We start from the raw sequence: 57671 nt of genomic DNA on the forward strand, positions 1-57671 counted from the left end.
AGTATATGACAATAAGAAGCCCTGCCAGTGCAGTAAGCGCTGCCTGGTCATCTCTTCCATTATGCTTTAATATCTGGTTAAGTATTGAAACAACTATGCCTACCGCTGCAATTTTGAATATTATGCTTACCTCCATACTTCACCTCCGATTCATATAAGTACAATCACAAGTATAAGTCCTGCTGATATTCCTGTAACGATATAAGCCTTCATCTTTCCTGCTGCATTAGTCTTAACCACATCAAGTTCCTCATTAAGTTCACACACAACAGATTGTATGTGTTTTAACTGACTGTCCTTGTCAATAAATGTGCTTATAGAGCCTGCCTCTTTTATAATCTCCAGCTGTCTTTTGCCAAGTATTCCTGCAAATGCTTTATCAGCAGCCTCATTCCATATCAATGCAAATGTGTCAATGTCCGATTTATTCAATGCTTCATATATGTATCCGGTGAAATTCCTGACATATGAACACATGTCAAAATCTCCAAGGCGTTCAAATATCTGCGTCATATCTATAAGTGAATATCCAATATGATTATTCATAACGGAAAGCATTCTTACCATGTCTTTTAATATTATTATCCTGTTCTTTAATCTCTGGCTGTATGAAAGACCATACATAAAACAGCCTGAAAGTATTAATATCCCGCCTATATATCCAGACATTTTCCTGCCTCCCCACATTTTTCCAATATTACAGCTCTCTTAAATCCATTTTTTCCGAAAAGACCTGCAAGTCTTTCATCTGTATCATATATACCGCTTCCATGTGCAGTTCCTATTACAGCGCAGCCACTTTTAATGCAGTATTTTACAGCTTTAATATCATCTTCCCCACCAATCTCATCCATTGCTACAACCTGAGGACTAAGCGAGCGAACAGCCATATATACTCCCGTAAGTTTATTACAACCATCTAAAACATCTGTCCTGCAACCAATATCATTACATGGAACTCCGTTTACACATGCCGCTATTTCACATCGTTCGTCAATTAAAACCACATTTTTTCTATATATATCAGATAACTGTCTTATAATGTCTCTAAGCAGTGTTGTTTTTCCAAAGCCCGGCGGTGATATTATAATAGTATGCTTTAACCCGTCTTTTAAAAGCTCATCCATTATATTATCAGCGCAGCCCTTCATCTGTTTAGCAATTCTTATACACATGAATGTCACATGTAAGAAATTCTTTACCTTACCATTCTCCCATATAACCTGTCCGCCAAGTCCTATTCTGTGTCCGCCTTTGATTGTCAGAAATCCATTTGCCATGCAGGATTCATATGCATAAGATGAATAATTAGTTGCTATTGACAGTATCCTTGTTATCATATGTTCATCTACAGGAACCGCACCTCTATGTTCACCATTATCACATATGGCAGCAGGCAGTCTTCCTGTACGCAGACGGATTTCCCTGACATGCTGAAATCCTGCATATATTCCAATATCTTTAATTAATTCATCCGGAAGAATTTTATAGAGTGATTCGTCATACAAAAAAAGCCCCTTCACTATTGTTTTTCACAATATATGAAAGGGCTGTCCGTTTTATTCTACTGACTTTAAAGATTCGACCATAGGAAGCTTCTTTAACTTTCCATACATGGCCAGATTAACTACAACTGAGAAAATCAGTGTGATAAGATATGAATATATATATGTTGTCGGTTTAATAGCATATCCAAACATTATTGCATCCATCTCAACAGTAAGCATTATGTATATGTGAAGAAGTCTTCCTAATAATAGTCCGAACACACCACCGATTAATGTAAGGAATATATTCTCACGGTACACATACATGCCTACCTCCGGGTCAAAGAAACCAAGTACCTTAATAGTTGCAATTTCTCTTCTTCTCTCTGATATATTAACATTTGTAAGATTATATAACACAACGAATGCAAGCAGCCCCGCTGATATTATAAGTACCCATGTTACCAGGTCAAGTGACTGTATCATATTTTCAAATCGTGTAACATTAGCATTAAGGAAACTCACACCCTTAATATAATCTCTTGTAAGATATTCATCGCCCATATAACTTTCAGTTTCGCTTACATCTCCGTTAATCTTTATAAGCACCCTGTTGTTATCAGGAACATTTCCAAAAAGTTCATTATAATATTCTGTACTTATATATACATAATGATTAACATACATTTCTGTAATACCTGATACAACAGCCTCTGTCTGCTTTCCAGCGGATGATGTTACTGTAATCTTATCACCTTTCTTTACCCCTAAATCTTTAGATAGCTTTTCAGTGATAACAACGCCTGAATCCCCAAGAGCCACATCATTATGTTTTCTTCTAGTTCTTAATGTCACATAATCTTTAAATGCATTCTTATCATCAACTATGACATATTCTGCTGTCTGTGTATCTTCACTGCTCTTAACATCATCAGAATAACCACAGTTTAGTAGAAAATCATCAATGTGTACGTCCGCTGACATGTCACTTTCAAGTGTATCCATATCCTCCTGTGTAATCCCATCTGTAAATGTGGCAACACTGTCATAATGTATAAGTTCACCGTACTGGTTATGAATAAGACATTCTATACTGTTCTTAATACCAAAGCCTGCTGTCATAAGTGCCGTACAGCCTGCAATCCCTACAACAGTCATAAGAAATCTCTTCTTATACAGGAACAGATTACGCATAGTAACCTTCATTGTGAATGACATGTGTTTCCATATAAATGTAATATGCTCAAGAAGGATTTTCTTACCGCTCTTAGGTGCTTTCGGACGCATAAGCTCTGATGGAACCTCTTCTAACTCACTGTAGCATGAAAAAAGAGCTGCTATAACTGTTACTAAAACCATGGTTGTAATGGCTATAATTGAAAGAAATATGTGGCTGTCGTACACTATTGGCGGAAGCTGGTATATTATATTCCAAGAATTATATATTACAAGCGGAAACAGTTTAAGACCTATGATACAGCCTGCTATTCCTCCAGTAACCGAAGCAATTAATGCATATGCTATATATTTGAATGCAATCACCTTTTTGCTGTATCCTAGTGCTTTATATGTTCCTATAAGTCCCCTTTCTTCTGCTACCATTCTTGTCATTGTTGTAAGACAGACAAGGGCAGATACAACTATAAAGAATATTGGAAATACCGTGGCAATGGCTTTCATCCTGTCTGCACTGGATTCATAATCTTTAAAAGAATACTGTTCCTGTCTTGTAAGCTCATACCATTTCCAGTCATCGCTGTCACCATATTTAGATTCAAAATCTTCCTTAGCCTGCGTCTCAATGCTGCTAAAATCATAATCAGCAAGTGCTTTCTCATATGCCGGCTGGATATATGGCTCAATAATAGCTGAAACATCCATTCCTACAAAATAATTACTGTACTGTTCTGTAAGTGATTCTACAACATGGTCGTATATAGCCGCTTTGGCAGCCTCTTTTGCCTCATTTACTGAATCTTCATATACATCCTGTATGTCATCTTTTCTTACATTAATTCTGCTCTGTGAAATATTATCTATTCTGTCAGCCGTTTCTTTAACGAGATCTTTATATTCAGTTCCATATGTATCCAATTCCTTTGCTCCATCAACTGTCGCAAATACTTCATTGAAATAATCGGACATGAATTCATCTTCCGTAATATACATAAGATAATTAATCCTGCCGCTTCCAACATTAGTAGTTCCAAGGTCATAAGAAACATAATATGGTGTATATACTGTTCCTACAACCGTATACTCTGAATCTTTAAGACTGTCATTAATATCATCCTGTGTTCCGGATGAAAGCTTGATTGTATCTCCTATAGAAAAATTATCCTTGGTATCTTCATATCTTACAACACATTCACCGCTATTTTCAGGAAGCCGTCCTTCCTTGATTCGTAACTGGTTAATGTAATTCTCATTATTCCTGTCTGTATTATCAGGTACTGACATTATATGTACAGCGGTCTCTATGCTGTCTTTCCTGATAACTGCATCCTGTGAATATGCAGGATACACTCCCTTAACACCATCAACTGCTCTTATAGCTTTAATATCATCTTCATTAAAACCTATTGATGATAAAAGTCTTAAATCACTCATATTATAATCATCATAATAGTTATCCGTTGAATTCTTCATATCATTAGAAGATGCTGTTACTCCTGCAAAAAATGCTACTCCAATAGCAACAATTGCAAATATAGCTATAAATCTTCCAAATGTTCTCTTAATCTCACGAAAGAGATCTTTCCACACTGATTTTCCCATATTGTACAAGCCTCCATAGTATTACCAGTCTATCTCGTCTACTGAAACAGGATTGTCATTAATAACAACACTGTCAACGATACCATTCTTTATCTTAATAACTTTATCTCCCATTGCTGAAATTGCCTGATTATGTGTTATAACAACAACAGTAATTCCATTCTTCTTACACATATCACTTAAAAGCTTAAGAATGGTTTTTCCTGTATTAATATCAAGCGCTCCTGTAGGTTCATCGCATAAAAGCATCTTAGGATTCTTTGCAAGTGCTCTTGCAATGGCAACTCTCTGCTGTTCACCACCTGATAACTGTGACGGAAAATTTCCTATTCTGTCAGATAATCCCACAGCTTCTATTGTCTTAACAATATCAAGAGGCTCTTTACATATCTGCGTTGCCAGTTCAACATTTTCTTTGACAGTAAGATTCTGTACAAGATTATAGAACTGGAATACGAATCCGATATCATATCTTCTGTATGCTGTAAGCTGTCTCGAACTATACTTGTCAATTCTTTTACCATCAACAGTTATTTCCCCGGTAGTACATGTATCCATTCCTCCAAGGATGTTAAGAATAGTACTCTTTCCTGCACCACTAGGTCCTAATACAACAGCAAATTCGCCTTTATCAATCTTAAAATCCACTCCATTCAATGCTCTTATCTTTACATCACCCATTTTGTATATTTTCTTTACATTTTTAAATTCTATATATGCCATAGTTTCTCCTTTTTTATTCCAGACAGTATTAAATCACATATTAATCTATATATAATAATACCTTATAGCACTCATAAATTCAAATCATTTTAATATAATCATAGAAAGACATTTTATTAAATTTCTATGAAATCATTTAAGAATTTTTCAATTATTATACTCGTATTATCGTTGTTGGTTTGTTGCATATTCTGTCCTGTAACAACTCAGGCAGCAGGACTATATTCAAAATACTCTGTTCTTATTGATTCTGATTCAGGCAGGATACTTTCTGGCAGCAATGAAACAACGGCTGTAAGCATGGCAAGCACAACTAAAATTATGACTCTTATTATTGCTTTGGAAAACTGTGACAAGAATTTTGTCGTAACAACTTCCGCCTACGCAGCTTCCATGCCTGATGTACAGCTTAACGCCGTAACTGGTGAGCAATTCATAATTAACGACCTATACTACTCACTTATGCTTGAATCACATAATGATTCCGCTGTAATAATTGCTGAAAATGCTGCTTATTACTTACTATGTAAAAATCCTTCTTTAAGGTCTGAAACTCCGTTTATCAATAATTATAATTACGATTCCTCATTTCTTTCTGAGATTAACCATGAACAAAGTGAAATACTTGTACATATATTTACCGGCCTTATGAATGAAAAAGCGGATGATATTCTCTTATCAGACACATATTACATAACACCTAATGGTCTTGATGCCGAGGATAACTATAGTTTTCATCATACAACAGCATATGACCTTGCAAAAACCATGGCATATTGTATTAATAATGAGGATTTTTTATATATAACACAGACTGTTTCTAAAACAATTTCAGACACAACAGGCAGATACCATTACCAGCTAAATAACAAAAACAGGCTTTTAAATCCTAATGAAGGAATTATCTCTGGAAAAACAGGTTTCACTAACAAAGCCGGATACTGCTATGTATGTGCATACAAAGACAAAAACCGGACACTGTGCATCGCCCTGCTTGCATGTGGCTGGCCACCAAATAAGAATTACAAATGGAGTGACGCCAACTATCTTATTGCACTTGGTAAGAAATACAACAAGCAGAAATATTTTAATTGCGAGTACACATTTTACATTCCTGTATCTAAAGGAAAATATAGCTTCTGTGAACTTATTCCTGACAGTGCTGTTGAGTTTCTTGCCTGCGATGACGATTCCGTAAATATCCAGATAGATATTCCAGAAACACTTACTGCTCCTGTCAATTCAGCACAGATATATGGAACAATTAATATATATGTAAATAATGAGCCTGCCCGCAGTATTAATCTGAAAGCAAAGCAGAGTATTCCCAAAAAATCCCATACACTGGATATATTTGATACAATATTTCGATAGCAGCGCAAATTTGGGGATTATTTTACGAAAACACATGACACGGTTATAATTGTGTTATATAATTAAAAAGTCGGTTTTAACTGGCTAATAATATATGGAGACAATAATAATGAATAAAGTATACAAAGTATTTCCGGGTGGCAAATTCAAGGTTCTTACTTTCAGTTATGATGACGGAAAGCTTGAGGACAGACGGCTTGTAAAGCTTTTTAACAAATATAATCTTAAAGCAACATTTAATCTGGACACAGGCATTATTGATCCTGCGATAAGAATTCCTCAGGAGGAATGGCCTGAGCTTTATAAAGGACATGATATTGCTGTTCATACATTTACACATCCTACTATGATAAGACTAAATGATTATGCTGCTCTTAAAGAAATTCTTGAAGATAAGGTTAATCTTGAAAAAATATTTAACCGTCCGATATACGGTCTTGCCTATCCTAACGGTTCTTACGACAGCCGTATAGTTGATATTGCCAAATCTGTCGGCATTAAATATGCAAGAGTTACCAATGATAAATACGCTGCCACTAAAGCTGCAGAAGCCTATGCTGCTAATGCCGATGGTCCTATACTTATAGGGGATGAGAATGGTTTTTCTATGCCTGAAGACTATATGCGCTGGGTTCCAACCTGTCATCACAATCATAATCTTATTGATTTTGGCAAGAAGTTCATGGCACTTACTAAAAAACAGTATCTTTACATGATGTATGTCTGGGGACACAGCTTTGAATTTGAAAGAAACAATAATTGGGAAATCATTGAGGAATTCTGTGAAATGATTGCTAACCGTGATGATATCTGGTATGCAACCAATTCTGATATTGTTGAATACAACGAATTGTTTGACAGACTTGAGTTCTTTGCTGATAACGAATATGTTCATAACCCTTCTGTTAAGTCAGTATGGCTTGCAGTAAATAATAGTACTATTGTTGAAGTAAAAGGCGGCGAAACAGTTAAATTATAATAACGCATTATTAAAGGCGGCTTACCATTACAGGTTTGCCGCCCTCTTTTTATTCATGCTTAAGATTCTTAAATGCATTTCTTAATGTAATTGGATTGCCATATCTTAACGTTCCCATTCTGTATATCTTAGAGCCTAATATACCAACTGCTATTGTGCTTACAATAAGAATAACAAACGATACAGCTATCTCAGCAAAACTCACATTTCCAAGTGCTACTCTTGCAAACATCGCACTGTATGAGCTTATCGGCAGGAATGAAAGAACCTTCATAAGAATTCCATCTACATTATTAAGCTGGGATAATCCTATAAAATATACAATCATAATAACAAACTGTACACTTCCGGCACTTTTGTTAATATCCTCTGTCTTAGACACAAGTGCTCCCATTGCACCATATATAAATACATAGAACAGCAGCCCTCCAAATCCAAAGAACGCAAATGTTATAAGCACATCTGAAGGAATATTAAATATTTTATCAAATAATCCACCCCATGAGTCTCTGTTAATCTTATAGCTTCCAAGTATTACTGCAAATATAATTCCAACCTGTAAAAGTGCTGCAGATGTACCTGCCAGTACCTTTCCAAAGAAAAGGCTGTTAGTATCAGCACTGGTTACAAGAAGTTCCATTGTTCTGTTTGATTTCTCCTGTGTTACAGAAGTTGCTACCATTACTCCATACAGAATGATAACCATGAACACAATAATTATAAGTGCATAACAATACCAGTAATTACTCATCATGTCTTTTCCAAGTACAGTTGTCTCGGAATTGATAACCGGATTAAAAGCATTTTCAATCTCTGCCATATCCAGATTATTCTCCTTACAATAGTTATACTGGCTTAGCAGCTGCATTGCATATGTAAATCTCTGCGTCATATCATCAAACATATCACTATTATTAACGACATATTCAAAATCTGTTGCATTCTTTACAACAAAACCAGCAATGACATTTTCATCATTTTCAATCTTATCTACAAGTGCATCTCTTGACGAAACATTTTCAATCTTCACATCATTTAATACACCTTCTACAATTCCTGTTCCCGCAAATATGTCTTTTTCATCACAGATTATGATAACATCAGTAATCTCCGTATTATCAGCGGTATCATCAGTATCATCTTTATTTATTCCAAGAATTCCTGACATATCAAATACACTTGGAAGAAACAGTATCACTGCAGCAAGAACAGCTATAACAATTGTAGAAATCATAAAGCTTTTATTCTTGATATAATTCATAATCTCATACTGGAATATTACTCCGAACTTCTTCATTATCTGTCACCCCCTACAGCTTTTACAAATATATCATTAAGCGATGGTCTGTAGCTGTCAAATGATGCTATCTCTATATCAGCATTCATAATTTCTTTAATAAGTGCATTTCCAGAAAGCTCTTGAATATTCTTTACTATAACACCATCTTTATGTATTCCTGTTACAGATAATGTATCTTCGCAGCTGGTCTTTAACTTTTCTGCCAGTTCTTCTGCTCCCATTCCAACAGCCGATATTATAAGCTGATTCTTTCCATATTCAGCCTTAATATCTGCAATATCACCTGATAATGCAATCTCACCGTTATTAATTATTGCTATATCCTCACAGAACTCCTCCACATAGCTCATCTGATGGCTTGAGAATATAACTATTCTTCCTTCTTCTATCAATTCTGTTACAACATCCTGTAATATCTTGGAATTAACCGGGTCAAGTCCACTGAATGGCTCATCTAATATAACAATCTCAGGCTCACAGACAAGTGTTGATGCAAGCTGGACCTTCTGCTGATTACCTTTGCTGAGTGTCTCTAACTTCACATCTGTATACTGTGATACCTGCAGTCTTTTAAGCCATTTATCAGTATTCTTCTTAGCTTCAGCCTTAGATAAGCCTCTTAACCTGCCAAGATACACAAGCTGTTCTGATACTTTTTTCTTAGGATATAATCCTCTCTCTTCCGGCAGATATCCTATCAGATGCTCCTTTGGATTAAATTTTTTACCATCAAGAAATATTTCTCCTGAATTGGCATGAAATACATCCATAATAATTCTTATAGTTGTAGTCTTTCCTGCACCATTACGTCCAAGAAGACCTAATGCCTTGCCGCCTTCCACATCAAATGAAATGCCGTGAAGGACTTCTTTCTCACCAAATGACTTGGTAAGATTTTTCACTTCAAGTTTCATTAAATTAATCTCCCCTCATATATTGTGAAATCTTTGATAATTGTATCACATGTATAGAAATTTTGATAGTCAAATTTATATACATTTTAATTGTTTATATGCATATTAGATGTTTAACATACCGGCTGATAATGTTATACTTGATTCACTAATTCTAGAAAGGAATATTTTAAAATGAAGAAAAAACATTTATTATTAAGCATAATCCTATTATGTATTTTATTCAGCCTGACTGCATGTGGCAGACAGAATTCTGGTAATTCATCAACTTCCGATGGAAACACTCAGTTATCCGGCAAGCACCATGTTGCCATTGAAGTAAACAATTATGGAACGATTGAGGTAGAACTTGATGCAGATACTGCCCCAATTACTGTTACTAATTTTATTAATCTTGCCAATTCAGGATTTTATAACGGTCTGACTTTTCATCGCGTAATTGATGGATTTATGATTCAGGGTGGAGACCCTAATGGTGACGGAACTGGTGGCTCTTCTGAGAAAATCAAGGGTGAATTCAAGTCAAATGGCGTCCAAAATAATATAAGCCATATAAGAGGCACTATATCTATGGCACGCTCTTCTGCTAATAATTCTGCAAGTTCTCAGTTTTTCATTATGCAAAAGGACACTCCAAGCCTTGACGGACAATACGCAGCTTTCGGAACTGTCACGAGCGGCATGGACATTGTCGATAAGATATGTAAAGACTGCACTGATACTAATCAGAATGGTGTGATTACAGATAAGAGTAAACAGCCTGTGATTAGTACTATAAGGGTTGTGGATTAACGAATAACCGCACCGTCTTACGACGGTGCGGTTATTATATTAAAACATATTCTATTTATCAAAATCATAACTATTCTCATATATATCTAAAACCTGAGTCACAAAAGCAGCCTGATTCTTGCTTTCTTCTGTGCCAGTATTAACCTGATACCCATACGTCATGTAATCATAAAAGTTTCTTGGAGTGATTGGTCCAAGCTTGTACTCATCCCTAATCAGATTAATACCATCTGAATAATCCCTTACTAACGCCTCAAATGCTTTCTGCGGGTCTTTAAATACCGCTTTTCCATTTTCATCTGCCCCAATTGCAAATTCTTCTCCATGATCAAGAAAATCCTGTACTTTTACATTGCCATGCTCTCTGCCAGCCACATACTCCTGCACATATGGATGTGCAACCTTTGGCGGCTTTGTCTTACAACCTGCCATAGAAGCAAAACACATCAATGTAAACCCAATTAAAAATACTTTTTTCATAGTACCCCTCCATTCACAAGTCAGGTTATGGTTGTATCTACATATTTAATATAACATACGTATCTATATCTTGACAATATATTATTATTTTTTTCAATACTTTTTAATATTTCACATTCAGTCTGTGACTGTAGCCTTCCATTCTCTTTGCAAATACATCAAGCTGTCCTTTATATTTACCATACGCTTTCTCATCAATCAAAGACTCATTATGATACCGTTCAACAAGCTCTGATGAGTCTTTGAAAGCCTTAATTGCTAAATCCTTGTAATTATTCTCAAGATTAATCTGGATTTCATTGAGTGATGTTTCTATCTCTTTCTTGGTTGTGTTCTTCTTAAATATTGACATGTAAATCAGATGTCCTTTCTTTTCTAAGTATTCGTTCTGTAAAATATCCAACCTGTTTATACTATATTATAGTTTCACTTTATCTACAATCTGAGGCACGGAAAAATCCGTGCTAATACATGCTGAATAAATAGATCCTGATTTATAATAAATGTATTAATTGATGTTTCTCATATACATAGTTTTGCGTCCGGCTCCGGTTTTAATAATAGCTCCTTCTTCTACAAGTTTTTTAAGTGCAGATTCGACAGAGGAGCTGCCAAGGCTGGGACATGAAAGTAATGCATCCTGTTTTGAAAACTTTCCAAGCGTATTTTCTGTGAATGACTTTACAATATCGTAAGCATTGCTCTTCTTTCCTGTTTTTGCTGCAAGTGATACTCTGGATTCAAATTCCCTATAGCATGATAAGATAATGCCAAGCAGATATTTTATGAATGGCTTTGGATCATTTTCTCCTGAGTGCCATCCCATGTCAGCTTGCTGCAATACTTCATAATAAGTTTCTTTTGTATCTGCAATAGCTTTTTCAATACTGATATACTGTCCAACTATATAGCCGGTGCGATACAATAACAGTAATGTGAGCAGACGGCTCATTCTGCCGTTTCCATCGTTAAATGGGTGAATGCATAAGAAATCTAATATGAAATTTGGAATTAAAATAAGAGGGTCAACTATTCCTTCTCCAAAAGCCTTATTATATTCCTCACAAAGACGCTCTACAGCACTTGGAGTTTCATAGGGTTCAAGTGGCTTGAATAATACAATCTTTTCTCCATTTTCAATAACCATATCAATTTCATTAGGTGTAGTTTTAAATTTTCCACCATAGGAAAAAGCCGTATATTTTAATAACTCACCATGTAACTGCAGAATATAACTGCTTCTTACTGGAATTGCTTCATAACTTTCATGAATTATATTTAATGCATTCCTATAACCAAGGATTTCCTGTTCATCTCTGTTTCGTGGAGTCGTCTTATTTTCAACTAACTGCTTTAATCTTGAATTAGTGGTAATAATACCTTCTATCTGATTTGAGCTTTCGGTACTCTGAATTTTAGCAATCTCAACTAATCTATTTAATTCAACCGGTTTCTGCCTTAAAAATAGGTCCTGTTTACCCTTAAATTCGTGAATCTGTGCAACATATGCCATTATTTCATTATCCCAGGTTCTTTCCTTAAGTTTTGAATAATCAAATTCTCGCATCAGGTACTCCTTTCTCCCAAATGTTACTTCTTTCTCCCAATTATAATATATTTTGGGAGAAAAACAAGAGAAATGGGAGTAACATTTTACTATCTTATATATTTACCACTTAAATTTAATTTATCCTAAACCTTGTATAGAAAATAAATTAGGGAATTGTCTGAGAAATTATTTATTATCTTCGTTATTCTGTTCATGCAATTTACTACGATTGATAACTGGTCTGGAGTTTATGAAACAATATATGATTTTGTTTTTATATATTTTGTTAGATTCATGCATACAAAAGTAAGCCCTACTTTCATTTCCATGCAATCTTTTCCCATAAGATTACTCCATAAATAAATATTTTGCACCCATATCAAAACAACCTAAATACCTGTTCTATAGCGGGAGGTTACTTCTATTTACCTCATTAATAAATTTCCTTAACATGTAAAAATGCAAGAACAACATTTAGTCATCCTTGCACTTGATTCTATTATTCATTTATCAATTTGTTTAACTGTTGCAGCATTTCTACTAGCTTATTAACTGACTTATCAGCTAAGTTCTCAAGAGATAATTTGCTTTCTTCTAATCCATACTGTTGTTTGATTTCATTTATTTGTTCTTTAATTTTACCATTATATGTACTAAATTTATTTAAGAATTCTAACATTGTATCCGTAAAATCATTCGACAGATAATTGGCATATGATGTTTCCGACTCTTCAATCATTCTCATAGCTGATTCTATCTTTAGGGCTTTCTGATTATTTGAAATCATTGTTATTCTCCTTTATGAAATTTTTCTTTCTATTATACTAATTATTGGGGATCAATCTTTTTTTGCATAACAAGAAACCTCTAAATAACCATCACCATCTATACATGTAATCCAACATTTTCCATAATCAGTCTTATATTCTGCCATATCTGAATCTACAGAAATTGCTTCATAAACTTCACCAGCTTGATCTGTAAGAGTTTTAAATAACTTTTTTCTGTCATTACCGGTATATTTCCAACATACAGTATTTACAGTTTGATTACGGATATTTTTTTTATATGATGTAACTGTTAAGGTTCCTTTCTTACCTTTCCACTTAAAATTATTATATATATAATACAGATGATTTCCATATTCACTAGATAAATCCTCGTCTGGTTTACCTAATATTTCCTCTACTTTACTATTAGCCTCTCCAAGTCTAAGTTCTGTCATAGGTAGTGCCATATTTTTTGTTTCAGATACATACTTTTTACCACATCCCATAAAAGATAAACAACTAATAATTAATAATGATATTATTATAACTCCCCTTTTCATCAAGCCGTGCATTCTAATTTTCCTCCTCGTATTATGGTTAGTTTATTTATATGTATATCTGTCAAGATATACATATATCTTATATATGTAGTATATAAGAGCCGATTTTTTTCATTTTAAGAGAAAGATATATTAGAATTTTTGTAAAAAACGGACGCTGCAACTCGCTTCGCTCTTGCAGCTGGGGATTGGCGGACGGGACAGGTGCGTCCCACTACTTTCGCGCAGTGCCGTGTCCTGACCGCAGGTCAGGACACACGCGCTGTCGCGCTCTATGCGAATAACAAAAGAACCAGAGTTACAAGTAAACTTGCACTCTGGTTCTTCTATCATTCGCGCACTGCGCTTGTACTCCGCGATTACTGTGGCTGCTTGCCGATGTATGCAAGGATACCACCATCTACATAGAGGATGTGTCCATTAACTGCATCTGATGCTTCTGAAGCAAGGAATACAGCTGGACCAGCTAATTCTTCTGGCTTTAACCATCTCTCTGCTGGTGTCTTTGCAACGATGAATGAGTCGAATGGATGTCTTGATCCATCTGGCTGTCTCTCTCTTAATGGAGCTGTCTGAGGTGTCTCGATGTAACCAGGTCCAATACCATTACACTGGATATTGTACTTACCATACTCAGAACAAATATTTCTTGTAAGCATCTTAAGACCACCCTTAGCAGCAGCGTAAGCTGATACTGTCTCACGGCCTAATTCTGACATCATTGAGCAGATGTTGATGATCTTACCATGTCCTCTTTCGATCATTGAAGGAATTACTGCCTTTGATACGATGAATGGTGCGTTAAGATCTACGTCGATAACCTGTCTGAACTCAGCAGCTGTCATCTCGCACATAGGAATTCTCTTAATGATACCAGCGTTGTTTACGAGGATATCGATTGGTCCAACTTCCTTTGTGATTTTCTCTACAGTAGCGTTAACAGCTTCTTCGTTAGTAACGTCGCAAACATATCCGTGAGCGTCGATACCAGCTTCCTTATAAGCTGCTAATCCCTTATCTACTAATTCCTGCTTAATATCGTTGAAAACGATTTTTGCACCAGCCTTAGCCATACCACTAGCGATAGCGAAGCCGATACCATATGATGCACCAGTTACAAATGCAATCTTACCTTCAAGTGAAAAATTAACTGACATTTTAATTCTCCTTTTCCTAATAATAATTTATAAATGAAACCCTCTACAGGTTACATTCCTTAGTAAAATATGTACTGACGGATTACTTTAAATCCTTCATGTCTACCCAGTCCATATCATCGAAATCCTGGTTTTCTCCAGCCATTCCCCAGATAAATGCATATGCATGTGTAGCTGATGCTGAATGAATTGACCAGCTTGGTGAAATAACTGCTTCTTCACTTCTCATGATGATATGACGAGTTTCTGTTGGCTCACCCATGTAGTGAACAACGATATCTTCTTCTGGAATCTCGAAGTAGAAATAAACTTCCATTCGTCTGTCATGTGTATGACATGGCATTGTATTCCATACACTTCCTGGCTCAAGAGTTGTGATACCCATCTCTAACTGGCATGTCTCAACCTGACCTGGTAAAATATACTTTCTGTTAAGACGCTTATTGCATCCTTCTACAGAACCAAGCTGAAGCTTGAACTCATCCTTGATATCCTTTTCTGGATCAATAAATACTGTAGGATATGTCTTATGTGCTGGTGTTGAGTTAAAGTAGAACTTAGCTGGCTTAGAAGAATCCTCGCTCTTGAACTTAATCTCCTTAGAACCCATACCAATATAAAGACCATCTCTATATTTAAACTTATATTCAGTACCATCAACGATAACTGAACCGTTGCCACCTACATTAAAGATACCCATCTCACGTCTCTCAAGGAAATATGCAGCCTTAAGTTCAGAACCTGCCTCAAGTGTAAGTTCCTTATTAACCGGCATACATCCGCCTACGATAATACGATCAATCTGGCTGTAAACAAGCTTGAAATCATCAGCTGGGAAAAGATTCTGGATAAGAAAATCATTTCTCAGTCTTTCTGTATCATAACCCTTTACATCTCTTGCGTTAGCACCCTGTCTTACTTCCATCGTAACTCTCCTTTTCAATTCACAAACCTAGGGCAAAGCCCCGTTTGGTGTTTATAATACCACAAAAACCAATTATTTACAACTATTAACCAACTATTCCCTTTATAAGTACATTTTTTTCGACAAATTCTCGCGAAAATGTATACGCATCCTTAATCATTGTTTCTGCTTCTTTAGTCTTTTCTGCATTATCACAGTAAATTCTTGCAATCACATCACCTTTGCTGACTTTGTCGCCTATTTTCTTAGAAAGCACAACTCCAACTGATAAATCAATCACATCGTCCTTGGCTGCCCTTCCGCCTCCAAGAATCATTGAAGATTTTCCTATCAGCTCAGACTGGATTGACTGGATGTATCCATCGCTATCTGCACACACCTCTGTTATTGTATCAGATATCTTTAACTTATCTGTGTTATATACTGCGTCAGGATCTCCACCCTGGGCTTTAACGAACTCTGCCATCTTGTCCAACGCACTTCCGTCACTTATTACTCTCTCCAATTCTTTTCTTACAGTTTCTTTATCAAGGTCATCTCTTGCAGCAAGCACCATATATGTTCCAAGATTAAGGACAAGCTTAGTTAAATCCTCTGGTCCTTCACCTTTTAAAGTATTGATAGCCTCGATAACTTCAAGTGCATTTCCAACTGCATATCCTAACGGCTGGTCCATATCAGTAATAAGTGCTGTTACATTTCTTCCAGCGCCTTTTCCAATACGAACCATCTCCTTAGCAAGACTTACGGCATCAGTCTCATTTTTCATAAATGCGCCGCTTCCGGTCTTGACATCAAGAACAATCGCATCAGCACCAGAAGCCAGTTTCTTACTCATAATACTGCTTGCAATAAGCGAAATATTCTCGACCGTTGCCGTAACATCCCTTAGTGCATATATCTTCTTATCTGCAGGTGCAAGATTACCTGTCTGCCCTGTTATTGCAATTCCTATATCATTAACCTGCTTAACAAATGCTTCCTCAGACAGAGAAGTGTTAAATCCCGGAATACTTTCCAGTTTATCAATCGTGCCTCCTGTATGTCCAAGTCCTCTTCCACTCATCTTTGCAACTTTGCCGCCAAGTGCTGCAACCATAGGTGCAAGAACAAGCGAAGTCTTATCTCCAACGCCACCTGTACTGTGCTTGTCTACTTTAATTCCATTAATATCCGACAAATCCAGCTTGTCTCCGCTGTTTTCCATTGCAAGCGTCAGGTTAAGAGTCTCATCATAATCCATATGTCTGAAATATATTGCCATAAGAAGGGCAGAAGCCTGATAATCAGGTATATCCCCCCTGACATAGCCATTAACAAAGAACTCTATCTCTTCTTTAGTAAGCTTTCCACCATCTCTTTTCTTCTCTATAATATCAACCATTCTCATAATGCAGACCTCCTACATAATCTTATTAAGAAAACTCTTTCCTATCTTAACCGGTTCTGTGCCAAAAATCTCAGCCAGTGTCTGTGCTATATCAGCATAAGTGTCACCTGTTCCAAGATTAACGCCACGTTTTAAACATTTGCCATATACAAGCAGTGGAACATATTCCCTTGTATGGTCAGTTCCCTTATAGGTTGGGTCACAACCATGGTCAGCCGTAATAACAAGCATATCTGTATCTTTCATAGTGTCTAACACCTGTGACAGTCTCACATCAAATTCTTCAAGACCTCTGGCATACCCTTTATAATCTCTTCTATGTCCCCATGTTGAATCAAACTCAACCAGATTAGTATATATAATTCCTTTATTATCCTGCTTCATGTAATCAAGTGTTACATCCATTCCATCCTGATTATCATTAGTGTGCTTAGACTCTGTAAGTCCAACTCCAGCAAAAATATCATGAATCTTACCGACTCCGATTACATCAAGCCCTTTATCACAGACTCTGCACAATATATTATCCTCACTTGGCTTTAGTGAGAAATCCCTTCTGTTAGGTGTTCTCTTATAATTGCCATTCTCCCCGACAAAAGGTCGTGCAATAACTCTTGCCACAGCATTCTTTCCTGTAAGGATATGTCTTGCTGTCTCACACATTTCATAAAGTCTTTCTACCGGCACAACATCTTCATGACATGCAATCTGGAAAACTGAATCTCCTGATGTATATACAATTGGTTTTCCTGTCGCAACATGTTCATCACCAAGTTGAGCAATTATCTGTGTTCCTGAAGCCGGCTTATTGCAAAGTATTCCTGGAATTCCTGTCTTTTTAATAAATTCATCAATAATACAATCTGGAAATCCATCAGGATACACAGGAAACGGATCAGGAGAATATATTCCTGCCATCTCCCAGTGTCCAATTGTCGTGTCTTTTCCTGCAGACACTTCTGCCATTTTTCCAAAACACCCGATGGGATTATCACAACGCTCAAGGTTATGTGCACCGTCTATATTGCCTATTCCAAGCTTTACCATATTAGGAATATTAAGACCTCCATTAGCCTCTGCAGTATGTCCCAATGTATCTGCACCTTCATCTCCAAACTTAGCTGCATCCCTGGCCTCACCAATTCCAACACTATCTAAAACTATCCATATAATTCTGTTAATATTCATAGCCACGCCTCCCGACAATCTTTAATATATTGTACCACAAAGAATACTTTCTGTATTATTATTTTGCATTTTTGAAAACAAATGTTATAATCACATATACATTGTGTTTTTTATGCAAATGTAATTAATTGAATATACATTTTTAAGGAGAAAATTATATGAGTTTCGAGTTCGTCACAAAGCTTCCTACACCTACTGAAATCAAAGAACAGTACCCTGTACCAGAAGAAATAAAAACATTAAAAGCTGAAAGAGATGCTGAAATTGCTGATGTTATCACTGGCAAATCAGACAAACTTCTTGTTATTATCGGACCTTGCTCAGCAGATAATGAAACTGCTGTCCTTGATTACACATCAAGACTTGTTAAGGTTCAGGAGAAGATTAAAGACAAAGTTATTATTATTCCAAGAGTTTACACTAACAAACCAAGAACGACAGGCGTAGGTTACAAAGGAATGCTTCACCAGCCAGACCCTGAAAAAAAGCCTGATCTTCTTGCCGGTCTTGTTGCAATCAGAAAAATGCATATTGATGTAATGAAAGAGACACATCTTAGTCCTGCTGATGAAATGCTTTATCCTGAAAACTACTGGTATCTTTCAGATGTTCTTTCATATGTTGCCGTTGGTGCAAGATCAGTTGAAAACCAGCAGCACAGACTTGTATGTTCAGGAATTGATGTTCCAGCCGGAATGAAGAATCCTACAAGTGGAGATTTTTCAGTTATGTTAAATTCTGTAGTTGCTGCCCAGTCTAAGCAGACATTTATATACAGAAATTGGGAAGTTAACACACCTGGAAATCCTCTTACACACACAATATTAAGAGGTGCTGTAAACAAACACGGTCAGACTATTCCTAACTATCACTATGAGGATTTAATAAGACTTTATAACATGTATGCTGCAAGAGATCTTGAGAATCCTGCTGTTATTGTAGATGCTAACCACAGCAATTCAGGTAAGCAGTATCTTGAGCAAATCCGTATCGTCAAGGAAGTTCTTCACAGCTGCCATCACTCTGCTGATGTTAAGAAGCTTGTTAAGGGTGTTATGATTGAAAGTTATATTGAGCCGGGTAACCAGAAGGTTGGCGACGGTGTTTATGGAAAATCAATCACAGACGCATGCCTCGGATGGGCTGAATCTGAAAAGCTTTTATACGATATTGCAGACCTTGCTTAAAAACATTTTCATTATGTCGGGATTAATATAGCTTTCTGTAAATGTTCCGATTAATGTAAGTAACAATGACATACTCACAATAATGACCGTTCTTCTTAAAGTGTCAATTCTGTTTAGAAAATAATGACACATAAAGAGAACGGTCATTATATATAACAGATAATGTGGAAACAACCAGATCAAAACCATAACTACTCCCCCTGCACCGTGATACATAACAGCCTTTGTCATACATATTCCAAGACAGAATCCATTGTATAGACACAGCCAGTATACATACATTTTTCTGAATGGGGTAATCATGAATACTACCAATGTTATGAACTTCCTTAATCTGTAAGATAGCACCTCCTGCCATACATTTGCATATGCAACATTAGAATTAATGTATACAATCAGATATTCAGTTGAAAACACATCACCATAGCGCCACATTTTTATAAAGCATGTACCAAGTATAATTCCCGCAATAATTAATGCAACAAATCTTACATTCTTAATTACCCACAATAAAAAAGCCTTCATATATATCCATCAAAATGTACTTTGAATCAATATATGAAGACTTTGTCTTAATTATTCTTTTTACGGTTAAGTAAGGCATCATAAGCAAGAACTGCTGAAATTGTCTTGGAATCCTGTATCGTTCCTGCAAATATCATATCTTTAAGTTCATCCAGTGTGTATTTTTCTACATCTATGAATTCATCTTCATCAAGATGCTGACTTGTTTTTACAAGATCTGTTGCAAGATATACATCTACCACTTCATTGCAGAACGCAACCGCAGTAACAACTGATACAAGCTTAGTAAGATTATCTGACCTGTATCCGGTCTCTTCTTCAAGTTCTCTTGCTGCCGCATTAATTGTCGGCTCATCCCAGCCATTAAGACCACCTGCAGGAATCTCAATCGTCTCTCTGTCAAGTGCGTCTCTGTACTGTCTTACCATGAGAAGACGTCCATCATCTAACACCGGAACAACAGCTGCCGCTCCTCTGTGGTCAATATAATCCCATTCTGCCCTATGTCCGTCGGGAGTCTCTATAACATCTGTATATATATCAAGTATTGAACCCTTATATTTAAGAATTCTATCCACTCTTTTAATATGTTCTTTCATATTCAGCCTTTCTATATAAAAATGTTACTTAATGCTTGTACATTTGTCATAGCAGGCGTCAGTTGCTTTGATAAGTGCATTTCTGAAACCATTCTCTTCAAGTGCAGAAACAGCCTGAATTGTTGTTCCACCAGGCGAACACACTTTATCTTTAAGTACTGCCGGGTGTTCTCCTGACTCAAGTACCATCTTTGCCGAACCAAGGACAGTCTGGGCAACCAGCTTATATGCGTCATCTCTCTTTATTCCATACTTTACAACGCTATCCGCCATCGCCTCAATGAACATATATACATAGGCAGGCGAGCTGCCACTTGCACACACTATTCCATCCATAAGCTTTTCATCAACATAAACAACCTTTCCAAATGAATTAAAGAATTTATCAATAACATCTCTTTCGTCAAATGAAAAATCTGTCATATTATATGATACTCCTGTCATTCCCTCTCCAATAAGTGCAGGTGTATTAGGCATTGCTCTTACAACTCTTATGTTGCTTCCAAGAGCATTCTTTATAGACGCAATAGTAATTCCCGGTGCAATTGATATAATAACACTTTCTTCTGTTACCACATTGACAATATTCTTAAGTACTGTTGGATACATCTGTGGTTTTACTGCAAGCACAATATACTTGGCATTATTGCCACACTCTGCATTACTTTCTGCAAATCGTACGCATGTCTCAGATGATATTCTTTCGCATTTTTCTCTGTCTGGTGATGAAAATATAATATCTGATGGTGAAAATGCTGCCAAAGCACCTTTAAGCATTGCATATCCCATGTTACCCATTCCAATAAAACCAATCTTAGCCATATGTATATCCTCCCAACTATATCATGATATATAATATCTGATTATTATATACCCAGTTATTAAATAAGCTTGCTTATAAAAAGCAAGCTTATATTAATTATATTCATTTAATTATTTGTTTTCAAGTAACTTTTCTACACTTACAAGCTTTACACAGAGTACAAAAAGATCAGCAGCCTGCTTCATCTCTTCTGGAGTTGGGAATGATGGGGCAATTCTTATATTAGAGTCCTTAGGGTCCTTTCCATAAGGGAATGTTGCGCCTGCACCTGTAAGCTTAACACCTGCTTCTTTACATTTTGCAACTATTGCCTTGGCACATCCATCCATAGCATCAAATGATATAAAATATCCACCCTTAGGCTCTGTCCATGAACCAATTCCAAGTCCGCTAAGTTCTTCTTCAAGAACACTTTCAACAGCCTCAAACTTAGGTCTTATAAACTCAGCATGCTTTCTCATATGTTCCTTAAGTCCATTGATATCCTTAAAGAATCTCACATGTCTTAACTGATTAAGCTTATCATGTCCGATTGTCTGGATTGTAAGCTGCTTCTTGATATCTGCAATATTATTAGCAGATGTAGCAAGTGCTGCAATACCTGAACCTGGGAAGCTCACCTTAGAAGTTGAAGCAAACTCAAATACCATATCAGGGTTACCAGCTTTCTCACATTCACTGATGATATCAGCTATCTCATCCTTATTGTCATCATATAAATCATGGATAACATAAGCGTTATCCCAGAAAATTCTGAAATCCTCAGCAGCTGGCTTAAGTGCAGCCATTCTCTTAACTGTTTCTTCAGAATATGTATATCCCTGAGGATTAGAATACTTTGGAACGCACCAGATACCCTTTACAGAAGCATCCTTGCTTACATACTCTTCTACCATACCCATATCTGGACCAGACTCTGACATTGGAATGTTAATCATCTCAATTCCAAATCTTTCTGTGATTGCAAAATGTCTGTCATATCCAGGAACTGGACATAAGAACTTAACCTTATCAAGCTTGCACCATGGAGTATTACCAAGAATACCATGTGTGTATGCTCTCGAAATCTGGTCATACATAATATTAAGACTTGCGTTTCCATACACAATAACATGATCTGGTGTTGTTCCCATCATATCTGCCATAAGCTTCTTTGCTTCTGGAATACCATCTAAAACACCATAGTTTCTGCAATCTGTTCCATCTAAACTCTTAAGGTCTGATGAACTATTGATTGTATCAAGAAGTCCTAATGAAACATCAAGCTGCTTAGCTGATGGCTTACCTCTTGACATATCTAACGCAAGCCCCTTTGCCTTAGCTTCTGCATACTCTTTGTTCAAGCTTTCCTTTAAAACTAAAAGCTCTTCTTTACTCATATCATTGTACTGCATAATCTTCCTCCTAATCAGCATATAATCAACATGCTCTATTCTACAATGTATATTTCATAATTGCAAATATTTTTAAAAATAACTTAATATTTTAAAACATCTCTTTAAAATGCTTAATTATATTAAGTGTGTTAAAATCAAAAAAGGCTGTCACATAACGAATTAACATTATGTAACAGCCTTGGTTTATGTTAGTTTACTTTGCGTAATCTACAGCTCTTGATTCTCTGACAATACTAACCTTGATCTGACCAGGATATTCCATCTGATCCTCAATCTGCTTAGAAATGTCACGAGCCATGATTACCATATCTGAATCACTAACGACTTCAGGAACTACCATAACACGAACCTCTCTACCTGCTTGAATGGCAAAGGATTTCTCAACTCCCTTGAATGAGTTGGTAATATCTTCTAATTGTTTCAGTCTGTTTGTATAAGTTTCTAACGTTTCTCTTCTTGCACCAGGTCTTGCAGCTGAAATTGTATCAGCAGCCTGTACAAGACAAGCAATTAAGCTTTCTGGCTCAACGTCTCCATGATGTGCTTCTACTGCATTAATAACAAGAGCTGATTCTTTATATCTTCTACAAAGATCAACACCTAACTGAATATGTGAGCCTTCCATCTCGTGGTCAACAGCTTTACCAATATCATGTAATAAACCAGCACGCTTAGCCATCTTAACATCAAGTCCTAACTCTCCAGCTAAGAGACCTGTAAGCTGTGCTACTTCAATAGAATGCTTTAAAACATTCTGTCCATAACTTGTTCTGAATCTTAACTTACCTAAGAGTCTTACAAGCTCTGGATGGATACCATGTACACCAACCTCAAGGGTTGCAGCTTCACCTTCTTCTTTAATTAATGTCTCGACTTCTTTCTGAGCTTTCTCAACCATCTCCTCAATTCTTGCCGGATGAATTCTTCCATCAAGTATGAGCTTCTCAAGAGCGATTCTTGCAACCTCTCTTCTTACCGGATCAAAGCCCGACAAAACTACAGCCTCAGGTGTATCATCAATGATAAGTTCAATACCTGTAAGTGTTTCAAGAGTTCTGATATTTCTACCCTCTCTACCAATAATACGGCCTTTCATTTCGTCATTAGGAAGCTGAACTACTGATATTGTTGTCTCAGCCACATGGTCTGCGGCGCATCTCTGAATTGCATTAACAACAATTTCCTTAGCCTTCTTGTCTGCTTCCTCTTTCGCTCTGCTTTCTAATGTCTTAATCATTACAGCAGTATCATGTTTAACTTCGTCTTCAACAGTCTTTAATAGATATTCTTTTGCCTGTTCGGAGGTCAATCCTGAGATTCGTTCAAGTTCCTGCTGTCTCTTCTTCTCAAGTTCTTCAACCTTTTGCTTCTGTTTACCAAGTTCTTCTTCTTTCCTGGTAATGTTAGAGTCGCGTTTCTCTACAGCCTCAATCTTTCTGTCAAGTGTCTCTTCTTTTGAAAGAACTCTCTTTTCATACTTGCTTATCTCAGCTCGTCTTTCCTTAGTTTCCTTCTCAAGTTCGTTCTTAGTCTTTAAAGACTCTTCCTTGACTTCCAAAAGAGCTTCCTTTTTCTTGGTTTCAGCTGTCTTAAGAGCTTCATCTATTATCTCTCTTGCTTTCTCATTGGCATTACCGATTGTTGCATCGTTACGCTTGTTGATTGCATTAGACGAGATAAACCAAGTAATAGGAGCGACTATCACTAAAGTAGCAATAATTGCGATTACTATTGGAATCAACGCAGGAGCACCTCCTTATTTAGTTTTCATTGTACAAAAAATACAACAATCTAATATTATACTCAATTGTCGATTATGTCAAGGAAAAGCCCCTTAGAATCCAATGTTTTATTAATAATATCCATACTGAATCCTTTGCGATATAATGCAGCTTTGACCTTCTGAAGCTCTTTATAATCAGCGTTCTCTATATCTATATGTTTCTTTTCAACAAATGCCTTTGCCTGTTCTAATTCTATATCACTATTATCTTCATAGAATTCATCACAAACCCTGCTGATAATATCTGCATCAACGCCTTTCTGCTTTAACTTAAGTTCAATCTGTCTTCTTGGCTTATTACCTGCCTTAAAATTAACATAATTCTCTGCAAAGCGCTCATCATTAATATATCCAAACCTGGTTACATACTCTAATGCATAATCTATACACATATCAGGATAATATCCATCTCTAAGCTTGTCCTCTAAACCTTTTCTTGTATAATCCTTATTCTTAAGCAATGCCATCGCTCTTACCGTTGCACGCTTAGATAACACATCATCTATCAGAGAATCATATGCTTCTTTCCTGACAGACTCTCCATCCTTAATTCCAAACTTTCTTAATTCTGCTGCATATAAAGCAAATGCAGGCTCATAATTAATATATACAAGCCTGCGTTTCTTAGTAAGTTCTTTAATGGATGTGACAATAAGTTCAATATTATCTTCCATAACCCACCTTAATATTACTCTTCTGTATCTGCTTTCTTCTTAGCCTTAGTCTGCTTAGCATCATCAGATGCTTCTGCCTCCTTAACACCGTCCACAATTCCGTAGTGTTCTCTTACTCTTCTGTCAACTTCTTCTCTTATCTCTGGATTATCAAGAAGGAACTGCTTAGCGTTCTCTCGTCCCTGTCCAATCTTATTGCCCTCATATGAGAACCATGCTCCACTCTTCTGGATAATACCTGCATTAGAAGCAAGATCAACAAGATCTCCTTCTGTAGATATACCTTTTCCAAAAAGAATATCAAACTCTGCTTCTCTGAATGGAGGGGCAACCTTATTCTTAACAATCTTTACTCTGGTTCTGTTACCAATAACCTCACCATTCTGCTTAAGTGTCTCAATCTTTCTTACATCAAGTCTTACAGAAGAATAGAACTTAAGTGCACGACCACCTGTAGTTGTCTCCGGATTTCCAAACATAACACCAACCTTTTCACGAAGCTGGTTGATAAATATAACAACGCAGTTATTCTTGCTTACAACAGGTGTAAGCTTTCTTAATGCCTGTGACATAAGTCTTGCCTGAAGGCCTACATGTGAATCGCCCATATCACCATCAATCTCTGCTTTAGGAACAAGAGCTGCAACTGAATCGACAATTACAATATCGACTGCACCGGATCTTACCATAGTCTCTGTAATCTCAAGTGCCTGCTCGCCGCTGTCAGGCTGCGAAATATATAAATTATCAATATCAACACCAATATTCTTAGCATATACAGGATCCAGAGCATGCTCTGCATCAATAAAACCTGCAATACCGCCTCTCTTCTGTACTTCAGCAACCATATGAAGTGCAACTGTTGTCTTACCACTTGATTCAGGTCCATATATCTCTACAACTCTTCCTTTAGGAACTCCACCGATTCCCAAAGCGATATCTAGACTTAAAGAACCTGTAGGAATACATTCAACATTAAGATTAGCTGTTGATTCCCCAAGCTTCATTACAGAGCCCTTACCAAACTGTTTCTCAATATTAGAAATTGCCGCATCAAGGGCTTTCATCTTATCTTCATTAACCATACCTTAAACTCTCCTTTTGAACATGTGTTCGTTTTCTAAATAATATCTTATTATGTCTGCATTGTCAAGAACCTTTCGAACATTTATTCGTTATGTTTGTTTGTATACTGGAATAGTAAAAATATATCATATTATATATATTTTGTAAACGCCTATTTTATATTATTGTATCTTAATATAATATTTTATGCATAAATTTAACAAAATCTTTTTTACTTGCACAACCTCTCGAATGATACCTGTATCAATTCATTGTAATATTGAATCCGATGTCGTTATAAAACTCACTAAAAGCAATATTCTCTTTGTTTTGTAGGTCTTTTTTTACATTTTAAACAATGTGTCTATGCTTGATGACCCACTAAATCTTTGGAATTGCATGATGTAGTAGGTCTTTTTTTATATTTCTGCTTGGTAAAAGATAATTCTGAAGGATAAAGACCTACTCAATGCCCACTTCTTTCTCATCTAGTAGGTCTTCTCGCATATTCACGCCTCCTATACGGCTCTAAAAACCTACTCAACACTCACATCTCACTCACTTAGTAGGTCTTCACATTCCAGCTCGCTCCAGCCCACTCTAATCCCAGCAAAAAAGACCTACTCAAGCCATCTTTCAAGCTTAATAGTAGGTCTTCAACGCCATAGCAAATAATATAGTAAATAATATAATAAAACTAATAATTACAATAATCTCTACCTGTTAGTCTTAATTATATCAAGAACAAACTTAAGTGCTTCCTTCGTAGACTGACACCTTATCGTGTGCCTGTCGCCTGACAAATCACATTCTTTAACATGTGTCTCACCCTTATAGCAGCATCCAATATACACAAGTCCAACAGGCTTGTCATCTTCTCTTGAAGGTCCTGCAACACCTGTTACAGAAACACTGATATCTGCCTTAGATATTCTTACTGCTCCTTCTGCCATCTGGGCAGCAGTTTCAGCACTTACAGCTTTATACTTCTCAAGAGTCTCATGCTTAACTCCAAGAATACGTTCCTTCGCCTCATTACTATATGTAATATAGCCCTCTTTAAAAATGTCTGAAGCACCGCTTATATTAACTATAGACGAAGCAACCATGCCGCCTGTGCATGACTCAGCTGTAGTTATAGTCAGGGATTTGTTCTTTAATGTCTCAACAAGAGCCTTATCAAGACAGCCGAGATAATCAACCATTATTATTTACCCGAACCTTCCAGAAAAACTTTATAATTCTTTGCAATATAATCAATAAGAGAAATCACTGTCAATCCTAATGATATATATATGAGAACAGTATTAATAATATTCATAAATGGTACACTAAGATTAAGAACAAGCATAATAATTGTAATCATCTGAAATGCTGTCTTGAACTTGCCCCAGTAGCTTGCTGCTATAACAACACCATTATCTGATGCAACAAGTCTGAATCCGCTAATAATAAATTCTCTTGCAATTATAATAATAACAATCCATGCTGCAATTCTTTCAAGGTCAACAAGTGCAATAAGTGCAGAGCATACTAAAAGCTTATCTGCAAGTGGATCCATAAATTTTCCGAAGTTAGTAACAAGATTATACTTTCTTGCAATCTTACCATCTAAAAGGTCTGTTAAACTTGCAAGAATAAATATTCCTACTGCAATATATTTGCCACATCCAATGTTAAGATACAGACATATCAGAAACAAAGGAATCATAATAACTCTTGCAATTGTAAGTTTGTTAGGTAAATTCATTTAAACATTTTCCTCCATTATTCCCATTAAATCATATTCAGTTGAACTGGTAATCTTTACAGATACAAAATCTCCTGACATAAGTTCCCTGTCACATTCAAAGAACACCATTCCATCAACATTAGGTGCATCCTTGTACGAACGTCCGACATAAGTATTGTCCTCTGCAATATAGCCTTCAACCATAACATCAATAGTCTTTCCAACCATTTGTGCTGACTTGTCAATAGATATTTCCTGTTGCAGAGCCATAAGCTCGTCTCTCCATGTATCCATTATATCCTGGTCAATCTGGTCCGGCATTGTTGCAGCAGGAGTATCCTCTTCTCTTGAATAAGTAAATACACCAAGTCTGTCAAACTCAATTTCATCAATAAATTCCATAACCTCTTCATGGTCAGCCTGTGTCTCTCCCGGGAAGCCGGCAATAAGAGTTGTTCTTAATGCAATGTCCGGAATCTCTTTTCTCAGCTTCGCAACAATATCAAGAAGCTCCTGCTTATCTGTCTTTCTTCCCATGCGCTTTAATACATTATCACTTGCATGCTGGATTGGCATATCAAGATAATGACAGACTTTAGGCTCATTCTTAATAGCCTCGATAAGCTCATCATTAATCTCTTCCGGATAACAGTACTGAATTCTTATCCATTTGAGGTCTTCAATCTTGGCAAGCTCATGTATAAGCATTGGAAGTGATTTCTTTCCGTAAAGGTCTGTTCCATAAAGAGTTGTCTCCTGTGCTACAAGTATAAGCTCTTTTGCTCCATTGTGTACAAGGTGCTTTGCCTGCTCCACAAGATACTCAACAGGATAACTTCTGAAATTGCCACGAACCTTAGGAATTATACAGTATGTACAATGCTTATCGCATCCTTCCGCTATCTTAAGGTACTCAAAATATCCCGGCGTAGTAATAATTCTCTTTTCTTTAACAATAGGAAGTCTGTTGGCATCATCAACGACATTAAAGCCCTTACCTTCAAGCACTGAAGTAACAACCTCCGCAATCTTGTCATAAGAAGTTGTTCCTAAAAATGCATCAACCTCCGGAATCTCTTTGATAATCTCATCCTTATATCTGTGAGCAAGGCATCCTGTAACAATAAGTGCCTTACACACAGCATCTTCCTTGTGCTGTGCCATCTCAAGTATCGTGTTGATACTCTCCTGCTTGGCATCACCAATAAAACAGCATGTATTGACAACAATAACATCTGCCTGTGTTTCATCATCTGTAAACTCAAAGCCCTTATCGTTAAGGATTCCAAGCATATTCTCTGTATCTACAAGGTTTTTATCACAACCTAAAGATGCAAACATAATCTTCATATACTGCATTACCTCCTGCATAGTACTCCTCATTGTAACACATTTTTTGCAAATGTAAACATATCCCTTACATAATCTGACCATATAAAACATTATCAAACTGGCACTTTTAATAAGCCCTGAATTGTACTATTCTTTGCTGAAAATATGAATCAAAGGAGAAAAAGATAATTATGAAAGACAAAAAAACAGGTTTAATCCAGACATTAATTGGTGCTATTATTCTTGTTATCGGTATTGTGTTATGTGTCAACACATACATAGTAAAAGGTAATAAAGCATACGCATTTTCACTTCTTGTAACAATCCTTGGCATTGTTATTCTTATTGCCGGATTATACAGAACATTTTCAAAGAAAGAGAGAAAGCCTGTAGACGCAAAGGTTATTGCACAGGCTGCTTTGTGTGCCGCACTCTGCTATGTTGGTGCAACATTTATAAAGATAGACATTCCTGTTGGAACAGAAAGAACCATGTTCCACTTTGGTAATGTATTCTGCGTTCTTGCAGCTTTACTTATCGGTGGCGAATGGGGTGGTCTTTCCGGAGCAATCGGCATGACAATAAGTGATTTGTCAACAGCCTATGTAACAAGCGCTCCTAAGACATTTATTCTTAAGTTATGTATCGGTCTTATCGTTGGTTTTGTAGCACATAAGCTCTTCCACCTTTCTAAGGAACATTCTGCAAAATATGTTACTGTTGCTACTGTTGTATCAAGCATATGCGGTATGGCATTCAATATTGTTGCTGACCCTGTAGTCGGATATTTCTATAAGACATACCTTCTTGGTGTGCCTCAGGACCTTGCCAAAACACTTGCTAAAATAGGTGCGATAACCACATCTGTTAATGCAGTTATCGCTGTTATAGTTGCTTCAATCATATATCTTGCATTAAGACCAGCTATGAAAAAGCTGAATATGTTGAGAGATTTATAAAATATTTTTCGCCGCTTTGCTTTTCCTGCAGGGCGGCGGTTAAATTTCTATATTTGCATTTATATTTTAAATTTCAATTGACTTTTATCTATGATTATAGTATTTTTATAAAATAAATGGTTTTTCACTGGGTAGGGATTATTCCTGACAGGACTTGCTCGTTTCTTTTTTTATTTCTAAAAAAACAGGTATATTTCAACCTGTTCTTTCCATACTTATTATATTAAATTGCTATATATCCAATCTTACCTTAATTTCATAACCTAAGCTTTTCGAGACAATAAAATCACATTTTCAACATGCTCCGTATGCGGAAACAAATCAAATGGCTGACATGCCGTAACCTTATATCCACCCTTAATCAGCACCTTTATATCCCTTGCCTGTGTATCAGGTCCGCATGAAATGTACACAATCCTGTCTGGCTTAATCTTAAGAAGAGAATTAAGAAATTCCGGTGTGCTTCCGCTTCTTGGCGGATCCATGATAACAACATCTGCCTTTGCATTTTTTGCATACTCAACAAGGAAATCTCCTGCGTCAGCATTAACAAATGTGACATTCTTTATATTGTTAATTGAAGCATTTATCTTAGCATCTGATACAGCTTCTGAATTAAGCTCAACTCCTATAACTTTGCCAGCCTTTTTTGAGGCGACTATTCCAATAGTACCAATTCCGCAATATGCATCAATTACAGTGTCATTTTTTGATATATCAGCAAGCTGGATTGCCTTTTTGTACAGCTTTTCAGTCTGCTGGTGGTTAATCTGATAGAATGATGTCGGGCTTATTCTGAACCTGCAGCCACACAGCACATCCTCAATATAACCTTTTCCCTTAAGAACAATATTTCTATTTCCAAGCACCATGCTTGTGCGTCTGTCGTTAATATTCTGCACAATCGTAGTAATTTTCGGATGCTTTTCACATAACACCTTGAGAAAATTATTCTTTGATGGAAATGCGACTCCTGCTGTAACAATAACAAGCATAATCTCCTTTGTCGAAAATCCTTTTCTTAAAAGAATGTGTCGGATCATTCCCTTTCCCGCATCTTCGTCATATGGCTGATATTTAAATGAAGCTATTAGTTCTTTAATATCCTTAATAATGTCTGTACACTGTGAATCTTCAATCATACAGTCCGATGTATCAACTATTCTGTGGCTGTTTTCCTCGTAGGTTCCTGCTATTACATTTCTGGAATCATCAAGTCCTACAACTGCATGAACTTTATTGCGGTAATGTATTGGTCTGTACATTCCTACAATATCATCAACTTTTACATATTCGCCAAAAAGTTCTTCAATGTACTTCTGCTTAACTGCAAGTTCATTGTCATATTTCATCCCGGCATAATCACAGCCACCGCATTTTTCTGAAAATGCACAGTGAATCCGTCTTTCTTTCTCATCATATCTATTCGTCATAAAATATTTAACTCCTCATCTCTCCTCATGCTTGTAGCTCATACTCAAGATTATCGTTATGTCTTGCCTTAGCTACTCGCACAAAAGGGCAACCGCCCATACAAGCAGTTGCCCTTAACATCAGTCTTTGTTAATTATAATGAAGTATTCTCGTCTGTACTTCCAAGAATCTTAACCTTACCTTCGCAGAATTCTTTAACTGCGATTGATAATGGCTTGTCTTTCTCTGAACATCTTACAAGAGGAGTTCCAACCTGAAGCTTTCTCTCATCTTCCTTAGAGATTCTCTTCTCCTCAACCTTATCCTTGTCCTTTTCTTTCTCTTTTTCCTTGTTGCTTGCTTCAATTCTTGCCTTGGCAATCTTCTCCTCAACGCTTCTTGCATCGATGATTTCCTTAGCTCTGTTAGCAGTTGCCTTAACAATTGAATATCTGCTCTGTACTAAAGGCTGCTCGCCCTCTTCAACCTCACTGTTAATTACAGCCATTAATTCAGTATACGATGGATGTATCATTATATTATTCTCCTTTCGAATAAACCTTTAATTCTTCTTTAATATTATTAATCAGTCCAAGATTATACTTAGCTTTCATCTTCTCAGATAACACAATATCATGAATACGGCCGACACATAAATCGACTTCATCATTGATAACTATGTAATCATAATCCTCAACACCTTCTGCTTCCTCTGCTGCTCTTGAAAGACGGGCTTTAATTGTCGCCTCATCTTCTGTTCCTCTGCCACGGAGTCTCTTTTCAAGTTCTGCCGCTGACGGTGGTGTTATAAACATAAGCACTGCATCCGGGAACATTCTCTTGATATTCATGGCACCCTGTATCTCAATCTCAAGAATAACATTGTTACCCTTATCAAGCTGTTCTTCAACATATGCCTTTGGTGTTCCGTAATAATTGCCAACATACTGTGCATGCTCTATTAAAGCATCTTCAGCAATCATCTTCTCGAATTCTTCTACAGTCTTAAAGAAATATTCTCTTCCATCAGCTTCGCCTTCTCTTGGCTTTCTTGTTGTAGCTGATATAGAAAGTGAATACTCGTCATGAAGCTCTAAAAGTCGCTTCATAACAGTTCCTTTTCCTGCACCAGAAAATCCTGAAATAACTAATAATAGTCCTTTGCTCATATAATTACCTCATTCTGCACATAAAGTGCACAAGTTATTATACCTAACAAGCCCGAAACAATCAAGTAAATTTAATCAAAACCAATTAAAAATATATTGAAAGCCTACTCAATGTTCTGAATCTGCTCTCTTACCTTCTCAATCTCAGTCTTTAAGTCAATAGCTGCATTAGATATCTCAATGTCATTAGCCTTAGATAGAGTTGTGTTAGCCTCTCTGTTCATCTCCTGTGCAATGAAATCCATCTTTCTTCCAATGCCGCCATCCTCGTTAAGACATTTTCTTGCATGCTCGATATGGCTTCTTAATCTTACAGTTTCTTCGTCAACACATATCTTGTCTGCGTATATAATAACCTCTGTTGCGATTCTGCTCTCATCAATAGTTGTATCGCCAAGAAGTTCTTTAACCTTACTCTCTAACTTGCTGCGGTATTCCTTCATAATTTCAGGACTTCTCTTTTCAACAAATGCAACAAGCTCCTCCATGTGGTCTAACTTTCCTAAAAGATCTTTCTTAAGATTCTCACCTTCAAGAATTCTTGTATTAACAAACTGTTCTAAGGCTGCCTTCATGGCTTCCTCTATAAAATGCCACAGCTCCTCTTCGTCTTCCTGCACTTCATCCATTGTGATAACCTCTGGAAATCTGGCAAGACCTCCAACAGTCATATCATTTTTAAGATTGTATTTTTCGGACATATTATTAAATATAGCCATATATTCATCAGCTATATTCTGGTTGAACTTAAGATTAACCTGACTTTCTGAATCATCCTCATAATTAATAAATATATCAATCTTGCCTCTTGTTGCATACTTCTTAAGTAAGTCTCTCATTCTGCTCTCGAATACATTAAGCTTCTTAGGCATCTTGATACCTGCTTCAAGATATCTGTGATTAACTGACTTAATCTCAACTGAAATTTTTCTGTTACCTTTAACTATTTCACTCCGGCCAAAGCCTGTCATACTTTTAATCATTGTTTCTATCCTTCCATTCGCATATAATGCTTAGGAAAGTATACCAATTTTTGTGAAAGATAACAAGACTTACAGCAATAAGTATGTTAATATAATGCAATAAGATTAATGAATATTAATTAAAGGAGACATTATGGCATTCGATGGAATTACAATATCCAGTATTGTTAATGAATTAAACAACACAATTAACGGCGGAAGACTTTACAAGATATCACAGCCTGAAGCCGATGAAATAATGCTTACAATAAAGACACAATCTGGTCAGTACAGACTTGTTTTATCTGCAAATGCATCGCTTCCTCTTGCATATCTTACAGACGATAACAAGCCATCCCCTGCTACTGCACCGAATTTCTGCATGCTTCTTAGAAAACATTTGAATAATGGAAGAATAATATCTATAACACAGCCAAAATTTGAGCGTGTAATTGATATTGAGGCAGAACATTTAAATGAACTTGGCGACCTGTGCAGAAAGCACATAATCGCAGAATTCATGGGAAAGCACAGCAATATAATATTATGTGACGACAATAATACTATATTAGACAGTATCAAGCATATATCAGCACAGACAAGCTCAGTCAGGGAAGTTTTACCTGGTAGACCTTATTTCATTCCTAATACTTCTGACAAGATTAATCCGCTTGAAGCTGACAGAAAGCATTTTGACGAAACAGTATTTTCAAAGCCTGTACCTGTTGTCAAGGCGCTGCTTTCAAGCTATACAGGAATAAGCACATGTATAGCAGAAGAGCTTGCATACCGTGCCGGAGTTGATGGCGGACACCCTGCCAACTGTCTTGATGAGCCTATGAAAGATGCATTATACAACGTATTTGACGCACTTATGTCCGATGTAAGAAATGGTATCTACCACCCCGATATGGTAACTGACAACGGTGTGCCTGCAGAATTTGCCGCTGTGAAGCTTTCTATGTATGACAACCACACAGAATATGATTCTATAAGCAGATTGATTATCGATTATTACAGACAGAAAGAGATTGCAACACGAATCCACCAGAAGTCTGTTGATATAAGAAGAATTGTAACAACACATCTTGAAAGAGCATACAAGAAGCTTGACATTCAGGAAAAGCAGATAAAGGACACTGAAAAAAAAGACAAATACCGTATCTACGGCGAGCTTCTTACAACCTATGCTTACAGTATTCCTGCAGGTTCTAAGGAATATGAAGCACTTAATTACTACGATAATACTACAATTAAGATTCCGCTTGATAACACTCTCACACCAATTGAGAATGCCAACAAATATTTTGCAAGATATAACAAGCTTAAAAGAACCTATGAAGCCGGAATCCGTCTTATTCAAGAGATTACTGAAGAAATAAGTTACCTTGAATCTATTATCAATGCAATTGAGATTTCAGTAACAGAGGCTGATCTTGCTAACATTAAGGAAGAGCTTATTGAAACTGGATATATTAAAAGGACTGTTAAAGGAAAGCACAAAATCACAGCCAACAAGCCGATGCATTTTGTATCAAGCGATGGATTTGACATATATGTTGGAAAGAATAACATACAGAATGACGAACTTACCTTCAAGACAGGCAACGGCAATGACTGGTGGTTTCACGCCAAGCAGATGCCAGGCTCTCATGTACTTCTCAAAACAGATGGAAAGGAAGTTCCTGACAGGACATTTGAAGAAGCAGCAAGCCTTGCCGCCTATTACTCTAAAGGCCGTGAGCAGGAAAAAGTTGAAGTCGATTATGTATTAAAGAAGGAAGTTAAAAAGCCTGCCGGTGCCAAACCGGGATTCGTTGTGTATTACACCAACTACTCAATGGTTGCAGACACGGACATCAGCAAAATAAAACAGTTATAAAAAATTGGCTGAATCAGAATCTGAGGTGTCACCTCATCTGACTCAGCCATTATTTTTATTTATTCACTGGTTTTAATGCAATACTTACAACTGCCAGTATAACTGACGCACAATCTGCCACTATCCACGGCATATACTGGATTGCAAGTGAAGATTTGCCCGAAACAATAATCATAAGAATTACACTTATAACAACATTTATAACAAATATACCTGCCAGCTTTCTCATATCCAGAAGCCCGCTTATCACAAGATATATCAGTATGTATGCAGCCGTCATGCACACGCAGAAAGTTACAAGATACATGTAAAATGCGTTATCAGTCATGTCACATAATGATATATCAAGTGTAAGATATCCAAACAGTGCCGGTGGATTAAATGCATATATAACAGATGGTATTATCGTTACAAGTGCCGGAATACCTATACCTGCCAACATTCCTGCCCTGCAGCTTAATCCCTTGATAACGCCTGATTGTATAATTATACAAATAATGGTTGCTATTAAAAGCATTATCATCCATGACCAGTTAAAGAATATTTTATTGCCAATATAATATGCCGTAAGATATTCATTAATTGTCATTCTTTGTGAATCACCATTTCTTATAATCACAGACAATATATCCTGTCTTATAAAACCAGCCCACGCATAAATTATAAGCGCCGGAACAAGGTAATTTACAGCATTTGTTTTCTTATTCTTAGCGAACATCTTTATGCGCATAATTCCAGAACTTTTCACCATTAATAATTCAAGAATTCCAAGAACTATTAAAAGGATATACAGAACAGGAACTTTATCAAGTAACTGGGTTGTCTCAATCTGTTCTTTCACTACTCCGTCAAGATACACTGAATCAATCATTGCATGCATGGATACTGATGACTCCCATATTCTTGCAAACAACAGCAGCATACCTGTCAATAAATTCAATATTGCAGATACAAATGCAGCAATTCCTGTATTACCGATTCTTAAAAGGATTCCTGCCACAGACATTGCCGTAAAAAGGATTGTAAGTGAAAAGAACAACTGATAAACAACATTAAAACCTGTATAATAATACAGATTATATACTGAATTCTGGCTTTCCGGAATGTTGAGTGCATTATTATTCATTTTACTGATTATCTGAGCAAATTCATTACTTCCTACAGGAACAAGAAGAATAAACAGACTCAGAGCCATAAGAACGGCGAGGCTTAAAAGCCTCACCCTTGTAATCTCATCTTTTTTCATAATCCTTCCTTTTCAGGGAAACAATTAATTAACAGATACTTTAACGAAAGATTTCTTACCCTTCTTAACAACTACTCCGTCTCCTTCGAACATACTCTTAGGGAACTTAGCTGCTATATCTGCTACCTTCTCTCCATCTACAGAAACACCACCCTGCTGGATAGTTCTTCTGGCCTCTGACTTAGTTGTTGCCAGTCCTGCTCCAAACACAAGATTAATTGCATCAATTTCATCATCTGTAAAGCTGTCTGCTTCAAGCTTTGCTGTAGGCATGTTAGCTGCATCCCCACCAGTAAAGATTGCCTTTGCTGTAGCTTCTGCTTTCTTAGCTTCTTCCTCACCATGAACAAGCTTTGTAAGCTCATAAGCAAGAATCTCCTTAGCCTTGTTAAGCTGAGCACCTTCCCAGCTATCCATCTTGTCAATCTCTTCAAGTGGAAGGAATGTGAGCATACGGATGCATTTAAGAACATCTGCATCATCAACATTTCTCCAGTACTGGTAGAAATCGTAAGGACTTGTCTTATCCGGATCAAGCCATACAGCACCTGAAGCTGTCTTACCCATCTTCTTACCCTCTGAGTTAAGAAGAAGTGTGATTGTCATAGCTGAAGCATCCTTATCAAGCTTTCTTCTGATAAGCTCTGTTCCACCTAACATGTTGCTCCACTGGTCATTACCGCCAAACTGTAAATTACAGCCGTATTTCTGGTATAACATATAGAAATCGTATGACTGCATAATCATGTAGTTAAACTCAAGGAAGCTTAATCCCTTTTCCATTCTCTGCTTGTAGCATTCAGCTCTTAACATGTTATTAACTGAGAAGCATGCTCCAACCTCTCTTAAAAGTTCTACATAGTTAAGATTAAGAAGCCAGTCAGCATTATTAACAAGTAATGCCTTGTCATCTGAGAAATCAATGAATCTTGCCATCTGCTTCTTGAAGCAGTCAACATTGTGCTGAATCTGCTCTGGTGTAAGCATTTTTCTCATATCTGTACGTCCTGATGGATCACCAATCATAGCTGTTCCACCGCCAATAAGTGCGATTGGCTTATTTCCTGCCATCTGGAGTCTCTTCATAAGGCAGAGTGCCATAAAGTGTCCTACATGAAGGCTGTCTGCTGTTGGATCAAATCCAATGTAAAATGTAGCCTTTCCATTGTTAATAAGGTCTTTGATAAGTGCTTCATCTGTTACCTGTGCAATAAGACCTCTTGCAACCAATTCGTCATAAAGTGTCATTTTTGTTTCCTCTCTTTTCATTTTTCTTATTGCTGCTCGCTCTCTCAGCTCATACTCCAGAACTTCGTTCTGTCGTTGTCGCGGTGCTCCTCGAATGCAAGCGATAATCTCACAATTCATGCAAGCATGATTGTGAGATTTCCGCTTGTATTCTCATCGCTACTCGCGCAAAAAACGAAAGGCTTCCGCCCTTCTTTAAAAGGACGAAAGCCTGAACTTACGTGTTACCACCTTTATTCATGACAGACTCGCATCTGCCACCTCATTAAGTCCACCAGCATGGACTTATGCACTATAACGTGTGCTACTCCGGCTGCCCCTACTTACAAATATGCTTTCAGTTCGCCGCTCCGGAATGTATTCAGTTACCCTTACCCTTGCGCCTCTCATCAACCGGCTGCTTTCTGTAAGTTCAGTAATAACCTACTTGTTTCCATCAACGCTTTGTAATATTAATTGTGTATTACTTATAACATAATAGAATATTAAAATCAAGCCTCATTCCGAAACAAATGTATCAAATTAACACTAGATTGTAACTACTCTCATTGTGTTAGTAAGTCCTCTCTTAGATGAAGGATCAGAAGATGTAGCAATACCAGCAGAAACAATTGCTGTATCTCCTTCTTCTACGAATCCAGCATGTTCAGAAACTACTAATGCATGCTCAATAATCTTATCAGTAGAAGCTTCTGTAGCAGTCTTAAGAGGTCTTACACCCCAGTAAATCTGCATCTTTCTAAGAACGTTATCGTATGGAGAGCATCCGATAATCTCAGCTTCTGGCTTTAACTTAGATGTAAGTCTTGCTGTAAATCCTGAAATTGTAGGACAGATAATAGCCTTAGCTCCAAGGTTATCTGCTGTCTGAACTGCAGCATTACATACAGCGCTTGAAATGCTTCTCTTGCTGTGAAGATTAGAATATTCTACTGAATGTCCTTTAATCTCCCGCTCTGTTCTTTCTGCAATCTTAACCATCATCTTAACAGCCTCTAATGGGTACTTTCCATTAGCAGTCTCACCACTAAGCATAACAACATCTGTTCCGTCGTAGATAGCGTTAGCAACATCAGTAACCTCAGCTCTTGTAGGTCTTGGATTTCTGATCATAGAATCAAGCATCTGTGTAGCTGTGATAACTGGCTTATACTTAGCATTACACTTCTTGATGATTTCCTTCTGAACATGTGGAACTTCCTCAGCAGGAATCTCAACACCCATATCGCCACGGGCTACCATGATACCATCAGCAACTCTGATGATATCATCTATATTAGCAATACCTTCGGCATTCTCAATCTTAGCAATAACTGGGATATCTGAACCATGCTCCCAGAGAAGGTGCTTAATTTCCTCGATACATGCTGCATTTCTTACAAATGAAGCTGCGATAAAATCAAATCCCTGCTCAACACCAAAGATGATATCTTCCTTATCTTTCTCTGTGATGCCTGGAAGTCTGATGCTTACGTTAGGAACATTAACACCCTTCTTAGAACCAAGCTCACCACCATTAATTACTGTACATTCAATCTCTGTACCTTCAACCTTATCAACCTTAAGCTCGATAAGACCATCATCGATAAGAATAATATTACCTGTAGTAACATCTTCTGGAAGACCTGCATAAGTTACCATATTAATCTTATCATCTGCTGGCACCTGTCTTGTTGTTAATGTATATTTCTGTCCCTCAACAAGTGTAACCTTCTTGTCATCCTTAACAGCACCTGTTCTAATCTCAGGTCCCTTAGTATCAAGAAGAGTTGCAATAGGGATATTAAGTTCTTCTCTTACACTTTTAATTAAGGCAAATCTTCCTGCCTGCTCCTCATGGTCACCATGAGAAAAATTAAATCTTGCAATATCCATTCCTGCTAACGCAAGATCCTTAATAAGGTTTCTGTCGTTAGTATTAGGACCCATTGTGCAAATAATCTTAGTCTTTTTCATTGTTTCCTCCAAAATAATTAAAATCTTTTCAAACACATACCTACAATATAATAACATATTTGCGTGTCAAATCAACTAAGTTTTTTATTTAACAAGCTTTACCTTATTTATCACCAGTTACATGGATGTGGGTATATAAGTGGTCGGAACAGTATTCGTAGTTGCCGACGCATTTTGAGCAGAATCTGAATGTGAGGTTTTCGTCGTCAAGTTCTGTCCTTCCGCATACTGCACATCTGTGCTTCGGCACGCCGCGCTTCGCGTGTTGTGCCTGACTTTGTTGTGCCTGACTATCCTTAGACTTATCTCCATATAATGGCTGACCACCATTGCCCTGAGTGTTGCCACTATTCTGCTGCCAATAGTCTTTTCTGGCGTTCTGCTGTGCTTTCTTTGCTGTTCTCATTGCTTTGTCGAAGTTTCTCTGTGTACTGCTCTTTGCAGGGCCTTTCTTGTACAGGAAGAAGAATATTATGAAATTCAGCATTGACACAAGCGCCGCCGTTGCATTGGCATAACACATAATTGCTGATGGTGCAAGAAAACCTGCTGCATACAGGCTGTACCATACATTTCTTGGAAGAAAAGGCACAAGATATCCGAATACTATAGTAATTCCGAATATTACAGCATCAAGTATTGCCATCCATTTAATCTTGATTGGGATAATGAAGAATAATAAAACCTCCATATCCGGCTGCTCCATAGCGAATGCCATGAACAAGGCAAGATTAATATAATTCGTACTTAATTTAAAGCTTAATCCCCATATAAGATAGATAATAAGTGATGCAAGTATATTAAGGATAACTCCTGTAAAGAAGTATACATTAAATCTGAACGAGCCCCATATTCTTTCAAGTACCGAACCAATCAGATAGTAGAAATACAGCACAAATACCACAAATATTATGCTGTTAGAAGGAGGTTGTAATATAAATGTGATGAGTCTCCATACCTGTCCTTTAAAAATCATAGCAAAATCAAGTGAAAAATATGCGTCATATAATCCATTAAAAAATGTATTCATCACAAATCCTATTGCATAAAGGACAATGATATAAAACATAAGATTTTTAATCGCATACTTAGAGAATTTTTTCTCAAATTTAGCAAACCAGTTCATAAAATGTTCCTTTCAGTCTTACACATGTTACAGACTAATAATTCATAATCATATACAAGAAATTATAATAAACAAAACAATATGATGTCAATTAAACTTACTCTTAAGTTCTTAAATTTTAATAAAAATATCCACCATAAATAATTAAAGCTATTTTATTATTTCCTATTAATATTGAAATTTATTCCATTTTACTCTATAATGCATAAGTTGCATAGAAAATGACATATTCTGCGTTTTTTCGCCAAAGTCACTATGCAATGGGTAACTTTTGTATATTTATTTTAAGGAGGACAGCTACAGCTGTATTAGGTTATGAACAAATTCAAATTAGGTATTGATATTGGATCAACAACTGTAAAAATCGCTGTTTTAGATGATAATAATAATATTTTATTTTCTGATTATGAAAGGCATTTTGCGAATATCCAGGAAACACTCCAGTCACTTCTTGAAAAGGCAGTGGCTGAGCTTGGCGAATTTGAAGTATATCCTGTTATCACAGGTTCAGGCGGACTTACTCTTGCCAAACATTTAGAAGTACCATTCACACAGGAGGTAGTAGCCGTGTCTACTGCCCTTCAGGATTATGCTCCACAGTGTGATGTTGCAATCGAGCTTGGTGGTGAGGATGCTAAGATTATCTACTTTACTAACGGTATTGACCAGAGAATGAACGGAATATGTGCCGGCGGTACAGGTTCTTTCATTGACCAGATGGCAACTCTGTTACAGACAGACGCAATGGGACTTAATGAATATGCCAAGAACTATAAGTCAATATACCCTATTGCCGCAAGATGTGGTGTATTTGCCAAGACTGATATCCAGCCTCTTATCAATGAAGGTGCAACTAAGGAAGACCTTTCTGCATCTATATTCCAGGCTGTTGTAAACCAGACAATCAGTGGTCTTGCATGTGGTAAACCAATCCGTGGTAATGTTGCATTCTTAGGCGGACCACTTCATTTCTTATCAGAGTTAAGACAGGCATTTATCCGTACATTAAGCTTAGGTCCGGATGAAATCATTGCTCCTGACCATTCACACTTATTTGCTGCTGTTGGTTCAGCAATGAATTACAGTGAAGATGTATGTGTTCCTGTAGAAGACATTATCGCAAGACTCAAAGGAAAGATTAAGCTTGAATTCGAGGTTGAACGTATGGAACCTCTTTTTGAGAACCAGTTTGCATATGATGAATTCACAAAGCGTCACAGCTCTCATCATGTTAAAACTGCTGATATCGCATCTTACAAGGGCAACTGCTATCTCGGAATCGATGCGGGTTCAACAACAACCAAGGTTGCTTTAGTTGATGAAGACGGTAATCTTCTTTACTCATTCTACTCAAGCAATAACGGTTCACCACTTGCTACAACAATTAAAGCTATTAAAGAGATATATACACTGCTTCCACCAGAAGCCAAGATTGTGCAGTCATGCTCAACAGGTTATGGCGAAGCACTTATCAAGTCGGCTCTTATGTTAGATGAGGGAGAAGTTGAGACAGTGTCACATTTTTACGCTGCTGCTTTCTTTGACCCGGATGTAGACTGTATCATCGATATCGGTGGACAGGATATGAAATGTATCAAGATTAAGAATCAGACTGTAGATTCAGTACAGCTTAACGAAGCATGTTCATCAGGATGTGGTTCATTCATAGAAACATTTGCAAAATCCCTCAACTTCACAGTTCAGGACTTTGCCAAGGCTGCTTTATTTGCGAACCATCCTATTGACTTGGGAACACGTTGTACAGTATTCATGAATTCCAAGGTTAAGCAGGCTCAGAAGGAAGGTGCTGAAGTTGCAGATATCTCTGCCGGACTTGCTTATTCTGTTATTAAAAATGCTTTATACAAGGTTATCAAGATTTCTGACCCTGATGATTTAGGTAAGCATATCGTTGTTCAGGGTGGTACATTCTACAACGATGCAGTTCTTAGAAGTTTTGAGAAGATTACAGGCGTTCAGGCAATCAGACCTGATATCGCAGGTATAATGGGCGCTTTTGGTGCTGCCCTTATTGCAAGAGAAAGATATGACGGTATATCAGAATCATCTATGCTTTCTATAGATAAGATTAACTCTCTTACATATGAAACAAAGCTTACAAGATGTAAGGGATGTACTAACAGTTGTCACCTTACAATCAATAAATTCTCTGGCGGCAGACAGTTTATCACAGGTAACAGATGTGAACGTGGACTTGGTAAAGAGAAGAACAAAGAAAAGCTTCCTAACCTTTTCGATTATAAGTTCCACAGACTCTTTGACTATGAGCCTCTTTCAGAAGAAAAGGCTGTAAGAGGTACTGTAGGTATTCCAAGAGTTCTTAATATGTATGAAAACTATCCGTTCTGGTATACATTTTTCACAAAACTCGGATACAGGGTTGTACTCTCACCTCAGTCAAGTCACAAGCTTTACGAATTAGGTATTGAGTCAATTCCATCAGAGTCAGAGTGTTATCCTGCAAAGCTTGCACATGGTCATATCATGTGGCTTATTAAGCAGGGAGTTAAATTTATCTTCTATCCATGTGTACCTTATGAGCATAACGAATATGAAGGCACTAACAACCATTATAACTGCCCTATCGTTACTTCTTATGCCGAGAACATCAAGAATAATGTAGAAGAACTTAAGTCAGAAAATATAGATTTCAGAAATCCTTTCATGTCATTTGAAAGTGAGGAGAAGATATCAAAAAGACTCGTTGAGGAATTCTCATCATACATTCCTGCCGCAGAGATTAAGTCTGCTGTCAAAGCCGGATGGGATGAAATGATGGCTTGCAGACAGGATGTCAGAAATAAAGGTGAAGAAGTAATTGCTTACCTTAACGAAACCGGAAAGCGCGGTATTGTACTTGCCGGCCGTCCTTACCATGTTGACCCTGAAGTAAACCACGGTATTCCTGAACTTATTAATTCATACGGACTTGCAGTACTTACAGAGGACAGTGTTGCACATTTAGGAACAGTTGAAAGACCTCTTATCATTCTTGACCAGTGGATGTATCATTCAAGACTTTACGCTGCTGCTAACTATGTAAAGACTGTAGATAATCTCGACCTTATCCAGCTCAATTCATTTGGATGCGGTCTTGATGCCGTTACTACTGACGCTGTCAACGACATACTTACTAAGTCTGGAAAGATATATACAGTACTTAAGATTGATGAGGTTAATAACCTTGGTGCTGCAAGAATCAGAGTACGTTCTCTTATCGCAGCATTAAGAGTCCGTGAACAGAAGAATTACCAGAGAAAGATTCAGTCATCTGCCTACCACAGAGTACAGTTTACTGAAGATATGAGAAAGAATTACACAATTCTCTGCCCTCAGATGTCACCAATACATTTTGACATATTAGGTCCTGCCCTTAATTCATGTGGCTACAATATTGAAGTCCTTGAGAACGACAACAAGTCATCAGTAGATGTAGGTCTTAAATATGTTAATAACGACGCATGCTACCCTTCACTTATGGTAGTCGGACAGATTATGAACGCCCTTCTTTCAGGCAAATACGACCTTTCAAGAACTGCTGTGATTATGTCACAGACAGGTGGTGGATGCCGTGCTTCCAACTATATCGGATTCATCAGAAGAGCACTCATAAAGGCTGGTATTCCAGATGTTCCTGTAATCTCACTGAGTGCACAGGGACTTGAATCTAATCCAGGCTTCAGCTATGACATACCAATGCTTAAGAAAGCTATGATGGCTGTTGAATATGGTGATATATTCATGAATGTTGTATACCGTACAAGACCTTACGAGGCAGTTCCTGGTTCAGTTAATGCACTTCATGAAAAATGGAAGAAGGTCTGCATTGAGCAGCTTACTAAAAATAAGGTTCATATGAAAGAGTTCAATAAGAACCTCCGTGCAATTGTTAAGGACTTTGATAATATCCCGCTTAAGGATATCAAGAAGCCTAGAGTTGGTGTTGTTGGAGAGATTCTTGTTAAGTTCATGCCTGCTGCTAACAACCACATTATTGAGTTACTTGAGGCAGAAGGTGCTGAGGCTGTTATGCCTGACCTTATGGGATTCCTTCTCTACTGTATGCAGAATTCAACATATAAGCATGAATTATTAAAGACACCTAAGAAAGGGGCTATTCTTTCAAGTACACTTATAAAGATACTTGAAACCTTCAGAAAGGCTGGAACCAAGGCACTTGCAGAAAGCAAGAGATTCGATGCTCCATCTAAGATTAGTGAGACAGCCAATTACGCTAAAGACTTCGTATCACTTGGCAATCAGACTGGTGAAGGCTGGCTTCTTACCGGTGAAATGATTGAGCTTATCCATCATGGTGTAGGCAATATCGTATGCTGTCAGCCATTTGCATGTCTGCCTAACCACATTGTAGGAAAGGGAGTTATCAAAGAGCTTCGTGCAGCATATCCTGAAGCTAACATAATTGCTGTAGATTATGATCCTGGTGCTTCCGAAGTTAACCAGTTAAACAGAATCAAGCTTATGCTTTCTACTGCTAACAAAAACCTTGCTAAAGAAGAAAAAGAATCTAAAAAAGACGCTTAATTGCTTGTACATATTATAATTCCGATATATAATGGATATAATAAATATGTTCGAAGAGGTGTGATATTATGAGTTTTATGTTATTCATCGGACCAATTATAGGTGTTGCAGTTGCTATTATATCTGCTGTGGTTATCATATCAGTTGTAGCTGCTGCTGTTTCACAGAAAGATATTAACGACGAAGATTAAGAAAAAGGCTTTAACCAGTATTTTCCGGTTAAAGCCTTTTTTAATTCTGTCAATTACAGAATATCTTTCCTATACACTCTGAATAAAACAATTCCTGAAACTGCAAGAATCAATACTATCATCAATGGAACTATAACATTATCCTTAAGCACAATTCCATACGCATATGCATATGAGCGCTCAATAATCATTTTAGAATACACACCAGAAAATGATATTCCCATTATTTTAATTTTAGACAAAATCCCTACCGCCAGTACATTTATATATACCAGAATATATGTAAAAACAGTTGATCTGGTAAGCCAGTATACAATACATATTATAAGCAATGTTGCCTGCATTCTGAGAACATCTGCAAGAACTGATGCTAAAATAACTGTCACTGTACTTACTTTAGCAAAATCACAATATGGCAGCATATATTTTGAAACACTTCCTTCTGCTCCCCAGTTGCATGCCCATACTGCATGATTACTAAGTGATACCACCATAGTAATAACCGCATTAAAGAGCGGAACCAAATATGTTAAAGCAATACATTTTTTTATGCAGCTGCAAAACAGCTTAATCCTTGAATTATATAAAACAATCCTGTTTGGCAATAATTCTGTTTTGATTATTGTAACCATAAAAAAACTAAACAGAACTATTTCATACATACATATGAACCCATTCGACTTCCAGTCAAAAAAGAACAGAAAGTAATCAGCCACACATGCATCAAGTCCTTTCAGATAACCAGACATGAATGGAACCGTTTTCATTATCAGCATGACTGGTATCCCATACGCCAGCATAACGCTTAAATACTTTTTCACTCTTTCATTCATAGGTAAACCCCTTAACTTTACAGGAAATCCCTTTTTCGTGAATATATAATTCCTGCCGTTATAATGCCAGCACATACACACAGCATCATACACAAGCCATATTTCCAGTAATTATATACCTCAGATATCCTATACATCATCATATAATTAATAAAGCAAAACCACTTCATGTAACATATTGATACAACATAATACACTATGCTGACAATAAAACCATATACCGCATTTGAAATATATGTAATAAAAAGCTGAACAATTGCAACTGTAATAAAACATACCAAACACATTAATAACATTATTGCCATATTAGTATTCTGTGGGATATCCCCACTTCCAAGAAAAATCCTGATAGTATTCTCGGAGGTTAATGAAATACCAGAATAAAATCTGCTATTTACTATGGCCATTCCCATCAGAAAATGTGTCGCACATATTATAATCATATATACACATGCAGCAATAACAACAATTAAGCATTTACTAATCCACCAGTATACAGGTGACCTTGACGCTACTATTATACTTTTGCCAAGCGCATTCTTATCAGAATTAATATATAATGCAATTATCAGCAGCAGATACAACACAACAAGCATGCCAAAAATAGGTATATCCATAGGTGTATTGCCACGAATTATGAATTTTTTTGCTCCTTTAAAGAAATACAGCATGGAATCTCCAAAAGATACACCATCAATGATTCCTTTATGTATGAACTTAACTGCACCTGTATAAAAAATCACCGCCTGCAATATACAATATACTATAAATGCTGCAAAAAACTTCCAGCTTGCATTACAAAACCGCCTGATATCTGCCTTGAAAACATTTTTAAAACATTTCATTTAAAACACCAGCTTTTTCTTTAATGGATAATAAGAATACACTAAAGTTATCGTAGAAGACTCTAGCTTTGAAAATTTCTTAGGATTCAGCTGATTAGGTCCCATATATGCCTGAAATCTTACTTCCTGAGTCTGTCCCGGATCTAATGTGATTCTCCTCATCGAATTACTAACCGGCTGTACACCATTGCTTCCGTTAAGCTCCTCAACAACGCATATAAAGCTTGGTACATAATTAATAACCTGATCAGTTGTATTTCTTAATCTTACAGTCATAACAATAATTCTTACATTTTTAGCTTTTTCTTCGCTTACATTCTTATACTGATCTGAAATCTTAGAATAATCCTCAAGAGTATATACTTTAGCATTAACAGGAGTTATCTCCAGCCCGTCTAAATCTGCCGGATTATCTTTGGTATAACTAACCTCCTCTGCATTTGGAAATGCTCTATTAACTCTTACTATCAATGCAATACATACTGCTGCTATGGCAATGCAAGCTGCCGTAATCAAAAATTTATAAAACTTCATTCGCTGCTCCTTTCCAAAAGAATATTACACCACTTACCAGTATAATAATTAACGGTTCCAGAATAAAACCTATAAGTCCATTATCCATAAGAACATTTGATGGACTAATATAAGACATAGGATTAAATGTATACAGTCCAAAAATATTTTTACCGACTGTAGATAACACACCTACACCATAATAAGCGATGAATGGTGAAATCATAACAAGAAATGCATTATCAAATAAAAATGCAACAGCTAATGAAACTACAGAAAAAGCTCCACCATATACAAAAAACTGAACAAGATAAATAATTATGTATACAAATGTATGATTATAAAACAGACATCCCATAAAAGACTTTCCTGAACCGATAAATAATCCATTTTCAACAGGAGAAAGTGCCGGAACACACATCATGGTTGCTATAAGATTCATTAATACAGGCAGAAGGACAAGCATTCCTCCCGAAACAAATGTTGTAATGAATCTGGCTGCATGCACCTTATTCCTCGATGCTCTGCTATAATACTGCAATATGTACTGGTTGTGATTATCCCTTGAAAAATTACCACAGTATGGCAATGCACAGAATAACATACACACATATACATATGCTGTTGCAAATGGATCAAAACCAATAAAAATTCCCATCCATGAATTAAAAACAGAAAAAGGATATGAGGCAACACTTCCATCAAATCCATTAAGAATATCCATATGTGGAATTACTTTATTAATAAAGGAACCTGTTGCAAGCACAACTCCTATAAATAATGAAATATAAAATAATTTATTTTTAAATAATCTTTTAAATTCTATCTTTAATAACACATTTAATTCATGCATTTAATTAGTTCCTCCTTTGTCAGCTTTATTATTTTTGATTCTTCCCTCTGCAATTTCTATTATATCGTCTGATAAATAATCAAGTTCTTCTGCATCATGACATGCAATAATAATAAGTGCTCCCCGTTCTTTATGTTTCATAAGAAGCTTGCTTACCTGCTCTGTTCCTGAATCATCCAAAGCATTAATCGGCTCGTCCAATATTATAATATCAGGATTTTCCATTATTGCTGCTGCTATGCCTAATCTCTGTTTCATACCTAACGAATACTTACGAAAAGTTCTTTTATCATATGGTTCAAGACCGACCTCACTAAGAGTCTCTCTTATTCTTTCATCATCAATTCTTTCTCTTATAGATGCAAGAGTTTTAAGATTCTCAAATCCTGTATAATTGTTAATAAATGCAGGGTTCTCTATAAGAATTCCTATACTGTCTGGAAACATCATATCTTTACCCATTATTTTCCCATTAATATCAACAATTCCATCAACTCTTATAAGTCCTGCAACTGCTCTCATAAGCATAGTCTTACCACTTCCATTTTTACCTTTGAAGCCATATATATTTCCAGACTCCATACGAAGACTCACATTGTCAAGAACTGTTACACCTCTTATTTTCTTTGTTACATTTTTCAACTCAATATACATATTATTCACCTCTCTGTTTTATCCTCAATTTTTAACTCTATAAGATTCCCACTATAATTTTTAATACTATTTGTATCACACGCAGTTCCTAATGTTCCACCCATATATAATTCATTAATCTGCGGATTATATTTATATACGCTGAACAGAAACCAATAGTCTCTCTCTTCTCCTGCTTTTAATATTACATCTTTTGTTTTGTAACTTTCTTTTGGATATAATAATGTAGCCTCATCCTGTACAAGACACATAATTCCACTATCCCATAAATGACCATCATCCCTTTTTATTAAAAAAGTCTGCATGCTTGTTTTAAAATCCTTATCTCCATCATATTTCACATGAACCTTAATCCACAGAAAATCCTCTCTTTCTCCTCTCACTCTTCCCGTTGTATATGATTTCAATTCTTTCCCCAAAATCAAGTCTGCTGAATCTTTATTCATTATCTCATATGCATAATTTAAATCCTTTGTTATTACTGCCTCTGTAACCGAATATTCATATGCTCCCATTGAGAATTCTTCATTCATGCTTTTGTATTTTACTGTTCCTTCTTTATAATCAACTGCCGGATCTGTTATTCCCGTTACTGTCTCCCAGTCTGTGAATGTCGGCTTTTCTTCGCTGTATGCCTGTGTCTCGGTCTTTCCGTCTGTATCTGTTTCATATTCATACTTGCTTACATATGTTTTACTCTCTTCTATCTGCTTTGCATCCTCTACAGTCTGCGTTGTGCAGCCACACAACGCCACTGTAAGGAACAAGCAAGGTACTATCTTTTTTCTTCTCATTACTTATACCCCGCATTTTCTTTACTCTTTTTATGTGTAATATCTTACAGACCTGATTATATAATAACCACACCTGTAAACCACTTTCAACCGCAATGTCGTAAACGACAAATATATGGCGTGAACGACATATTTTTTTAGTATAGTATTAAAAAAAGACCGCATTGCGGTCTTTTTTGCTATTACTACCACCTGATTGTGCAATAAAACATTTCACCCTCTTCGTAGTAATCACATATTCCTTTATTCTTTTTCATTAGATTTCTTATAATCTGCGTTCCTAAACCATGTGAAGCTTTATCAGCTTTAACAGTCTGAAGCTCCTCATTATTATCAAGAACTGACTTCGACACAAAGTTTCCTATACGGAATACACATTCTTCTCCATTCCAGAATGAACTTATCTCAATCTCTCTGTATTCATTCTCTCTTAGCTCCGCTTCTATGGCATTATCGATTAAATTACCTATTACTGTACATAAATCATTATCCTTCATCTGCTTAATTTTTTTATTAATGCTGGAAGATACGATGATTTTTTCTGACTTTGCATACTGAATTTTATTATTAATAATTGTATTAAAAAGCAGATTGTCTGTATGTATATAATCCTGTGTACTCTCAAGATTCATTCCGTACATCTTCAAGAATTGTTCAGCTTCATCATATTTTTTTGACTTTATCAGTTCTGTAAGTGTCTGTAACTGATTCTTCATATCATGCTTAATCACTCTGATCTGCTTATCCATAGCCTGGACATTCTTCAGGTAATCTTCTCCAAGATTGATTTTATTACGAAGACGGTCTGCCTCTTTCTCATTATAATTTTCTTCATAGAGCCTTACTGATATGCTATAAAATATGTAAGCCAGCATCAGCTGTAACAATCCTGCCAGAAGCAGATATTTTTTATATTCCTGACCAATATAACCTGACAGCCATACAAGCATTGCATATACTGCTATCGTAATAATAATATACAGAAATACTTTCATCCTGTCTGCTGCTGTAAAACATCCTCTTCTTATAGATAAAAATGTCTCAAGTACAACCATTGTGACAATATATACAAGCATTAGAATAATAACATCTGACTGTGATGGTATATTTGTATAAGCTTTCACAACCGTATAATATATAGCTGTAATACTTATAGTAACTATAACCGCAATAACGTATGCTGTAATTCTGTTAATCCTTTTAGCCAGTAATTCTGATACTTTTTTTAAAAATATGACACCTATTATAACAAGTATAAAATACTGCAGAATGGTTATAGAATTATATATATTTAACATGATTATAATGTACGATAATACAGTACTAACCCTTTCTCAAATATATCTTTATAATTGCGTCCAAGCCTGATAGTCTCACCTGTAACAAGTAACACCTCACCTGTAGAACTATTAATCTTTTTTACAAAACGATAATTAACAAGATACTTTTTGTGTGCACGGTTAATGAAATAATTCTTTAATTCATTTTCCAGTTCTGTCATACTTTTTCTTATAACATAATTATCATCGGTTGTGAATATTGTAATATAATGATCCTGACTTACAGCATATATTATATTAGCTGTATCTATAGCCACCAGACCATCCTTACTTTCAACCATTATTTTCTTTTCATGATTTTCCCTGTCAATAATTTTATTAACAACTCTTTTTACAGATATCTCATATCGTGACTTTCTGATAAAATAAAAAGGCATATAATCAAAAGAATCATATACTGTTTCTTCATGTGAAGTCACAAAAACTATAAGAATTTTCGAATTACTTTTTGCTATCTGCTCTGCAATCTGAAATCCGTCCATAGGCTCCATATTGATATCCAATAAAACCACCCTGTATGAATTATCCGCTTCAATGCTTGATAACAGCCTGACACCATCTTCATAATAATCAATAGTAACATCCTGCCATCCTTTGTTACTAAATTCATGTAACATTGAATTTTTAATATTCTGAGCCATTAAATTATCATCATCACATATTGCTATATTATATCCCATATTATATAAAACTCTCTTCTACATATTACATTAAGAGACATGAATTATTTGCTCATATTCTTAACTTCTTCAAACTTATCCATAACTTCCTTAGATGGCTTTCCTGTAGCAAGACTTACAACAATAATAACTAATGTTGCGAAGATAAATGCTGGTAAAAGCTCATATACAGCAAATATTCCTCCAAGCTTTGCAATTCCGAATTTCCATATAAATATCATTGCTCCACCTGCAATCATGCCCGATATAATTCCATACTTATTGGCTCTCTTCCAGAAAAGTGAGCATAGAACTACAGGACCGAATGCTGCACCGAAACCTGCCCATGCAAATGAAACAATCTTAAATACTGAGCTTGTAGGATCAAGTGCAAAGAATATTGATATAACTGATATAACAACAACTGTAAGTCTTGCAACAAGCATTGATGTCTTCTTAGACATATTAATATGTAACACCTCAACCGCAAGGTTCTGTGATATAGCAGATGAAGCTGCAAGAAGCTGTGAATCTGCTGTTGACATGGTTGCTGCAAGAATACCTGCAAGGATAATTCCTGCTATAAATGCTGCTACAGGGTTAAATGTTGAAAGATAATGTGATATCTTAACAATAATTGTCTCTGATTCTGAACCTGTAAGGGTATCAATAATACCATTCTTTGAAAGTGTAAGTCCTATTACACCGATTCCAGTTGCAACAATAAGTGATATGAATACCCATACAGTAGCAATTCTTCTTGAAATCTTTAACTTGTTCTCATCTTCAATAGCCATGAATCTTAAAAGGATATGTGGCATACCGAAGTATCCGAGTCCCCATGCAAGTGTTGAAACAATCTTAAAGAATCCATAGTCTCCAGATGTATTAGTCTCTGCAATATGTGTATGGAACATATCAAGATATCCAGGAAGTGCCTTGGCATTATCAAGTACAGCTCCCATTCCTCCAGCCTGCACAATTCCGAATATTACAACGACAGCAAGTGCGAATGTCATAATAATACTCTGTACAAGATCTGATGTACTTGCTGCAAGGAATCCACCCATTGTGCAGTAAAGTACAATAACAACAGCACTGACAATCATTGCTGCATGATAATCAAAACCTAAAAGACTGTTAAACAGCTTTCCGCAGGCAGCAAAGCCTGATGCTGTGTATGGTATAAAGAATATTACAATAAGTGCTGCTGATATTAATGTAATTACATGCTTGTCATCCCCGAATCTCTTAGAAAAATAATCAGGAAGTGTTATTGCCTGATAACCATGTGAATATAATCTTATCTTCTTGGCAACAATAAGCCAGTTAAGGTATGTACCAAGTGCAAGACCAATTGCTGTCCATGTTGCGTCAGCAAGACCTGTAAGGTATGCCAGTCCCGGAACACCCATAAGCAGGTAACTGCTCATGTCTGACGCTTCTGCACTCATTGCAGTAACAACAGGTCCTAACTTTCTTCCACCAAGATAGAAGTCTCCTACATCACTGTTCTTCTTAGAACAGATTACTCCTATCCATACCACCATTCCGAGGTAAAGTATAATTGCTGCTAAAATAATAATGTTTGACATAAAAAATCCCTTTTCCTTTCATAAATACGCGAATGTACCTATTATAGCATACATTCGGCTTTATAAAAAGCGAAAAGGGATTAAATTATTGCATATAACTACTGTGTTGTGCTCTGACTTGCTGCACTATGAACCTCTGATTGTGTTGTTTGTTGCATTGAAGACTGTTGTGTTGCAGACTGTGTTACAGTTTCTGTAACCCGCTGTGTCTCCTCATGTCTTGAAACTGTCTCTGCCTGTGTTTCCGTCGGCTTAGTGGTTTCACTTATACTCTGCTGGATAGGACTGCTATCTTTTAAATCATCTGTAGGATCTCTATATGCGTTATCAGCTATTCTGTTTATTTCTTCAACATTAATAGCTGAACTGATATCAAAATCCTCAACTATCTCAACAGTTGTCTTAGCACCACAGTTTTCATATATCCACTTGGCATTGGCACATGTCATAAGAATAGAACCGTCTGATACATTCTGTCCAATAGCATTGTATGACTTTGGATTAAGATTATTATCACTCTGACTGTAATAAGTTGCCGTACTAAGATACTCAGCATTATCAAGTCTTGAAGAGTATCTGACATAATATATATCTGTAATCTTACGCCATAGAGATTTCTCTGATATAGCCGTCTTGGCAGGGGCTACTTTAGGTCCGAGAGCCACCTTGAATGCCTTGACCGGAATTGTAAATTCATTATTGTCATCAAGCTGATAGACAACAAGTGTATGCTTAGCTATGCTTATTCTGATATAATATGACTGGTTCTTTGCAATTGTCTGTGTCTGTGTATCCGTCTCTGATGAATCAGTTTCACCAGTGGTCTCTTCCTGTGATACATTATCAGCATTCTTATTGCTGTTATGCATACTTATAACAGTTCTTAACACAAACAGCAGTCCAAGAACCATTACAACAAGTATAACAAGGTATACGATTGAATTAGTTCCCTTAAACCATCTCTTAATATCAAACTTCTTTGTTCTCTTATAGCCATTAAAATTCATAACTTACCAACCGTGTATATATTAAAAGTGAATTAAATATCTTTGCCCATGTTCTTCTCTTTTAATTCAATAAACTTAAGTATCATATCAATTGCACCATCTATTCCTACAAGTCCACTGTCTATACAGAGATTGTAGCTCTTAGCTTCTCCCCACTTCTTGCTTGAGTAGTAATTGTAATAGCTTGCTCTTCTCTTATCCGTCTTCTGAATAAGATCTGCAGCCTTAGAATCATTAAGTTCATAGATTCTCTTAATTCTCTGTACTCTCTCATCAAGACTTGCCTTGATAAATACACTTACTGCATATGGATTATCTTCCAATGCATAATCAGCACATCTTCCTACAATAACACATGATTCTCTCTCTGCAAGTTTCTTGATAGCATCAAACTGTGCAAGGAAAACCTTGTGATTAATAGGCATATCCACATATGAATTAGTATATCCCAGTGAATATGTATCCATTACAAGAGAATAAAGGAAACTGTTAGTAGGCTTCTCGTCCTGAGATGCGAAAAGTTCTTCACAAAGTCCACTCTCCTTAGCTGCAAGTTCAAGCAGTTCCTTGTCGTAGCACTTTATTCCCAGCTTCTCTGCCAGTTTCATGCCTATCTCATGTCCACCGCTTCCAAATTCTCGTCCGATAGTAATAACTGTTCTCTCATCCATAGTTCCTACCTCCTGGTTTCAATTGTATACGAAATACTTTAGATATATTATACATTATTTCTGTGGTAAAATCTACATATTAAGCATAATTAAATTAATCTTTAATAATTATTAATTACTCTTCATAATGGTCTATATGCAAGAGTATCTCTGTAAGAAATTCTGCTATCTTAGTTCCAGCCTTATTAGATATCACACTGTATCTGCTCGGGGTAACACAAGCCAGTCTGATATTAGAAAAACCTCTTGCACCAAACATATAATTCTTACTAAAATTCTTAGATTTAAGTGCCTTCTCAACATCAGGAAGCACCTGGTTTCTTGTGATTATTATAAATGATATATGTGTATACATATGATTCTTAGCCGGCAGCTTTCCGTCACCTCTTACAAAATGCGGTTCAATCTTATTGACAGCAAAATCATATAAATCATCAAGCTCTTTCATGCCAAGCGTATCACAATTAATGAAAAACAGATGCTCATAGCATTTTGAGTCCCATAACTTGGCATCATCTGTTGTAGAAAATCTGTCTTTCTTATTATAGCTGTAAGCATATATAACAAACTTTCTACCTTCAAACCAGTAATTATGGTATATATCAAATGTATCTGAAATACTGTTCAATATTATATCTATAAATTCCCTGCGTCTCAATTGCTACCTCCATTTCTTAAATCCTTAAGCAGCTTCTCAAAATATCCGGGCAATGGTGCTTTGAACTCCATATATTCACCTGTTGACGGGTGTATAAATCCAAGAACACCCGCATGTAATGTCTGTCCCTGCAGTTTATATCCACTCCTGGCATGACAATACACATCATCTCCAAGTATTGGATGTCCTATACTTGCCATATGTACTCTTATCTGATGAGTTCTGCCTGTCTCTAACTGACACTCTATAAAACTGTATTTGTCAAAATTCTCAAGTACACGGTAATGTGTAACAGCATGTTTCCCATTCTTTCTATCAACCGCCATCATCTTGCGGTCCTTTGGATTACGCCCTATAGGCGCATCCACCGTGCCTTCTTCCTCTTTAAAGCGGTTATGTACAATGCAATAATACTTTCTTGTTATTGAATGGACAGCAAGCTGTGCAGCAATATCATTATGTGCCTTGTCATTCTTACATGCAACAATAACACCCGTGGTATTCATATCTATTCTGTGTACTATTCCAGGACGCATAACGCCGTTAATTCCTGACAGATTATCCCTGCAGTGATACATAAGTGCATTGACAACTGTTCCTGTGTAATGTCCTGCAGCCGGATGTACAACCATTCCCTTCGGTTTATCTATCAGTATTACATCATCATCTTCATATATTATATTCAGAGGTATGTTTTCCGGAAGTATCTGTGGCACAATAAGTTCAGGAATTGTTATTGTGATATGTTCCGTTCCATTAAGCTTATAATTGGACTTGACACATTTGTCATCAACCGTAATATCTCCATCATCTAACAGCTTCTGTATGCGTGACCTTGACACATCTTCTAACTCCTGCGACAGATATTTATCTATTCTTGTCCCCTTATCCTCTGGTTCAGCAATTAAATTCTGCACTGAATCACTCATTATTATCACCCTTCTTCGATAACTTTAAGAATCCGAAATCATCTTCTTTGTAGACAAAAAGAATAAGAATTATAAGCAGAGCAACTGAAACAGTAACATAGCAGTCTGCCACATTGAAT

The 57671-nt window shown here is 36.5% G+C and carries 56 protein-coding genes (2 of these 56 running past the window's edge); 8 read left to right on the plus strand and 48 right to left on the minus strand.

Translation table 11 applies throughout. The features are described 5' to 3' along the window. The 5 genes in view from spoIIIAC to EUBELI_RS05320 are tightly spaced (at most 51 nt apart) and all read right to left on the minus strand, a layout consistent with a single transcriptional unit that may run on beyond the window. Positions 1–136, minus strand: the 5' portion of a protein-coding gene (gene spoIIIAC / locus EUBELI_RS05300) for a stage III sporulation protein AC (RefSeq protein ID WP_012739330.1). The gene continues 59 nt to the left of window position 1, outside the view; only the first 136 of its 195 coding nucleotides appear in the window; the start codon lies at positions 134–136; its stop codon lies beyond the left edge, outside the window. A gap of 14 nt (positions 137–150) precedes the next feature. After that, on the minus strand, positions 151–669 hold the full coding sequence (locus EUBELI_RS05305; protein ID WP_012739331.1) for a stage III sporulation protein AB: 519 nt from the start codon (positions 667–669) through the stop codon (positions 151–153). Continuing rightward, complete coding sequence (locus EUBELI_RS05310; protein WP_022098655.1) at positions 654–1508, minus strand: stage III sporulation protein AA; 855 nt, start codon at positions 1506–1508, stop codon at positions 654–656. Before EUBELI_RS05310 ends, EUBELI_RS05305 begins: the two co-directional genes overlap by 16 nt. A gap of 51 nt (positions 1509–1559) precedes the next feature. Further along, on the minus strand, positions 1560–4265 hold the full coding sequence (locus EUBELI_RS05315; protein ID WP_012739333.1) for an ABC transporter permease: 2706 nt from the start codon (positions 4263–4265) through the stop codon (positions 1560–1562). A 21-nt stretch (positions 4266–4286) separates the two neighbouring features. Next, positions 4287–4988, minus strand: coding sequence for an ABC transporter ATP-binding protein (locus EUBELI_RS05320; RefSeq protein ID WP_012739334.1), 702 nt, complete (start codon positions 4986–4988; stop codon positions 4287–4289). Positions 4989–5114: 126 nt separating this feature from the next. Between EUBELI_RS05320 and EUBELI_RS13590 the strand changes: the two genes are divergently transcribed. Together EUBELI_RS13590 and EUBELI_RS05330 are read left to right on the plus strand one after the other, a co-directional pair. Then, positions 5115–6362, plus strand: coding sequence for a D-alanyl-D-alanine carboxypeptidase family protein (locus EUBELI_RS13590; RefSeq protein ID WP_012739335.1), 1248 nt, complete (start codon positions 5115–5117; stop codon positions 6360–6362). A gap of 109 nt (positions 6363–6471) precedes the next feature. Continuing rightward, positions 6472–7341, plus strand: a complete 870-nt coding sequence (locus EUBELI_RS05330; protein WP_041688099.1) for a polysaccharide deacetylase family protein — start codon at positions 6472–6474, stop codon at positions 7339–7341. Between the two features lie 49 nt (positions 7342–7390). Here EUBELI_RS05330 and EUBELI_RS05335 read toward each other — a convergent pair whose 3' ends face one another. Next, positions 7391–8638: an ABC transporter permease gene (locus tag EUBELI_RS05335; RefSeq protein WP_012739337.1), complete on the minus strand. Its 1248-nt coding sequence runs from the start codon at positions 8636–8638 to the stop codon at positions 7391–7393. Then, positions 8638–9555 (minus strand): ABC transporter ATP-binding protein, encoded by a 918-nt coding sequence (locus EUBELI_RS05340; RefSeq protein ID WP_012739338.1) that lies wholly within the window; start codon positions 9553–9555, stop codon positions 8638–8640. The genes EUBELI_RS05335 and EUBELI_RS05340 overlap by 1 nt, the downstream gene beginning before the upstream one ends. Before the next feature lie 174 nt (positions 9556–9729). Here EUBELI_RS05340 and EUBELI_RS05345 point away from each other — a divergent pair, with 174 nt between their 5' ends. Continuing rightward, entirely contained in the window at positions 9730–10347 is a 618-nt protein-coding gene (locus tag EUBELI_RS05345; protein ID WP_012739339.1) for a peptidylprolyl isomerase, read from the plus strand. Between the two features lie 51 nt (positions 10348–10398). Here EUBELI_RS05345 and EUBELI_RS05350 read toward each other — a convergent pair whose 3' ends face one another. From EUBELI_RS05350 to EUBELI_RS05390, 9 genes are all read right to left on the minus strand, one after another. After that, positions 10399–10827 carry a hypothetical protein gene (locus EUBELI_RS05350; RefSeq protein ID WP_012739340.1) on the minus strand — a complete coding sequence of 143 codons (429 nt, stop codon included), beginning with the start codon at positions 10825–10827 and terminating at the stop codon, positions 10399–10401. A 103-nt stretch (positions 10828–10930) separates the two neighbouring features. Then, a complete protein-coding gene (locus tag EUBELI_RS05355; RefSeq protein WP_041688101.1) occupies positions 10931–11179 on the minus strand; it encodes a hypothetical protein in 249 nt (82 codons plus the stop codon). 156 nt (positions 11180–11335) lie between these two features. Then, positions 11336–12394 carry a Fic family protein gene (locus EUBELI_RS05360; RefSeq protein ID WP_012739342.1) on the minus strand — a complete coding sequence of 353 codons (1059 nt, stop codon included), beginning with the start codon at positions 12392–12394 and terminating at the stop codon, positions 11336–11338. Between the two features lie 481 nt (positions 12395–12875). Then, the gene (locus tag EUBELI_RS05365) at positions 12876–13163 is read right to left on the minus strand and encodes a hypothetical protein (RefSeq protein WP_012739343.1); all 288 of its coding nucleotides are present in this window, start codon (positions 13161–13163) and stop codon (positions 12876–12878) included. Positions 13164–13214: 51 nt separating this feature from the next. Next, a complete protein-coding gene (locus EUBELI_RS05370) occupies positions 13215–13718 on the minus strand; it encodes a hypothetical protein (RefSeq protein ID WP_041688103.1) in 504 nt (167 codons plus the stop codon). Positions 13719–14065: 347 nt separating this feature from the next. Further along, positions 14066–14863, minus strand: coding sequence for a gluconate 5-dehydrogenase (locus EUBELI_RS05375; protein WP_012739345.1), 798 nt, complete (start codon positions 14861–14863; stop codon positions 14066–14068). A gap of 82 nt (positions 14864–14945) precedes the next feature. After that, complete coding sequence (gene kduI / locus EUBELI_RS05380; RefSeq protein WP_012739346.1) at positions 14946–15788, minus strand: 5-dehydro-4-deoxy-D-glucuronate isomerase; 843 nt, start codon at positions 15786–15788, stop codon at positions 14946–14948. An 85-nt stretch (positions 15789–15873) separates the two neighbouring features. After that, positions 15874–17178 carry a pyrimidine-nucleoside phosphorylase gene (locus EUBELI_RS05385; RefSeq protein WP_012739347.1) on the minus strand — a complete coding sequence of 435 codons (1305 nt, stop codon included), beginning with the start codon at positions 17176–17178 and terminating at the stop codon, positions 15874–15876. 12 nt (positions 17179–17190) lie between these two features. Further along, on the minus strand, positions 17191–18366 hold the full coding sequence (locus EUBELI_RS05390) for a phosphopentomutase (RefSeq protein WP_012739348.1): 1176 nt from the start codon (positions 18364–18366) through the stop codon (positions 17191–17193). A 158-nt stretch (positions 18367–18524) separates the two neighbouring features. On the opposite strand from EUBELI_RS05390, the gene EUBELI_RS05395 reads away from it, so the two are divergent. Further along, on the plus strand, positions 18525–19553 hold the full coding sequence (locus EUBELI_RS05395) for a 3-deoxy-7-phosphoheptulonate synthase (protein WP_012739349.1): 1029 nt from the start codon (positions 18525–18527) through the stop codon (positions 19551–19553). Here the strand turns inward: EUBELI_RS05395 and EUBELI_RS05400 are convergent. The 10 genes from EUBELI_RS05400 to rimO all read right to left on the minus strand — a co-directional run bounded on the left by EUBELI_RS05400 (position 19527) and on the right by rimO (position 29501). After that, the gene (locus EUBELI_RS05400) at positions 19527–20078 is read right to left on the minus strand and encodes a stage II sporulation protein M (protein ID WP_012739350.1); all 552 of its coding nucleotides are present in this window, start codon (positions 20076–20078) and stop codon (positions 19527–19529) included. The genes EUBELI_RS05395 and EUBELI_RS05400 overlap by 27 nt on opposite strands. Positions 20079–20125: 47 nt before the next feature. Further along, positions 20126–20677, minus strand: coding sequence for an NUDIX hydrolase (locus tag EUBELI_RS05405; protein ID WP_012739351.1), 552 nt, complete (start codon positions 20675–20677; stop codon positions 20126–20128). A 24-nt stretch (positions 20678–20701) separates the two neighbouring features. After that, a complete protein-coding gene (gene proC / locus EUBELI_RS05410; RefSeq protein WP_012739352.1) occupies positions 20702–21499 on the minus strand; it encodes a pyrroline-5-carboxylate reductase in 798 nt (265 codons plus the stop codon). Between the two features lie 111 nt (positions 21500–21610). Next, positions 21611–22894 (minus strand): aminotransferase class I/II-fold pyridoxal phosphate-dependent enzyme, encoded by a 1284-nt coding sequence (locus EUBELI_RS05415; protein ID WP_041688107.1) that lies wholly within the window; start codon positions 22892–22894, stop codon positions 21611–21613. A 196-nt stretch (positions 22895–23090) separates the two neighbouring features. Continuing rightward, positions 23091–24599, minus strand: a complete 1509-nt coding sequence (gene rny / locus EUBELI_RS05420; protein ID WP_408606596.1) for a ribonuclease Y — start codon at positions 24597–24599, stop codon at positions 23091–23093. Between the two features lie 101 nt (positions 24600–24700). After that, positions 24701–25354 (minus strand): regulatory protein RecX, encoded by a 654-nt coding sequence (locus tag EUBELI_RS05425; protein WP_012739355.1) that lies wholly within the window; start codon positions 25352–25354, stop codon positions 24701–24703. A gap of 14 nt (positions 25355–25368) precedes the next feature. Further along, complete coding sequence (gene recA, locus EUBELI_RS05430; RefSeq protein WP_012739356.1) at positions 25369–26439, minus strand: recombinase RecA; 1071 nt, start codon at positions 26437–26439, stop codon at positions 25369–25371. A 696-nt stretch (positions 26440–27135) separates the two neighbouring features. Then, entirely contained in the window at positions 27136–27624 is a 489-nt protein-coding gene (locus tag EUBELI_RS05435; RefSeq protein ID WP_012739357.1) for a CinA family protein, read from the minus strand. Between the two features lie 2 nt (positions 27625–27626). Continuing rightward, complete coding sequence (gene pgsA / locus EUBELI_RS05440) at positions 27627–28169, minus strand: CDP-diacylglycerol--glycerol-3-phosphate 3-phosphatidyltransferase (RefSeq protein ID WP_012739358.1); 543 nt, start codon at positions 28167–28169, stop codon at positions 27627–27629. Then, complete coding sequence (gene rimO, locus EUBELI_RS05445) at positions 28170–29501, minus strand: 30S ribosomal protein S12 methylthiotransferase RimO (protein WP_041688604.1); 1332 nt, start codon at positions 29499–29501, stop codon at positions 28170–28172. A gap of 173 nt (positions 29502–29674) precedes the next feature. Here rimO and EUBELI_RS05450 point away from each other — a divergent pair, with 173 nt between their 5' ends. Further along, entirely contained in the window at positions 29675–30442 is a 768-nt protein-coding gene (locus EUBELI_RS05450; protein WP_012739360.1) for an ECF transporter S component, read from the plus strand. A 263-nt stretch (positions 30443–30705) separates the two neighbouring features. Here the strand turns inward: EUBELI_RS05450 and rlmD are convergent, their stop codons facing one another. From rlmD to EUBELI_RS05470, 4 genes are all read right to left on the minus strand, one after another. Then, positions 30706–31875 (minus strand): 23S rRNA (uracil(1939)-C(5))-methyltransferase RlmD, encoded by a 1170-nt coding sequence (gene rlmD, locus EUBELI_RS05455; RefSeq protein ID WP_012739361.1) that lies wholly within the window; start codon positions 31873–31875, stop codon positions 30706–30708. Positions 31876–32009: 134 nt separating this feature from the next. Continuing rightward, positions 32010–32390, minus strand: a complete 381-nt coding sequence (gene rpoZ, locus EUBELI_RS05460; RefSeq protein WP_049777911.1) for a DNA-directed RNA polymerase subunit omega — start codon at positions 32388–32390, stop codon at positions 32010–32012. A gap of 4 nt (positions 32391–32394) precedes the next feature. Then, on the minus strand, positions 32395–33024 hold the full coding sequence (gene gmk / locus EUBELI_RS05465; RefSeq protein WP_012739363.1) for a guanylate kinase: 630 nt from the start codon (positions 33022–33024) through the stop codon (positions 32395–32397). A 104-nt stretch (positions 33025–33128) separates the two neighbouring features. Beyond that, the gene (locus EUBELI_RS05470) at positions 33129–34007 is read right to left on the minus strand and encodes a YicC/YloC family endoribonuclease (protein ID WP_012739364.1); all 879 of its coding nucleotides are present in this window, start codon (positions 34005–34007) and stop codon (positions 33129–33131) included. Positions 34008–34140: 133 nt separating this feature from the next. Here EUBELI_RS05470 and EUBELI_RS05475 point away from each other — a divergent pair, with 133 nt between their 5' ends. Continuing rightward, entirely contained in the window at positions 34141–35868 is a 1728-nt protein-coding gene (locus EUBELI_RS05475) for an Rqc2 family fibronectin-binding protein (protein ID WP_012739365.1), read from the plus strand. Between the two features lie 55 nt (positions 35869–35923). Here the strand turns inward: EUBELI_RS05475 and EUBELI_RS05480 are convergent, their stop codons facing one another. The 4 genes from EUBELI_RS05480 to EUBELI_RS05495 form a co-directional block, all read right to left on the minus strand. Then, entirely contained in the window at positions 35924–37114 is a 1191-nt protein-coding gene (locus tag EUBELI_RS05480) for a hypothetical protein (RefSeq protein ID WP_012739366.1), read from the minus strand. A gap of 24 nt (positions 37115–37138) precedes the next feature. Further along, on the minus strand, positions 37139–38362 hold the full coding sequence (tyrS, locus tag EUBELI_RS05485) for a tyrosine--tRNA ligase (protein WP_041688109.1): 1224 nt from the start codon (positions 38360–38362) through the stop codon (positions 37139–37141). A 528-nt stretch (positions 38363–38890) separates the two neighbouring features. After that, positions 38891–40318, minus strand: coding sequence for a pyruvate kinase (gene pyk, locus EUBELI_RS05490; RefSeq protein WP_041688110.1), 1428 nt, complete (start codon positions 40316–40318; stop codon positions 38891–38893). Positions 40319–40421: 103 nt separating this feature from the next. Further along, a complete protein-coding gene (locus tag EUBELI_RS05495; RefSeq protein WP_012739369.1) occupies positions 40422–41444 on the minus strand; it encodes a rhomboid family protein in 1023 nt (340 codons plus the stop codon). Positions 41445–41759: 315 nt separating this feature from the next. Here EUBELI_RS05495 and EUBELI_RS05500 point away from each other — a divergent pair, with 315 nt between their 5' ends. Together EUBELI_RS05500 and EUBELI_RS14800 are read left to right on the plus strand one after the other, a co-directional pair. Further along, entirely contained in the window at positions 41760–46010 is a 4251-nt protein-coding gene (locus tag EUBELI_RS05500; RefSeq protein ID WP_012739370.1) for a 2-hydroxyacyl-CoA dehydratase, read from the plus strand. A 68-nt stretch (positions 46011–46078) separates the two neighbouring features. Beyond that, positions 46079–46201: a hypothetical protein gene (locus tag EUBELI_RS14800; protein ID WP_012739371.1), complete on the plus strand. Its 123-nt coding sequence runs from the start codon at positions 46079–46081 to the stop codon at positions 46199–46201. A gap of 53 nt (positions 46202–46254) precedes the next feature. Here the strand turns inward: EUBELI_RS14800 and EUBELI_RS05505 are convergent, their stop codons facing one another. The 14 genes from EUBELI_RS05505 to lspA all read right to left on the minus strand — a co-directional run. Further along, positions 46255–47034 carry a hypothetical protein gene (locus EUBELI_RS05505; RefSeq protein WP_012739372.1) on the minus strand — a complete coding sequence of 260 codons (780 nt, stop codon included), beginning with the start codon at positions 47032–47034 and terminating at the stop codon, positions 46255–46257. Positions 47035–47051: 17 nt separating this feature from the next. After that, positions 47052–47879: a hypothetical protein gene (locus EUBELI_RS05510; protein WP_012739373.1), complete on the minus strand. Its 828-nt coding sequence runs from the start codon at positions 47877–47879 to the stop codon at positions 47052–47054. Beyond that, on the minus strand, positions 47880–48413 hold the full coding sequence (locus EUBELI_RS05515; RefSeq protein WP_012739374.1) for a hypothetical protein: 534 nt from the start codon (positions 48411–48413) through the stop codon (positions 47880–47882). It abuts the gene before it with no gap. After that, positions 48400–49245 (minus strand): hypothetical protein, encoded by an 846-nt coding sequence (locus EUBELI_RS05520; RefSeq protein ID WP_012739375.1) that lies wholly within the window; start codon positions 49243–49245, stop codon positions 48400–48402. Before EUBELI_RS05520 ends, EUBELI_RS05515 begins: the two co-directional genes overlap by 14 nt. Then, on the minus strand, positions 49246–49899 hold the full coding sequence (locus tag EUBELI_RS05525) for an ATP-binding cassette domain-containing protein (protein ID WP_012739376.1): 654 nt from the start codon (positions 49897–49899) through the stop codon (positions 49246–49248). Positions 49900–49904: 5 nt separating this feature from the next. Then, positions 49905–50693: a hypothetical protein gene (locus EUBELI_RS05530; protein WP_012739377.1), complete on the minus strand. Its 789-nt coding sequence runs from the start codon at positions 50691–50693 to the stop codon at positions 49905–49907. A gap of 185 nt (positions 50694–50878) precedes the next feature. Continuing rightward, entirely contained in the window at positions 50879–51991 is a 1113-nt protein-coding gene (locus EUBELI_RS05535; protein WP_012739378.1) for a sensor histidine kinase, read from the minus strand. A 2-nt stretch (positions 51992–51993) separates the two neighbouring features. Next, complete coding sequence (locus EUBELI_RS05540; protein ID WP_012739379.1) at positions 51994–52713, minus strand: LytR/AlgR family response regulator transcription factor; 720 nt, start codon at positions 52711–52713, stop codon at positions 51994–51996. 44 nt (positions 52714–52757) lie between these two features. Further along, positions 52758–54287 carry a sodium/proline symporter gene (locus EUBELI_RS05545; protein WP_012739380.1) on the minus strand — a complete coding sequence of 510 codons (1530 nt, stop codon included), beginning with the start codon at positions 54285–54287 and terminating at the stop codon, positions 52758–52760. A gap of 98 nt (positions 54288–54385) precedes the next feature. Next, entirely contained in the window at positions 54386–55294 is a 909-nt protein-coding gene (locus EUBELI_RS05550) for a L,D-transpeptidase (RefSeq protein ID WP_012739381.1), read from the minus strand. A gap of 32 nt (positions 55295–55326) precedes the next feature. Beyond that, a complete protein-coding gene (locus EUBELI_RS05555) occupies positions 55327–55965 on the minus strand; it encodes a cytidylate kinase-like family protein (protein ID WP_012739382.1) in 639 nt (212 codons plus the stop codon). 115 nt (positions 55966–56080) lie between these two features. Next, complete coding sequence (locus tag EUBELI_RS13595; RefSeq protein ID WP_012739383.1) at positions 56081–56623, minus strand: hypothetical protein; 543 nt, start codon at positions 56621–56623, stop codon at positions 56081–56083. Then, a complete protein-coding gene (locus EUBELI_RS05565) occupies positions 56620–57552 on the minus strand; it encodes an RluA family pseudouridine synthase (protein WP_012739384.1) in 933 nt (310 codons plus the stop codon). The genes EUBELI_RS13595 and EUBELI_RS05565 overlap by 4 nt, the downstream gene beginning before the upstream one ends. Then, positions 57545–57671, minus strand: the 3' portion of a protein-coding gene (lspA, locus tag EUBELI_RS05570) for a signal peptidase II (RefSeq protein WP_012739385.1). 401 nt of this gene lie beyond the right edge of the window; the window shows 127 of its 528 coding nt (coding positions 402–528); its start codon lies beyond the right edge, outside the window — the gene reads right to left on this strand; its stop codon occupies positions 57545–57547. The genes EUBELI_RS05565 and lspA overlap by 8 nt, the downstream gene beginning before the upstream one ends.

This window comes from [Eubacterium] eligens ATCC 27750 (assembly GCF_000146185.1).
Lineage (GTDB): Bacteria > Bacillota > Clostridia > Lachnospirales > Lachnospiraceae > Lachnospira > Lachnospira eligens.

What these genes read in the sequence shown, in the direction of transcription:
- EUBELI_RS05305 (WP_012739331.1), bottom strand. Translation starts at nt 669, where the DNA reads ATGTCTGGATATATAGGCGGGATATTAATACTTTCAGGCTGTTTTATG.
- EUBELI_RS05315 (WP_012739333.1), bottom strand. Translation starts at nt 4,265, where the DNA reads ATGGGAAAATCAGTGTGGAAAGATCTCTTTCGTGAGATTAAGAGAACA.
- EUBELI_RS05320 (WP_012739334.1), bottom strand. Translation starts at nt 4,988, where the DNA reads ATGGCATATATAGAATTTAAAAATGTAAAGAAAATATACAAAATGGGT.
- EUBELI_RS13590 (WP_012739335.1), top strand. Translation starts at nt 5,115, where the DNA reads ATGAAATCATTTAAGAATTTTTCAATTATTATACTCGTATTATCGTTG.
- EUBELI_RS05330 (WP_041688099.1), top strand. Translation starts at nt 6,472, where the DNA reads ATGAATAAAGTATACAAAGTATTTCCGGGTGGCAAATTCAAGGTTCTT.
- EUBELI_RS05335 (WP_012739337.1), bottom strand. Translation starts at nt 8,638, where the DNA reads ATGAAGAAGTTCGGAGTAATATTCCAGTATGAGATTATGAATTATATC.
- EUBELI_RS05340 (WP_012739338.1), bottom strand. Translation starts at nt 9,555, where the DNA reads ATGAAACTTGAAGTGAAAAATCTTACCAAGTCATTTGGTGAGAAAGAA.
- EUBELI_RS05345 (WP_012739339.1), top strand. Translation starts at nt 9,730, where the DNA reads ATGAAGAAAAAACATTTATTATTAAGCATAATCCTATTATGTATTTTA.
- EUBELI_RS05350 (WP_012739340.1), bottom strand. Translation starts at nt 10,827, where the DNA reads ATGAAAAAAGTATTTTTAATTGGGTTTACATTGATGTGTTTTGCTTCT.
- EUBELI_RS05355 (WP_041688101.1), bottom strand. Translation starts at nt 11,179, where the DNA reads ATGTCAATATTTAAGAAGAACACAACCAAGAAAGAGATAGAAACATCA.
- EUBELI_RS05360 (WP_012739342.1), bottom strand. Translation starts at nt 12,394, where the DNA reads ATGCGAGAATTTGATTATTCAAAACTTAAGGAAAGAACCTGGGATAAT.
- EUBELI_RS05365 (WP_012739343.1), bottom strand. Translation starts at nt 13,163, where the DNA reads ATGATTTCAAATAATCAGAAAGCCCTAAAGATAGAATCAGCTATGAGA.
- EUBELI_RS05370 (WP_041688103.1), bottom strand. Translation starts at nt 13,718, where the DNA reads ATGCACGGCTTGATGAAAAGGGGAGTTATAATAATATCATTATTAATT.
- EUBELI_RS05375 (WP_012739345.1), bottom strand. Translation starts at nt 14,863, where the DNA reads ATGTCAGTTAATTTTTCACTTGAAGGTAAGATTGCATTTGTAACTGGT.
- kduI (WP_012739346.1), bottom strand. Translation starts at nt 15,788, where the DNA reads ATGGAAGTAAGACAGGGTGCTAACGCAAGAGATGTAAAGGGTTATGAT.
- EUBELI_RS05385 (WP_012739347.1), bottom strand. Translation starts at nt 17,178, where the DNA reads ATGAGAATGGTTGATATTATAGAGAAGAAAAGAGATGGTGGAAAGCTT.
- EUBELI_RS05390 (WP_012739348.1), bottom strand. Translation starts at nt 18,366, where the DNA reads ATGAATATTAACAGAATTATATGGATAGTTTTAGATAGTGTTGGAATT.
- EUBELI_RS05395 (WP_012739349.1), top strand. Translation starts at nt 18,525, where the DNA reads ATGAGTTTCGAGTTCGTCACAAAGCTTCCTACACCTACTGAAATCAAA.
- EUBELI_RS05400 (WP_012739350.1), bottom strand. Translation starts at nt 20,078, where the DNA reads ATGAAGGCTTTTTTATTGTGGGTAATTAAGAATGTAAGATTTGTTGCA.
- EUBELI_RS05405 (WP_012739351.1), bottom strand. Translation starts at nt 20,677, where the DNA reads ATGAAAGAACATATTAAAAGAGTGGATAGAATTCTTAAATATAAGGGT.
- proC (WP_012739352.1), bottom strand. Translation starts at nt 21,499, where the DNA reads ATGGCTAAGATTGGTTTTATTGGAATGGGTAACATGGGATATGCAATG.
- EUBELI_RS05415 (WP_041688107.1), bottom strand. Translation starts at nt 22,894, where the DNA reads ATGCAGTACAATGATATGAGTAAAGAAGAGCTTTTAGTTTTAAAGGAA.
- EUBELI_RS05425 (WP_012739355.1), bottom strand. Translation starts at nt 25,354, where the DNA reads ATGGAAGATAATATTGAACTTATTGTCACATCCATTAAAGAACTTACT.
- recA (WP_012739356.1), bottom strand. Translation starts at nt 26,439, where the DNA reads ATGGTTAATGAAGATAAGATGAAAGCCCTTGATGCGGCAATTTCTAAT.
- EUBELI_RS05435 (WP_012739357.1), bottom strand. Translation starts at nt 27,624, where the DNA reads ATGGTTGATTATCTCGGCTGTCTTGATAAGGCTCTTGTTGAGACATTA.
- pgsA (WP_012739358.1), bottom strand. Translation starts at nt 28,169, where the DNA reads ATGAATTTACCTAACAAACTTACAATTGCAAGAGTTATTATGATTCCT.
- rimO (WP_041688604.1), bottom strand. Translation starts at nt 29,501, where the DNA reads ATGAAGATTATGTTTGCATCTTTAGGTTGTGATAAAAACCTTGTAGAT.
- EUBELI_RS05450 (WP_012739360.1), top strand. Translation starts at nt 29,675, where the DNA reads ATGAAAGACAAAAAAACAGGTTTAATCCAGACATTAATTGGTGCTATT.
- rlmD (WP_012739361.1), bottom strand. Translation starts at nt 31,875, where the DNA reads ATGACGAATAGATATGATGAGAAAGAAAGACGGATTCACTGTGCATTT.
- rpoZ (WP_049777911.1), bottom strand. Translation starts at nt 32,390, where the DNA reads ATGATACATCCATCGTATACTGAATTAATGGCTGTAATTAACAGTGAG.
- gmk (WP_012739363.1), bottom strand. Translation starts at nt 33,024, where the DNA reads ATGAGCAAAGGACTATTATTAGTTATTTCAGGATTTTCTGGTGCAGGA.
- EUBELI_RS05470 (WP_012739364.1), bottom strand. Translation starts at nt 34,007, where the DNA reads ATGATTAAAAGTATGACAGGCTTTGGCCGGAGTGAAATAGTTAAAGGT.
- EUBELI_RS05475 (WP_012739365.1), top strand. Translation starts at nt 34,141, where the DNA reads ATGGCATTCGATGGAATTACAATATCCAGTATTGTTAATGAATTAAAC.
- EUBELI_RS05480 (WP_012739366.1), bottom strand. Translation starts at nt 37,114, where the DNA reads ATGAAAAAAGATGAGATTACAAGGGTGAGGCTTTTAAGCCTCGCCGTT.
- tyrS (WP_041688109.1), bottom strand. Translation starts at nt 38,362, where the DNA reads ATGACACTTTATGACGAATTGGTTGCAAGAGGTCTTATTGCACAGGTA.
- pyk (WP_041688110.1), bottom strand. Translation starts at nt 40,318, where the DNA reads ATGAAAAAGACTAAGATTATTTGCACAATGGGTCCTAATACTAACGAC.
- EUBELI_RS05495 (WP_012739369.1), bottom strand. Translation starts at nt 41,444, where the DNA reads ATGAACTGGTTTGCTAAATTTGAGAAAAAATTCTCTAAGTATGCGATT.
- EUBELI_RS05500 (WP_012739370.1), top strand. Translation starts at nt 41,760, where the DNA reads ATGAACAAATTCAAATTAGGTATTGATATTGGATCAACAACTGTAAAA.
- EUBELI_RS14800 (WP_012739371.1), top strand. Translation starts at nt 46,079, where the DNA reads ATGAGTTTTATGTTATTCATCGGACCAATTATAGGTGTTGCAGTTGCT.
- EUBELI_RS05505 (WP_012739372.1), bottom strand. Translation starts at nt 47,034, where the DNA reads ATGAATGAAAGAGTGAAAAAGTATTTAAGCGTTATGCTGGCGTATGGG.
- EUBELI_RS05510 (WP_012739373.1), bottom strand. Translation starts at nt 47,879, where the DNA reads ATGAAATGTTTTAAAAATGTTTTCAAGGCAGATATCAGGCGGTTTTGT.
- EUBELI_RS05515 (WP_012739374.1), bottom strand. Translation starts at nt 48,413, where the DNA reads ATGAAGTTTTATAAATTTTTGATTACGGCAGCTTGCATTGCCATAGCA.
- EUBELI_RS05520 (WP_012739375.1), bottom strand. Translation starts at nt 49,245, where the DNA reads ATGCATGAATTAAATGTGTTATTAAAGATAGAATTTAAAAGATTATTT.
- EUBELI_RS05525 (WP_012739376.1), bottom strand. Translation starts at nt 49,899, where the DNA reads ATGTATATTGAGTTGAAAAATGTAACAAAGAAAATAAGAGGTGTAACA.
- EUBELI_RS05530 (WP_012739377.1), bottom strand. Translation starts at nt 50,693, where the DNA reads ATGAGAAGAAAAAAGATAGTACCTTGCTTGTTCCTTACAGTGGCGTTG.
- EUBELI_RS05535 (WP_012739378.1), bottom strand. Translation starts at nt 51,991, where the DNA reads ATGTTAAATATATATAATTCTATAACCATTCTGCAGTATTTTATACTT.
- EUBELI_RS05540 (WP_012739379.1), bottom strand. Translation starts at nt 52,713, where the DNA reads ATGGGATATAATATAGCAATATGTGATGATGATAATTTAATGGCTCAG.
- EUBELI_RS05545 (WP_012739380.1), bottom strand. Translation starts at nt 54,287, where the DNA reads ATGTCAAACATTATTATTTTAGCAGCAATTATACTTTACCTCGGAATG.
- EUBELI_RS05550 (WP_012739381.1), bottom strand. Translation starts at nt 55,294, where the DNA reads ATGAATTTTAATGGCTATAAGAGAACAAAGAAGTTTGATATTAAGAGA.
- EUBELI_RS05555 (WP_012739382.1), bottom strand. Translation starts at nt 55,965, where the DNA reads ATGGATGAGAGAACAGTTATTACTATCGGACGAGAATTTGGAAGCGGT.
- EUBELI_RS05565 (WP_012739384.1), bottom strand. Translation starts at nt 57,552, where the DNA reads ATGAGTGATTCAGTGCAGAATTTAATTGCTGAACCAGAGGATAAGGGG.